The organism is Halorhodospira sp. 9622 (genome assembly GCF_022228025.1).
In the GTDB taxonomy this organism is placed as follows: Bacteria; Pseudomonadota; Gammaproteobacteria; order Nitrococcales; family Halorhodospiraceae; genus Halorhodospira; species Halorhodospira halophila_A.
Genome location: NZ_JAJNRE010000005.1, coordinates 1 through 56,031 on the forward strand (window position 1 = coordinate 1; position 56,031 = coordinate 56,031).

The 56,031-nt window shown below is 68.9% G+C and carries 51 protein-coding genes and 2 riboswitches (1 of these 53 only partly in view); of the genes, 21 read left to right on the forward strand and 30 right to left on the reverse strand.

The genetic code is table 11. The features are described from left to right. Positions 1–38: 38 nt before the first annotated feature. Entirely contained in the window at positions 39–590 is a 552-nt protein-coding gene (gene sufT, locus LRG07_RS04010) for a putative Fe-S cluster assembly protein SufT (protein ID WP_201172022.1), read from the reverse strand. A gap of 141 nt (positions 591–731) precedes the next feature. Between sufT and LRG07_RS04015 the strand changes: the two genes are divergently transcribed. Continuing rightward, a complete protein-coding gene (locus LRG07_RS04015; RefSeq protein WP_201172020.1) occupies positions 732–1,487 on the forward strand; it encodes a DUF3429 family protein in 756 nt (251 codons plus the stop codon). 18 nt (positions 1,488–1,505) lie between these two features. Here the strand turns inward: LRG07_RS04015 and LRG07_RS04020 are convergent, their stop codons facing one another. Next, complete coding sequence (locus LRG07_RS04020; RefSeq protein WP_201172018.1) at positions 1,506–3,065, reverse strand: bifunctional GNAT family N-acetyltransferase/carbon-nitrogen hydrolase family protein; 1,560 nt, start codon at positions 3,063–3,065, stop codon at positions 1,506–1,508. A gap of 85 nt (positions 3,066–3,150) precedes the next feature. On the opposite strand from LRG07_RS04020, the gene LRG07_RS04025 reads away from it, so the two are divergent. Together LRG07_RS04025 and LRG07_RS04030 are read left to right on the forward strand one after the other, a co-directional pair. Then, positions 3,151–4,887: an outer membrane protein assembly factor gene (locus LRG07_RS04025; RefSeq protein ID WP_238641888.1), complete on the forward strand. Its 1,737-nt coding sequence runs from the start codon at positions 3,151–3,153 to the stop codon at positions 4,885–4,887. After that, entirely contained in the window at positions 4,884–8,408 is a 3,525-nt protein-coding gene (locus LRG07_RS04030; protein ID WP_238641844.1) for a translocation/assembly module TamB domain-containing protein, read from the forward strand. The genes LRG07_RS04025 and LRG07_RS04030 overlap by 4 nt, the downstream gene beginning before the upstream one ends. Before the next feature lie 15 nt (positions 8,409–8,423). Here the strand turns inward: LRG07_RS04030 and LRG07_RS04035 are convergent, their stop codons facing one another. The 17 genes from LRG07_RS04035 to dsrA all read right to left on the reverse strand — a co-directional run bounded on the left by LRG07_RS04035 (position 8,424) and on the right by dsrA (position 25,947). Further along, on the reverse strand, positions 8,424–10,184 hold the full coding sequence (locus LRG07_RS04035; RefSeq protein WP_201172010.1) for a SulP family inorganic anion transporter: 1,761 nt from the start codon (positions 10,182–10,184) through the stop codon (positions 8,424–8,426). After that, positions 10,174–11,439: a YeeE/YedE family protein gene (locus LRG07_RS04040; protein ID WP_238632803.1), complete on the reverse strand. Its 1,266-nt coding sequence runs from the start codon at positions 11,437–11,439 to the stop codon at positions 10,174–10,176. Before LRG07_RS04040 ends, LRG07_RS04035 begins: the two co-directional genes overlap by 11 nt. Before the next feature lie 174 nt (positions 11,440–11,613). Further along, positions 11,614–12,270: a response regulator transcription factor gene (locus tag LRG07_RS04045; RefSeq protein WP_201172005.1), complete on the reverse strand. Its 657-nt coding sequence runs from the start codon at positions 12,268–12,270 to the stop codon at positions 11,614–11,616. Beyond that, positions 12,248–13,675: a GAF domain-containing sensor histidine kinase gene (locus tag LRG07_RS04050; RefSeq protein WP_201172002.1), complete on the reverse strand. Its 1,428-nt coding sequence runs from the start codon at positions 13,673–13,675 to the stop codon at positions 12,248–12,250. Before LRG07_RS04050 ends, LRG07_RS04045 begins: the two co-directional genes overlap by 23 nt. A 181-nt stretch (positions 13,676–13,856) precedes the next feature. Further along, on the reverse strand, positions 13,857–15,257 hold the full coding sequence (locus tag LRG07_RS04055; RefSeq protein WP_238635572.1) for a cobyrinate a,c-diamide synthase: 1,401 nt from the start codon (positions 15,255–15,257) through the stop codon (positions 13,857–13,859). 8 nt (positions 15,258–15,265) lie between these two features. Continuing rightward, on the reverse strand, positions 15,266–16,519 hold the full coding sequence (gene nrfD / locus LRG07_RS04060) for an NrfD/PsrC family molybdoenzyme membrane anchor subunit (protein WP_201171984.1): 1,254 nt from the start codon (positions 16,517–16,519) through the stop codon (positions 15,266–15,268). Positions 16,520–16,532: 13 nt separating this feature from the next. Continuing rightward, complete coding sequence (gene dsrO, locus LRG07_RS04065) at positions 16,533–17,270, reverse strand: sulfate reduction electron transfer complex DsrMKJOP subunit DsrO (RefSeq protein WP_201171969.1); 738 nt, start codon at positions 17,268–17,270, stop codon at positions 16,533–16,535. Continuing rightward, on the reverse strand, positions 17,260–17,676 hold the full coding sequence (locus LRG07_RS04070) for a sulfur reduction protein DsrJ (protein WP_201171966.1): 417 nt from the start codon (positions 17,674–17,676) through the stop codon (positions 17,260–17,262). Before LRG07_RS04070 ends, dsrO begins: the two co-directional genes overlap by 11 nt. A gap of 12 nt (positions 17,677–17,688) precedes the next feature. Next, entirely contained in the window at positions 17,689–19,632 is a 1,944-nt protein-coding gene (locus LRG07_RS04075; RefSeq protein WP_238641845.1) for an NAD(P)-binding protein, read from the reverse strand. A 48-nt stretch (positions 19,633–19,680) separates the two neighbouring features. Next, positions 19,681–21,234 (reverse strand): sulfate reduction electron transfer complex DsrMKJOP subunit DsrK, encoded by a 1,554-nt coding sequence (dsrK, locus tag LRG07_RS04080; protein WP_201171960.1) that lies wholly within the window; start codon positions 21,232–21,234, stop codon positions 19,681–19,683. Positions 21,235–21,241: 7 nt separating this feature from the next. Next, on the reverse strand, positions 21,242–21,988 hold the full coding sequence (locus tag LRG07_RS04085) for a respiratory nitrate reductase subunit gamma (RefSeq protein ID WP_238641846.1): 747 nt from the start codon (positions 21,986–21,988) through the stop codon (positions 21,242–21,244). A 49-nt stretch (positions 21,989–22,037) separates the two neighbouring features. Next, positions 22,038–22,370 (reverse strand): TusE/DsrC/DsvC family sulfur relay protein, encoded by a 333-nt coding sequence (locus tag LRG07_RS04090; RefSeq protein ID WP_011814742.1) that lies wholly within the window; start codon positions 22,368–22,370, stop codon positions 22,038–22,040. A gap of 66 nt (positions 22,371–22,436) precedes the next feature. Beyond that, a complete protein-coding gene (gene tusB / locus LRG07_RS04095; protein ID WP_201171954.1) occupies positions 22,437–22,736 on the reverse strand; it encodes a sulfurtransferase complex subunit TusB in 300 nt (99 codons plus the stop codon). A gap of 11 nt (positions 22,737–22,747) precedes the next feature. Then, positions 22,748–23,128 carry a sulfurtransferase complex subunit TusC gene (tusC, locus tag LRG07_RS04100; RefSeq protein ID WP_201242286.1) on the reverse strand — a complete coding sequence of 127 codons (381 nt, stop codon included), beginning with the start codon at positions 23,126–23,128 and terminating at the stop codon, positions 22,748–22,750. 49 nt (positions 23,129–23,177) lie between these two features. Further along, entirely contained in the window at positions 23,178–23,537 is a 360-nt protein-coding gene (tusD, locus tag LRG07_RS04105; RefSeq protein WP_201171952.1) for a sulfurtransferase complex subunit TusD, read from the reverse strand. A gap of 13 nt (positions 23,538–23,550) precedes the next feature. Beyond that, complete coding sequence (gene dsrB / locus LRG07_RS04110; RefSeq protein WP_201171949.1) at positions 23,551–24,639, reverse strand: dissimilatory-type sulfite reductase subunit beta; 1,089 nt, start codon at positions 24,637–24,639, stop codon at positions 23,551–23,553. Positions 24,640–24,687: 48 nt separating this feature from the next. Further along, positions 24,688–25,947: a dissimilatory-type sulfite reductase subunit alpha gene (gene dsrA / locus LRG07_RS04115; protein ID WP_238641847.1), complete on the reverse strand. Its 1,260-nt coding sequence runs from the start codon at positions 25,945–25,947 to the stop codon at positions 24,688–24,690. Positions 25,948–26,159: 212 nt separating this feature from the next. Here dsrA and LRG07_RS04120 point away from each other — a divergent pair, with 212 nt between their 5' ends. Both LRG07_RS04120 and LRG07_RS04125 read left to right on the forward strand, forming a co-directional pair. Further along, positions 26,160–26,816: a type I-MYXAN CRISPR-associated protein Cas6/Cmx6 gene (locus LRG07_RS04120; RefSeq protein WP_201242254.1), complete on the forward strand. Its 657-nt coding sequence runs from the start codon at positions 26,160–26,162 to the stop codon at positions 26,814–26,816. 2 nt (positions 26,817–26,818) lie between these two features. Then, positions 26,819–27,391 (forward strand): hypothetical protein, encoded by a 573-nt coding sequence (locus tag LRG07_RS04125; protein ID WP_238641848.1) that lies wholly within the window; start codon positions 26,819–26,821, stop codon positions 27,389–27,391. 109 nt (positions 27,392–27,500) lie between these two features. Here the strand turns inward: LRG07_RS04125 and soxA are convergent, their stop codons facing one another. Beyond that, positions 27,501–28,946: a sulfur oxidation c-type cytochrome SoxA gene (gene soxA / locus LRG07_RS04130; protein WP_238641849.1), complete on the reverse strand. Its 1,446-nt coding sequence runs from the start codon at positions 28,944–28,946 to the stop codon at positions 27,501–27,503. A gap of 312 nt (positions 28,947–29,258) precedes the next feature. On the opposite strand from soxA, the gene LRG07_RS04135 reads away from it, so the two are divergent. The 5 genes from LRG07_RS04135 to LRG07_RS04155 are packed head-to-tail and all read left to right on the forward strand — an operon-like array spanning position 29,259 to position 33,212. Next, the gene (locus LRG07_RS04135; RefSeq protein ID WP_238641850.1) at positions 29,259–30,398 is read left to right on the forward strand and encodes a porin; all 1,140 of its coding nucleotides are present in this window, start codon (positions 29,259–29,261) and stop codon (positions 30,396–30,398) included. Between the two features lie 50 nt (positions 30,399–30,448). Continuing rightward, positions 30,449–30,775, forward strand: coding sequence for a c-type cytochrome (locus LRG07_RS04140; protein WP_238641851.1), 327 nt, complete (start codon positions 30,449–30,451; stop codon positions 30,773–30,775). A gap of 13 nt (positions 30,776–30,788) precedes the next feature. After that, positions 30,789–32,096 (forward strand): NAD(P)/FAD-dependent oxidoreductase, encoded by a 1,308-nt coding sequence (locus LRG07_RS04145; protein WP_201171918.1) that lies wholly within the window; start codon positions 30,789–30,791, stop codon positions 32,094–32,096. 14 nt (positions 32,097–32,110) lie between these two features. Next, complete coding sequence (locus tag LRG07_RS04150; RefSeq protein WP_201171916.1) at positions 32,111–32,674, forward strand: DsbC family protein; 564 nt, start codon at positions 32,111–32,113, stop codon at positions 32,672–32,674. 31 nt (positions 32,675–32,705) lie between these two features. Continuing rightward, complete coding sequence (locus tag LRG07_RS04155; RefSeq protein WP_201171913.1) at positions 32,706–33,212, forward strand: DsrE family protein; 507 nt, start codon at positions 32,706–32,708, stop codon at positions 33,210–33,212. Positions 33,213–33,277: 65 nt separating this feature from the next. Here the strand turns inward: LRG07_RS04155 and soxZ are convergent, their stop codons facing one another. From soxZ to soxB, 4 genes are read right to left on the reverse strand one after another with little or no spacing between them, the layout of a single operon-like run. Beyond that, positions 33,278–33,571 carry a thiosulfate oxidation carrier complex protein SoxZ gene (gene soxZ / locus LRG07_RS04160; RefSeq protein ID WP_238641852.1) on the reverse strand — a complete coding sequence of 98 codons (294 nt, stop codon included), beginning with the start codon at positions 33,569–33,571 and terminating at the stop codon, positions 33,278–33,280. A 56-nt stretch (positions 33,572–33,627) separates the two neighbouring features. Further along, the gene (gene soxY / locus LRG07_RS04165) at positions 33,628–34,113 is read right to left on the reverse strand and encodes a thiosulfate oxidation carrier protein SoxY (RefSeq protein ID WP_201242247.1); all 486 of its coding nucleotides are present in this window, start codon (positions 34,111–34,113) and stop codon (positions 33,628–33,630) included. Positions 34,114–34,170: 57 nt separating this feature from the next. Next, the gene (locus LRG07_RS04170) at positions 34,171–35,127 is read right to left on the reverse strand and encodes an MBL fold metallo-hydrolase (RefSeq protein WP_238641853.1); all 957 of its coding nucleotides are present in this window, start codon (positions 35,125–35,127) and stop codon (positions 34,171–34,173) included. Beyond that, positions 35,102–36,847 (reverse strand): thiosulfohydrolase SoxB, encoded by a 1,746-nt coding sequence (gene soxB / locus LRG07_RS04175; RefSeq protein WP_238641854.1) that lies wholly within the window; start codon positions 36,845–36,847, stop codon positions 35,102–35,104. Before soxB ends, LRG07_RS04170 begins: the two co-directional genes overlap by 26 nt. A 290-nt stretch (positions 36,848–37,137) precedes the next feature. On the opposite strand from soxB, the gene LRG07_RS04180 reads away from it, so the two are divergent. From LRG07_RS04180 to LRG07_RS04200, 5 genes are all read left to right on the forward strand, one after another. Beyond that, the gene (locus tag LRG07_RS04180) at positions 37,138–37,329 is read left to right on the forward strand and encodes a hypothetical protein (protein WP_201171903.1); all 192 of its coding nucleotides are present in this window, start codon (positions 37,138–37,140) and stop codon (positions 37,327–37,329) included. 12 nt (positions 37,330–37,341) lie between these two features. After that, on the forward strand, positions 37,342–37,572 hold the full coding sequence (locus tag LRG07_RS04185; RefSeq protein WP_201171901.1) for a sulfurtransferase TusA family protein: 231 nt from the start codon (positions 37,342–37,344) through the stop codon (positions 37,570–37,572). A gap of 74 nt (positions 37,573–37,646) precedes the next feature. Continuing rightward, entirely contained in the window at positions 37,647–40,568 is a 2,922-nt protein-coding gene (locus tag LRG07_RS04190) for a molybdopterin oxidoreductase family protein (RefSeq protein ID WP_255772238.1), read from the forward strand. Next, complete coding sequence (locus tag LRG07_RS04195; RefSeq protein WP_201171899.1) at positions 40,568–41,281, forward strand: 4Fe-4S dicluster domain-containing protein; 714 nt, start codon at positions 40,568–40,570, stop codon at positions 41,279–41,281. Before LRG07_RS04190 ends, LRG07_RS04195 begins: the two co-directional genes overlap by 1 nt. Positions 41,282–41,295: 14 nt before the next feature. Then, positions 41,296–42,231: a DmsC/YnfH family molybdoenzyme membrane anchor subunit gene (locus tag LRG07_RS04200; RefSeq protein WP_238632774.1), complete on the forward strand. Its 936-nt coding sequence runs from the start codon at positions 41,296–41,298 to the stop codon at positions 42,229–42,231. A 106-nt stretch (positions 42,232–42,337) separates the two neighbouring features. Here LRG07_RS04200 and cysG read toward each other — a convergent pair whose 3' ends face one another. The 3 genes from cysG to LRG07_RS04215 form a co-directional block, all read right to left on the reverse strand. Beyond that, positions 42,338–43,825, reverse strand: coding sequence for a siroheme synthase CysG (gene cysG / locus LRG07_RS04205; protein ID WP_201171891.1), 1,488 nt, complete (start codon positions 43,823–43,825; stop codon positions 42,338–42,340). A gap of 100 nt (positions 43,826–43,925) precedes the next feature. Then, complete coding sequence (locus tag LRG07_RS04210; RefSeq protein WP_238641855.1) at positions 43,926–45,137, reverse strand: MBL fold metallo-hydrolase; 1,212 nt, start codon at positions 45,135–45,137, stop codon at positions 43,926–43,928. 210 nt (positions 45,138–45,347) lie between these two features. Further along, positions 45,348–46,046: a ZapG family protein gene (locus LRG07_RS04215; protein WP_238635563.1), complete on the reverse strand. Its 699-nt coding sequence runs from the start codon at positions 46,044–46,046 to the stop codon at positions 45,348–45,350. Between the two features lie 188 nt (positions 46,047–46,234). Between LRG07_RS04215 and LRG07_RS04220 the strand changes: the two genes are divergently transcribed. Then, entirely contained in the window at positions 46,235–46,930 is a 696-nt protein-coding gene (locus LRG07_RS04220; protein ID WP_238641856.1) for a hypothetical protein, read from the forward strand. Between the two features lie 3 nt (positions 46,931–46,933). Here the strand turns inward: LRG07_RS04220 and LRG07_RS04225 are convergent, their stop codons facing one another. From LRG07_RS04225 to LRG07_RS04235, 3 genes are all read right to left on the reverse strand, one after another. Next, the gene (locus LRG07_RS04225) at positions 46,934–48,055 is read right to left on the reverse strand and encodes a cobalt-precorrin-5B (C(1))-methyltransferase (RefSeq protein ID WP_201242240.1); all 1,122 of its coding nucleotides are present in this window, start codon (positions 48,053–48,055) and stop codon (positions 46,934–46,936) included. A gap of 2 nt (positions 48,056–48,057) precedes the next feature. Further along, on the reverse strand, positions 48,058–50,100 hold the full coding sequence (locus tag LRG07_RS04230) for a TonB-dependent siderophore receptor (RefSeq protein ID WP_238641857.1): 2,043 nt from the start codon (positions 50,098–50,100) through the stop codon (positions 48,058–48,060). 154 nt (positions 50,101–50,254) lie between these two features. Continuing rightward, positions 50,255–50,497: riboswitch (cobalamin riboswitch) on the reverse strand. Between the two features lie 57 nt (positions 50,498–50,554). Continuing rightward, a complete protein-coding gene (locus tag LRG07_RS04235) occupies positions 50,555–51,310 on the reverse strand; it encodes a cobalt-precorrin-6A reductase (RefSeq protein ID WP_238641858.1) in 756 nt (251 codons plus the stop codon). A 99-nt stretch (positions 51,311–51,409) separates the two neighbouring features. Beyond that, positions 51,410–51,647, forward strand: a riboswitch (cobalamin riboswitch). Positions 51,648–51,780: 133 nt separating this feature from the next. Between LRG07_RS04235 and LRG07_RS04240 the strand changes: the two genes are divergently transcribed. From LRG07_RS04240 to LRG07_RS04260, 5 genes are all read left to right on the forward strand, one after another. Continuing rightward, positions 51,781–53,586, forward strand: a complete 1,806-nt coding sequence (locus LRG07_RS04240) for a TonB-dependent receptor domain-containing protein (protein ID WP_238641859.1) — start codon at positions 51,781–51,783, stop codon at positions 53,584–53,586. A 139-nt stretch (positions 53,587–53,725) separates the two neighbouring features. Then, on the forward strand, positions 53,726–54,295 hold the full coding sequence (locus tag LRG07_RS04245; protein ID WP_201171870.1) for a cob(I)yrinic acid a,c-diamide adenosyltransferase: 570 nt from the start codon (positions 53,726–53,728) through the stop codon (positions 54,293–54,295). A gap of 158 nt (positions 54,296–54,453) precedes the next feature. Beyond that, positions 54,454–55,029, forward strand: a complete 576-nt coding sequence (locus tag LRG07_RS04250) for a Uma2 family endonuclease (RefSeq protein WP_238641889.1) — start codon at positions 54,454–54,456, stop codon at positions 55,027–55,029. A gap of 23 nt (positions 55,030–55,052) precedes the next feature. After that, positions 55,053–55,907: a cobalamin-binding protein gene (locus LRG07_RS04255; protein WP_238641860.1), complete on the forward strand. Its 855-nt coding sequence runs from the start codon at positions 55,053–55,055 to the stop codon at positions 55,905–55,907. Next, positions 55,907–56,031: the 5' end (the start) of an iron ABC transporter permease gene (locus LRG07_RS04260; protein WP_238636647.1), read on the forward strand. Its footprint extends 937 nt past the window's final position; the window shows 125 of its 1,062 coding nt (coding positions 1–125); it begins with the start codon at positions 55,907–55,909; the stop codon falls past the right edge of the window. The genes LRG07_RS04255 and LRG07_RS04260 overlap by 1 nt, the downstream gene beginning before the upstream one ends.

Consider the following 56,031-nt stretch of genomic DNA (forward strand, 5'->3'; position numbering starts at 1 on the left):
GGGGGGCCCCCCCCCGGGGGCGGCGCCAGTGTCTGCGACTACATCAGGCCGACCTGCAGCTTGGCGGCCTCGGACATCATCTCCTTGCTCCACGGCGGCGTGAAGACGAGGTTCACCTGGGCCTCGGCGACGGTGGGCACCATCTGCACCTTGACCCGGACGTCGTGGGCGAGGATGTCGCCCATGCCGCAGCCTGGCGCGGTGAGGGTCATGTCGATGTCCACATGGCGCTGCCCGTGCTCGTCCTTGTGGATGTCGCAGCGGTAGATCAGCCCGAGGTCGACCACGTTGACCGGGATCTCCGGGTCGTAGCAGGTGGCCATCTGTTCCCAGATCAGCCGCTCCACGTCCTCGTCGCCGGCGCCTTCCGGGAGTTCCGGGGGCTGGGGTGGTTCCTTGCCGATGGCGTCGGCGTTGGCGCCGTCGATGCGGAACAGGTAGCCCTGCAGGTAGATGGTGTAGCTCCCGCCGAGGGCCTGTGTCAGCACCCCTTCTGCGCCGGCGGGGATGATGCCGGTGTCCCCGGCGGGGATGACCACGGCTTCGCAGTCGCGCTGGAAGGTGATGGGTTCGCCCTTGGGTGCGTACATGGCTCGGATCCCCGGGTTTGCTGAACGGTGTGGCGGACGGGTTCATGCTAGCAAAAGTGGACTTTCAGAGTCCGCATGTCCGGCGACGGTGCCGCGCCGGATCCCCTACACTGGGGGCGCGATGCAACCGGAGGAGCTGGCATGACAGATGACGGCACGATACGGCAGGGCGGCGGCGATCCCGCATTGGCCCGTGAGCTGAGTTCGGCGACGGTGGTCATCTTCCGCTCGGGGTTGACCGATACCCGTTCGGTGGTGCGGGCGCTGCACCGCAGCGGGGTGGATTACCGGGAGGTCGAGATGCCCATGGGATCGGCGCAGATGCGCGACCGATTCCACCAGCTCCAGGAGATGACCGGCTGGCGGAGCCTGCCCCAGATCTTCGTCCACGGCGCCTTCGTCGGCGGTCCCGATGAGCTCCTCGAGCATCCGGTGGTCGGCGGTGACACCGCAGCGTCGGCACGGGCCGAGCGCCCGGGCCGTGCGCTGGGTTATGCCGGGCTGATCCCGTTCGTGGTCGGCCTGCTGGTGGCCGCCGCCGCTCCCGCGGGGGTCCACGAGCAGGCGGTGGCCGCCACCCTGGCCTACGGCGCCGCCATCCTGGCGTTCCTCGGCGGGGTCCACTGGGGGGTGGCGCTGCTGCGGGACCAGCGCCCCTGGCCGGTCATGACAGTCGGTGTCCTGCCGGCGCTGGTCGGCTGGCTGGGTGCCGGGCTCGGGGTTGTTGCCGCCCCTGCCGCCGGGGCACTGCTGCTGGCCGCCGGGTTCGCCGCCTGGTACGGCTACGAGCGCCTCGCCGATCCGGGGACCGGCTTCCCGCCTTGGTACCGCCAGCTCCGCGGGCGGCTCACCGCCGTGGTCTGCGCTGTACTCGTGCTGCTGGCGCTGATCGCCTGATTTCCGGGGCCGGGCCGATCAGTCCCGGCCCAGCCACTGGATGCGGTAGAGGTCCAGGCGGCGGTCCTTGTAGTTGCGGACGGATCCCTCGTTGCGGATCTCGGTGAGCTTGTCCAGGTCCAGGTCGACGATCAGGGTCATCTCCGTGTTCGGCGTCGTCTCCGCCACGATGGCGTCGTGGGGGAAGGCGAAGTCCGCCGGCGAGAACACGGCCGACTGTGAATACTGGATGTCGATGTTCTCGACCTTGGGCAGGTTGCCGACGGATCCGGTGATCGCCACGTAGCACTCGTTCTCGATGGCCCGGGCCTGGGCGCAGCGGCGCACGCGCAGGTAGCCGGTCTGCGTGTCCACCCAGTACGGCACGAAGAGGATGCGCGCCCCTTTCTGGTTGAGGATTCGCGGCAGTTCCGGGAACTCGGAGTCGTAGCAGACCAGGATGCCGATCTTGCCGATGTCGGTCTCGAAGACCTTCAACTCATCGCCGCCGCGCACCCCCCAGTAGGAGCGCTCATCCGGGGTGATGTGCAGCTTGTGCTGCTCGTCGGTGGTGCCGTCGCGCCGGCACAGGTAGGAGACGTTGTAGAGCGACTGCTCCTGGTAGACCGGCATCGAGCCGGCGATGATGTTGATGTTGTAGGAGACGGCCAGGCGCGACATCTCATCGACGATCTCGTCGGTGTACTGCGCCAGTCCGCGGATGGCCTCGGCCGGGTTCTCCTGGTTGAACAGTGACAGCAACGGGCCGTTGAAGAACTCCGGGAACAGGGCGAAATCGGCGTTGTAGCCGGCCAGGGCGTCCACGAAGAACTCGACTTGGTCGATCAGTTCATCGACCGAGCTCATCGGGCGCATCTGCCACTGCACGGTGCCAACCCGGACCACGGCCTTGCGCCGCGTGATCAGCGGCTGCTCCTTGGGCTCGTAGAAGATGTTGTTCCACTGCACCAGGGTGGCGTAGGCGTGCGAGTCGCGGTCCGACGGCAGGTAGTCGGTGATGATCCGCCGCACGTGGAAGTCGTTGGCGAGCTGGAAGGAGAGGATCGGATCGTGGATCTCGCGGCGCTTGACCAGCTCGATGTACTCCTCGGGCGACATCTCGTCGGCGTGCCGGGTGTAGCCGGGAATGCGCCCGCCGGCGACGATGCCGCGCAGGTTCAGGCGCCGGCACAGCTCCTTGCGCGCGTCGTAGAGCCGACGGCCGAGGCGCATGGCGCGGTACTCCGGATCGACGAAGATGTCCACGCCGTAGAGGACGTCGCCGTTGGGGTCGTGGGTGGTCAGGTAGCCCCCGCCGGTGATCTCCTCGTAGGTGTGCTTGTCGCCAAAACGGCCGTAGTCCACGATGAGCGTGATGGCGCCGGCAACCACACGACCATTGTCCTCGATGCAGATCTGCCCCTCCGGGAAGCGGTTGATCTGCGCGGCGAACTGCTCCCGGGACCACGCCCCGTCCATATCGGGATACACTTGGTCCATGATGCGCGCGACATCGTCATAGTCCTCGAGGACCATGTTGCGCAGGCGCAGGTGGTGCTCATCCTGTTCCGTCCGTTCCGTTTCCGGCTCTTCTTGCATGGACCTCGTGATCCCCTCTTCTGATCGGCCAAGGCGCTCCCGGGGGGGCGCAGCCCCCGAGTATACAAGCCTGTGCCGGCCCTTGGTGACCCCCCCGGTCTGGCTGCCGGTCGTGCTCTTGCTGATCCTGCTGGCACTGCCCGGGCGTCCGGCCCAAGCCGGGGTGGAGGTGGTCATCGAGGGGGTCAGCGGCGAGTTGGCCGATCAGGTGCGCGGCCATATCGGCGAACCGGCATCCGCCGACCCCGCGGTTGTTGCCGCCTTCCGCCGGCGGGCCCCGGAGCGGGCCGAGCGCGGACTGCAGGCCGTGGGCTATTACGACTCGCAGGTCCAGGTGCGTCGCGAGCGGATCGACGAAGAGCAGGTGCGGCTGACCGTGCTGGTGGATCCGGGTGAGCCGGTCCGCCTGAGCCGTGTGCACGTGCTAATCACCGGGCCGGCGGGGACGGATCCGGCCTTCGCCGGGATCGAGCAGCGGCTCGGCCTCGCCGAGGGGGATGTCCTCCACCACGGGCGCTACGAGGCGGCGCGCCGGGCGATCCAGAACCTCGCGCTGGATCGGGGGTACTTCGATGGCCGCTACGTCACCCGCCGGGTCGAGGTGGACCCGGAGGCCCGCGAGGCCGAGGTGATCCTGCATTACCACAGCGGCATACGGTACCGCTTCGGAGTGGTGCAGTTCGCCGAAGCCCCCCTGGCCGAAGAGTTCCTGCAGCGCCTGGTCCCCTTCGAGCGCGGCGAGCCGTACACCGCCGAGCAGGTGGCGGCCTTCAACCGCCAGCTGCTCGACAGCGGCTATTTCTCCGACGTGCGCGTTCGCCCGCAGCGCGATGGCACGGACGAGGGCGAGGTGCCGGTGGATGTGGACCTCTCGACCCGGGCCCGGCATGAGATCACCACCGGGGTGGGCTACACCACGGACCTCGGCGCCCGGATTCGTCTGGGTTGGCGCCGGCCCTGGGTTAACCAGTGGGGTCACTCCCTGGCGGTGGAAAGCGAGATCGCCCAGCGCCGGCAGAACCTGAGCGGCACCTATACGGTGCCGCTGCGCGACCCCCTGCGCACCCAGCTGGAATACCAGCTTGGGGTCCAGGCCCAGGACGTGGCGGACATCGATACCGAGCAGATCACCGCCTCCGTTCAGCACCGGCATCGGCTGGAGAGTGGCTGGCAGCAGGTCCTGTCCCTGCGCGCCCAGCGCGAGCGATACCGCATCGATGACGACCGGCGCACGACGCAGCTCTACATCCCGGGCGTCAGCTGGAGCCGGGTGCGCAGCCGCGGCGGGCTCGATCCGCGCTGGGGCGACCGGCAGCTGCTGGCCCTGGAGGTGGCGGACCCCGATCTGGCCTCGGACATTGAGCTGCGCCGTGTGCGTGCCGCCACCCGCTGGGTGCGCACGCTGGGCGAGCGGCACCGTTTCCTCGTCCGTGGTGAAGTCGGTGCGCTGGCCACGGATTCATTCGCGGATGTACCGCCGTCGCTGCGCTTTTACGCCGGTGGTGATCAGAGCGTGCGCGGCTACAAGTACCAGACGTTGGGGCCGGAGGAGGACGGCACGGTGATCGGCGGGCGTTACCTGGCCGTGGGCAGTGTCGAATACGGTTACCAGCTTACGCCCAACTGGCGCCCGGCGGTCTTTCTCGACAGCGGCAATGCCTACGCCGACTGGGACGACCTCGGCAGCGAAGCGAAAACCGGGGCCGGTTTCGGCATCCGTTGGTCGTCGCCGGTGGGGCCGGTCCGTCTCGATCTCGCCTCGACGGTGGGGGAGACGGATGACTCCTGGCGTCTCCACTTTTCCATGGGGTCGGACCTGTGATCACTCTGCGTCGCCTGTTCAAGCTTTCCGGCACGATCCTTCTGGCGCTGCTCGGCCTGCTTTTGCTGGCGCTTGCCTGGCTGCTGATGACCACCTCGGGGGCGCGCCTGGCCGCCGCCGTGGCCGAGTCGGTGGAGCCGCGGCTGGAGCTGCGGGTCACCGGCGGCAACCTCGCGCGGGGCGTTGAAGTGGCGGACGTGGGCTGGCGCGATGAACGGGTCGACGTCGCCGTGACGAGCGCGGCCCTGGTCTGGCAGCCGCAGCGCCTGCTTGCCGGTGAGGCGCGGGTCGATTCCCTGCGGGTCAGTGGGGTCGAGGTGACCGTGGCCGAGGGAGAGGAGCCGCCGGTCCAAGCCGACCCGGAGGCCCAGGACGAGCCGCTGACCCTGCCCCGCATCGAGCTGCCCCTCGCCGTCGACGTCGAGAACCTGCTGGTCGAGCAGGTGACCCTGACCTTCGGTGACGCCCCGGCGCAGCGGATCAAGCGTCTGGAGACCGCGTGGACGGCTGTCGGCACCGAGTGGCGCATCCATCGGTTGCTGGTCGAGCGGGACGACGCCCGGGTGGAGCTGGAGGGCTCGCTGCATACCGCCGAGAGCTATCCGCTGTCTCTGTTTGTGCGCGGCACGGCGGCAGCCCCCGGGCTGCCGGAACGTCTCCGTTTCGCCTCGCGGTTCGGCGGCAGCGTGGCGGCGTTGCGGGTGACCAGCACCCTGGCTGGGCCGGTCAGCGGCGCGATCGATCTGGATATCCAGCCGCTCGATCCGCAGCTGCCTCTGCGGATCGAGACCGAGGATCTGGATGGCGGCTGGCCCCTGGATACCCGGGGGGTCGTGGCCGCCGAAGGGCTGAACCTGACTGCCGAGGGGGATCTCGACGGCCTGCGCGGCACCCTGGACACCGATCTGACCGGTGAGCACGTGCCCCGCGGGTACTGGCGCAGCCGGTTCGAGGTTGATGCCGAGGGGGCGCGTCTTACCGATTTGCGGGGTGAGCTGCTCGGCGGCGAGCTCGAAGGGCAGGCGCGGCTCGGCTGGGACGCCGACGGGGTGCGTTGGGACGTGACCGCCGAGGCTGTCGCCTTGGATCCGTCGCTGGAATGGCCGCAGGCCCCGCAAGGGGTGAGCGGACCGCTCAGCGTCCGCGGTCAGGCCGGCGGGGAGGGGTGGGCGTTGACCATCGATACCCCCGGCCTGAGTGGCGAGCTGCACGGGCGCGCGGTGGCCGTCCGCGGCCGTGGCGAGCACACCCTGGACGAGGTCTGGCGCCTGAGCGGCATCGAGGCGCGGGTCGATGGTGGGGAGGTCTTGCTGGACGGTGCCCTGGCGGAGACCTGGGATGTAGAGCTACGCGCCCGGCTGTCTGATCTCGGCGCGCTGGACGAGCGTCTGGGCGGCGCCCTGGAGGCCCATGCACGGGTTCGCGGCGCCCCCGACGCCCTGGATATCGAAAGTGCCGGCCGTGGGCGCGGGCTGCGCTACGACGCCTACCACATCGATGCCCTGGACTGGCAGGCCGATGTCCCGGCGCTGGCGCAGCAGCCGGGCGATGCCGTCGTGCAGGCCCGAGGTATCGAGCTGCCCCAGGGGGGAGTCGACGAACTCGAGATGCGCGCCACCGGCAGCCGCGCCGCCCACCACTTAGGGGTGCGCCTGCACGCCCCCGAGGGGCAGGGCCACCTGGGGGTGGCCGGGGGCTGGCAACCGGAATTCGGCTGGAGTGGTCTGCTCGTGGACGCCGGCGGCGAGTTCCGCGACCACCGGGTTCGCCTGGATGCCCCCTTCCCGATGCGCTATGCCGACGAGGAGCTTGAACTTGGGGCGCAGTGCTGGCGTTACCGGGACGCGCGCCTGCAGCTGCCCGACGGTGTGCGCGCTGGCCCCGAGGGGGCCGACCTGCGATTCCTCCTCGAGGGCTTCGACCTGGCCTGGGTAGAGCCTTGGCTCCCCGCCGGGGTTGACTGGGAGGGCGGCCTGTCCGGGGACGGCGCGGTCCGCTGGACCCCGGAGGAGGGTGTGGACGCCCGGGTCCGGGCGGAAAGCCTCGATGGGCGCCTGGCCCTGACGCTACACGACGAATTCGACGATGGGGATCCGGTGATTCGCGACGTCGATTATCAGCGCCTGGCTGTCCAGGGGCGCTATAGCCCTGACGAGGCGGAGGCCCAGCTCGACTTTGAGGCCGCCGATGCGGGCAATGCGGCGCTCCGGGTCCGCGGCGATCCGCGTGCGGACGGTGAGGCCGTTGCCGGCGAACTGAGGGTCGACGGCCTGCGCGTGGGCTTCTTCCGGCCCCTTGTGCCCGATCTCAGCGAACTGGCCGGTGAGGTCAATGCTCGGGCGCAGCTCACCGGTACACGCAGCGATCCGCGGTTGGCCGGGCGGGTCGAGCTGCGGGATGGCATCGTAGCGGCGCCGCAGTCCGCCAGCCGTGTGGAGGACTTGGGGCTGTGGGTCGCTTTCGACGGCGATCAGGCCGATATCGGCGGCGGCTTCCGGGTCGGCGACGGCCAGGCGCGGATCCAGGGGGACGCCGCCTGGAACGGGGATGACTGGCGCGTGGACCTGGGCCTGGACGGGGACGAGCTATGGGCGGACGTGCCCCCGTTCGCCGAGTTGGCGGTCAGTCCGCGGCTGAACCTGGCAGTGCGCCCGGGCCAGGTGCGCGTTGGTGGACAGGTGCAGGTGCCGCGGGGCGCCATCGCCATACGCGAGCTTCCGGACCGGGCGGTAGGGCATTCGCGCGATGTGGTGGTGGTTCGCCGCGACGAAGAGGCGCCGGCGCTGACCGACGCCATGCCCGAAGGCTGGCAGGTAGAGGGGGCTGTGGAGCTGGCCCTCGGCGATGCGGTCACCCTTGCCGCCTTCGGGGTGCGCGGGCGCCTCGGCGGGGCCTTGCGTGTGCTCCAGCAGCCGGATGGATCCACCGAGGCTTACGGCGAGCTGCGCGTCGAGGATGGCGAGTACCGTGCCTACGGGCAGCGCTTGGCCATCCGGCGGGGGCTGGTGCTGTTTGCTGGTCCGCTGGATCGGCCGCAGCTCGATATCGAGGCTGTGCGGCGGATCGAGCGTGACCGGGTAACGGCCGGCATCCGCGTCGGCGGCTTTGCTGACGAGCCCCAGGTCACGCTGTTCAGCGAGCCGACCATGTCCCAGGAGAACGCCCTGTCCTACCTGATCCGGGGGCGGCCGATGGGGGCCGAGGGCCCCGGGACCGACGAAATGCTCGCCTCGGCGGCCCTGGCCCTCGGGCTTTACGGTGGCGCCGGCGTGGTCACCGCGGCGGCCGAGCAGGTGGGTATACGCGATTTCGACATCGACACTGCCGGCGAGGGCGAGGACGCCCAAGTGGTGCTCTCCGGGTACATCACTCCGCGGCTCTACGTCGCGTACGGGGTGGCCGTGTTCAGCCCGGTGAATACCGTGACCCTGCGCTACTACCTGACCTGGCAGCTTTACCTCGAGGCGGTCAGCGGTGAGGATAGCGCCCTCGACCTGATGTACCGTTTCGATATCGACTGAGGTGACGGGGCGCCATCAGACTGCGGCGCCCCGTTGCGGTGCCAGGGGGCACCGGGCTGGATCGAAGGTCGGGTCATCGATCCGCTGGTGGATGGCCTCGATGGCGTCGTCCTCGTGGCGGAAGATGTTCTCCGCGCCGATCTCGGTCTCCAGCCCGGCGCGCTGCATCACCTCCCGGACCTGAAGCTTGACCCCGGCCAGCACCAGGGTCACGCCATTGTCGTCAAGCCGCTCCCGCAGCCCGTGCAGGCTCTCCACCCCGGAGGAGTCGATGGAGGTGATGCCGTCGGCGACGAGCAGCAGGAAGCGCGCCTGCGGGTGCTCGTTGTTGATCTGCAGCACCGTGTCTTCTAGGTGGCCGACATTGGCGAAATAGAGTGGCCCGTCGAAGCGCAGCGCCGCGATGTGCTCGCTCTCGGGCAGGTCGAAAAAGCGTGCGTCGCGCAGCGCTCCGTCCTCCGGGTGGCGCGAGAGGATAACCACCCGTGGGCGCATGGTGCGCAGCAGGTAGAGCACGATCGCCAGCCCGGCGCCGAGGAGGATGCCGTAGTCGAGGTGGGGGGCAAAGATCAGGGTCCCGCCGAAGGTCACCAGCGCGGCGATACCGTCATGGCGGTGGGTGTGCCAGGTCTGTACCAGGGCCCGGATGTTCACCAGTCCGATCACCGCCATGATGATGATCGCCGCCAGGATTGCCTCGGGCAGGTGGTGGAGCAGCGGGGTGAGGAAAAGCAGGGTCAGGCCCACCAGCGCCGCCGTGAAGACCGAGGCCAGGCCGCTGCGGGCTCCGCTGTCGTGGTTCACCGCGCTGCGCGAGAACGAGCCGCTGACCGGGAAGGCCTGGAAAACGCTGGCGGTGAGGTTGGACAGCCCCTGGCCGACCAGCTCCTGATTGGGATCGATGCGGTCGCGGGTACGCGTCGCCAGGGCCTTGGCGATGGAGATCGCCTCCATGAAGGCGACCAGGGCGATCACCGCCGCCGTGCCGAGCAGGGTGACCACCAGGTCCCAGCTCAGCTCGGGCAGCGCGGGCGCGGGCAGGCCCTCGGGCACCGTACCCACCACGGCCCCGCCGAGGTCTTCAAACCCCACCAGGTAGCTCACCGGCACGCCGACGGCCACTGCCAGCAGGACGCCGGGGATCCGCGGCAGCCAGCGCCGGGCGGCGAGCATCAGAGCCAGCGCGCCGAGCCCCATAGCCAGCGTGGGCAGATGAGCATTCTCCAGCCGACCGAGGACGTCGGCGAAGGCCACCAGCATTCCGGCGTCGCGGTCCAAGGGAACGCCGAGCAGGTCGTTGACCTGGGACAGGGCGATGACGATGGCAGCGGCGTTGGTGAAGCCCAGGATGACCGGGTGGGCGAGAAAGTTCACCAGAGTGCCCAGGGAGAAGAGTCCGAGCACCAGTTGGATCACGCCGACCAGGAAGGCGAGGGCGATAGCCAGGGTGATGAACTCGCCGCTGCCCGGCTCGGCCAGCGGGGTCAGTGCCGAGGCCGTTAGCAGGGCCACTACAGCGACCGGGCCGGTAGCCAGCTGCGGCGAGGAGCCCCATACGGCTGCGACGATCACCGGCAGGAAGGCAGCGTACAGGCCGTAGTAGGGCGGCATACCGGCCAGCGCCGCATACGCCATGGACTGGGGGATGAGCACCAGCGCCACGGCGATGCCGGCGATCAGGTCGGCCCGGATGCTCGCCGGGGTTGGACGGGGCCACTCGCGACAGGGGATCAGGCGGCGGGCGGGGGCCCACCGCCCGCTGCCGTCAAAGCGCATCGAGTTGCCTCAGCGATGCCGGTAACAGGCGCAGGTCCACCAAGCCGGTGACCAAGGCCTTGCCGAAGGTCGCCTCGTCTTCGTAGAGGAGCTTGTAGTACTGGACCTTCATGGTTAGGGCACTGCCCAGGATCAGTCCGCCCAGGGCCAGCGGTGCGCTCAGGGCCAGAGTGGACATGCCGGTGATGCCCTGGCCGAAGGTGCACCCCATTGCCAGGGGGCCGCCGATGCCCATGAGGACGCCACCGCTGAGGTGGCGGTTGAAGTCCTGGCGGTCGGCGAACCACTCAAAGCGGAAGCTGCGGCTGATCAGGGCCCAAAGGAAAGAGCCGAGGATTACGCCGCCGATGACCATCACGCCCACGGTGACCAGTGCCGGATCGAAGCCGCTGGCGGTGTATTCGGTGCTCTGCACCAGCGGACCAACGAAGTTGACCCCCTGCGGTGCCAGCCAGCGGGTGCTCTCCGGGCGGCCGGTGTCGGTGTCGGGGTGGTGGAAGTCCCAGTCTGTGGCGTAGGTCTGCAGGGTATCCCGCTGACCCATCTCGTCGGCCACGTAGACGTTGCTGGTCACCGTCCAGACCGCGACGATGCAGGCGCCGATGATCAGGGCCCCGGAGACGGCGTTGCGGTCCCGGCGGAAGCCGGTCACCCGCAGCACGGCGTAGAGCAGGGCGCCGCCGATGAACAGGGCCAGGAGCGGCCGCACCCAGTGCCCCGCCTCGCCGGCGATGAGGCTGCCCAGGTCCTGGCCGTGGCTGTGGGACAGGGCCGTCGCCTGGACCCATCCGAAGAGCAGATCGCGCAGCGAGGCGTCGACCAGCGGCAGGGGATTGACCATGAAAAAGGCCACCGTGCCCAGGATCGCGGCCACGAATAGCGACTTGAGGTTGCCGGCGCCGATGCGCACCACGGTCTTGTTGCCGCAGCCGCTGCCCAGGGTCATGCCGATGCCGAAGAGCAGGCCGCCGACGAGGTAGCCGGCCCAGGCGAAGTCGGCGCTGCGATATGGTGGCATGCTCTCGTCGGCGTTGATCAGCCCCAGTGGCTCGAGCAGCCCCACGCCGAGGATCGCCACGGCGATGATCAGGATCCACATGCGCATCCGCTGCCAGTCCTGCATGTTCACGATGTCGGAGACGGCGCCCATCGTGCAGAAGTTGCTCTTGTTGACGACGGCACCGAGGACCACCGCGATGGCGAAGACGGTGCCGAGCATCGTCCAGTGCGCTGCGATAAAGGAATCGAAGACCATAACTGTGCGACCCTTCAGCGTCGGTTCAGGAGGGCAGCCCGGCGGCGCCGGGCGGTCTGCGTCTCTGCCCGGCACATTCTTCAGCGTGCAAGCGTTGCCCGGAATATCCCAAACGGGGGACTGCAGTCGCTGAACGGCCCCCCGCGCGGGGGAGAGGGTAGCCGAGGTGGCGTCTCAGGTGGTGGGGCGACGGGTCAGCCCGAAGTCCACGGCCTTGATAGCCGCCTCAACCCGGGAGTGGACGCCGAGCTTGCGCAGCACCGATTTGACATGGAGCTTGACGGTCCCGTCGGAGATTCCCAGGTGCCGGGCGATGACCTTGTTGCTCTCGCCGGCGGCCAGGCGTTCGAGGATGTCCCGTTCCCTCGGGGTGAGGCCGGCGAAGGGGTCCGGCGGGGTGTCGTCGGCTCGCTGATCAGGCGGCTGCCCCAGGGCCCGCGCCAGGGTGTCGGTCAGTTGGGGCGCCACGGCGATCTTACCGTCGGTGGCCTGGTGCAAGGCGGAGATCAGGTAATCGGGGTCGTTGTGTTTGAGCAGGTACCCCTGCGCCCCGGCGCGCAGGCAGTCGAACAAGTCGCGCTCCTCCTCGCTGCCGGTGAGCATCACCACCGGCAGCCCGGGGTGCTGATCGTGGATCCGCCGCAGGACCGTCAGCCCGTCCTGTCCGGGCATGCGCAGATCGAGCAGCACCAGATCGGGTCCGAACGAAGCCACCAGGGCGAGCACGTCGTCCTGGCCGGAGCCGCTCGCGGTGGTCAGCCCCTGGGCGTTGAGCAGCTCCTGCAGCGCGGCGCGGAAGAGCTGATGATCATCGACAAGCAGGATACGCATGGTCGTTGAACCCCGCTTGGTGAAGGCTCTTGGTGGTCCACGTCAGGCGCTGCGGCTGCGGCAGGCGCAGATGGATGGCAGTGCCCTGGCCCGGCTCGCTCTCCACGCTCAGGATCGCCCCCAGGTGCCGGGCGCGCTCGCGCATCCCCCGCAGGCCGTGTCCGCGGGGCTGGGTCGGGTCCGAATCGGGTACCTCGTCCACCACGAAGCCGCCGCCGTCGTCCTCGATCAGCAGGCAGAGGTCACCGCCGGGGGTCTCCAGCTGCAGGCGGACATTGCGGGCGCCGCCGTGGTGCCAGGCGTTGGACAGGGCTTCCTCGACAATGCGGTGGATGTGCAGCTGCTCGCGCTCGCCGAGGGCCAGCTCCGGCCAGCGGTGGATCAGTCGGACCTCGATGCCGCTGTCCCGGCTGAACCGGTTGACCAGTCGGCTCAGGGCCGTCTCCAGCGGCGTGCCCAACGCCTGCGTGCGGAACTGCTGCATCACCGTCCGGACCTGGTCGTTGGTGTGGTCGAGCCGGGTGCGCAGATCCTCCAGCGGGGCGAGCAGGGCCTCGGTGTCGGCTCCGCTGCTGACCCGTTCCTCCAGCTGCCGGACCCGCAGGCGCAGCGTGGCCACCTCCTGGGCGACCGTGTCGTGTAGTTCGTGGGCGAGGAGGTTGCGCTCCTCCTGCAGCGCGCTGTGATGGGTGCGGTACTCTTCGCGGATCCGGGCGATGGCCGCGCCGAGCTGACGGCCGATCCACTCCAGCATGCGCGGCGGGTGCATCCAGCGCTGTGCTTCGTGCGGTTCGAAGTACAGGTTGTAGATGCCAACGCCGTTGCCGCCCGGATCGAGAATCGGTACCGCCAGCATGGCCAGCTGTGGTCGGTTCGGCAGCGGGTTGCAGCCGCTGCGCCGGATGCACTGACGCAGGTCGCCGCGGAACTGCACAGCGGTGCGTTCTCCGGCGATGGCGCAGGGGCAGCCCTCCGCCGGCTGACGACGCTCGGCGTCGATGAAGCCGGCGTTGAGTCCGTTGGCCTCGACCAGGCGCAGATAACCCTGCTCGTCGAAGAGGCGCACGGCGGCCGCGGCGGCCCCCGTCTGCTCGATGAGTCGTGCCAGGCCGTGCTCGAGCAGTTCATCGAGGTCGCGGGCCTGCGCCGCCACTACGCCCAGGGCGCTGAGCAGGTGCAGGGCTTCCTGCTCGGTGGCTGAGGATGCGGAGGCATGCGGCGTATCGGGGTAGTGTGTGGGGGTCGGGAGGGTCCGCAACCGGCGCAGCGGCCGCCAGCGGCTGGAGCCGCCGGGTCCCTCGTGGAATCCATGCCCGTGGGGCTCCCGTGCGTTGGGGGGCTCGATAGTGCGCGCCGCCCGTTGCCGGCGCAGGCCGGTTGGGTCCGCATCTCTCCCGGCGTACATGTCTCCTCCTGACGTTCAACCGGGGGCCCTTTGGAACGTAAGTCCTTGTTTTTATTAGGGCCGTTGCTGTTTTTTTCGCCGCAGAAAGTCCGCGGCTATCTGCCTCATATATTCAGACTATATTCATCAGCACGTCCGGAATAAAGGGGGGGAAGGCGAAAAAATTGATCTGACGCAAACGTCACCCTGGGGCGGCGCATGCTGCACCGGACCGCTGCGCGCGGACGAAGTCCACGAAGCGCTCGGCCCATGGCGTGGCCCACGTATGGCGCAGGTGGGCGTACGAGGCCAGGGTGTTGCCGGTGACCAGGCCGTCCCGGCCCCCGCCCAGGCCCTGGCCGCGATCAACGAGGTAGGCGCACGGCAGTTCCTGTGGCAGAGGCGCGCGGAGTCGGGAGTAATGGAATTCGTGGGCCGGGATCCCGGCCGTCCCGGCCCCCGGGTTCCACGGGGCCTGCGGCGAGGCGTGCAGCGTCATGTATCCGTGCCCCTGGGGCCGGTCGGTCATCTCGGCGTCCACCGGGAAAACACCAGCCATGGCGTGATAGCCATCGTGGGTGTGGAGCTGCCGGCACAGGTAGAGCAGTCCGCCACACTCGGCGTAGACGGGCAGTCCCGCCGCCGCAAGCCGGGCAACCGCTCGCCTCATGGCCTGGTTGGCGGCGAGTTCGGCGGCGTGACGCTCAGGGAATCCGCCACCGAGGATGAGCCCGTCGAGCGCTGGAAGGCGCATGTCGGAGATCAGGTCGATCCAGTGAAGCCGGGCACCGGCCCGTTCGAGGGCCTCCAGGTCCCCGGGGTAGTAGAAGTTGAACGCCCGGTCGTGGGCGATCCCGATGTCCACATCCGCCGCCCGCCCCAGGGTCGCGGGTCGGGCTGGGGCTGGTAGTGGCGGGGCCGTCGCCGCCAGAGCCTGTAGGCCGTCAAGATCGAGGTGCGTCTCGGCCCGGTCGGCCCAGCGATCGATCACCCGCTGGGCCTGCGCCTGCTCCGCCGCCGGGATCAGCCCCAGATACGGGGCGTCGATGTGCAGCGTGCGGTCGTCGGGAACGGCCCCGAACACGGGCAGATCGGTGTAGGTCTCCAGGGCCTGGCGTAGCTTGCGTTCGTGGCGGGAGCCGCCGACGCGGTTGAGGATCACCCCGGCGACCGGGGCCTGCGGGTCGAAGCCGGCGTGGCCGAGGACCGTGGGGGCGATCCCGCGGGTCATGCCCCGGGTGTCGACGATGAGCACGATCGGTGCCTGCAGCTCTGCGGCCAGTGCGGCGTTGCTGTCCCGGCCGCCGGGGTCGACGCCATCGTGCAGGCCCTTGTTGCCCTCGATCAGCGCCAGGCTGTCGCCGGCCCCGGCCACCTCGGCGCGGATCTCGTCGCGCGCCATGGTGTGGTGGTCGAGGTTGCGGCACGGGTGGCCGCTGGCCAGCGTCAGCCAGCCGGGGTCGATATAGTCCGGCCCGCGCTTGTAGGGTCGCACCCCGACCCCCTGGCGGATCAGGGCTGCGGCCAGGCCGACGCTCAGGGAGGTCTTGCCGGAGCCCTTGTGCAGGGCCGAGAGGTAGAGCCTGGCTGGGTGTCCGGTCATGCCGCGGGTCACTGGCCCGGCTCGGGGGTTGCCCGGGTTTCGGAGTCGGCTGCTGGCGGGTCTTCCGCCGCCGTTCGCTCCTCCGGGGGGTGCACCGCTGCCAGGGGCAGCGCGCGCAGCGCCAGCAGGAGGATGAGCAGGGCCAGCCCGGGGCCGGCCAAGCTCAGCAGGGCCTCCCAGGCGCTGGGGAGGTAGGAGGCAGCCTCCCCGTCGAAGACGGCGCCCTGGACCTCGCGCCCCGGAAAGATCTGCAGCGGAAAGGCCTGGGCACCGACGATCATCACGAAAAGATGGGCGAACCCGCCGATCAGGGCAACCCCCGAGGCCCAGGCGAGGGCCTGACCACGAGCGCGGGCCGCCTTCCGCAGCAGGAGGAGAGTGGGCGTGATGATGCCGACGGCGACTGCCCCGAGCCAGAACACGATCGGGTAGACGCCGCCGTCGACGAGGAGGAAACGGGCAATGTCCCTATGGCCCGGCTGGTAGGCAAGGGTCACGAAGTGCAGCGCCAGCAGGGTGGCCAGGGCCAGCAGTGCGACGAGCAGGATGCTGCCGAGCCGCTCCGTGGCCCGGGGCGGCGGCGCCTGGCCCTGGGCGCGCAGCACCGCCAGCCAGATCAGGGAGAGGGCCGCCGTGCCCAGGGTGAGTGCGGCGGCGAGGAAAAGCGGCATCATGATGGCGCCGCCGTAGACCGGACGGGCGGCGAGCATGGCGAAGATCGAGCCGACGTTCAGCGCCAGCAGGACCGCTACCACCGCGGCCAGGGCGCCGGCGGTCACCGTGTAGCGACGCATGCGCGGCTCGATCAGGGTGGCCAGGTAGAGCAGGGCGACGGCCAGAAACGCCGTGTACAGGAAGAGGTTGCGGCTGAAGCTCGACATCAGGTTGAGTTCCAGCGGCGGAAGGATGCGCTGCGGGCTGCCCAGATCCAGGCTGAGGACCGCCAGCCCGCCGACCAGCAGTGCCGCCGCGGACGCCGTGCCCAGGCGGGCCCACGGCTCGCCGGATTGCCCCAGGGCGCCGGGGGCCAGTGCCGCCAGGGCGAAGGCCCCGGCGCCAGCGAGGATCAGGCCGATGGCGACGACGTGTGGCCACCCCCAGACCACCTGCTGGCCCATGCCGGTCAGGTGGTGGCCGGCCACGATGAGATAGAGGCCTGTTGCCGCCCCGATCAGCGCCAGCACGCCGGCGCCAGCCATGGCGGCAGCCCAGCGCAGCGGGTGGCGCGTGCCCAGGTGTTGATAGCGAATCCGTGTCGCCATGACTGATGCTCCCTCAGGACAGTCCGTGGTAGCGCACGCCGGCATCCAGCGCCAGGTCCGGGCGCAGAGATTCGGCGCTGCGCTCGCGCAGGGCGTGGCGTATCTCGCTGTCGGGGTCGTTGAGATCGCCGAAGACGAGGGCCGCGTGCCCCGCCTCGGCGCAGCGTGCCACGCAGGCCGGGGCCTCGCCCCGGTCGATGCGGTGGACGCAGAGGGTGCATGACTCCACGGTACCCTTGCCCCGTGGGTGGTTGGGCGAGCGTTCGTCGACCGGCGCATGGACGAAGGCGCGGGCGTGGAAGGGGCAGGCCACCATGCAGTAGCGACAGCCGATGCAGCGATGCTTGTCGACCAACACGATGCCGTCGGCGCGCCGGAACGAGGCCCGTGTGGGGCAGACACTGACGCAGGGCGGTTCGGCGCAGTGCTGGCACATCACCGGCGCAGAGTGGCCGGGACCGTCTGCCTCGGCCGGCTGCAGGTCCACCTTGCGGATCCAGTGGATGTCGCCGCCCGCGTTGTCGGCGGCGGGCCAGCCGTTCTCCTCGCGGCAGGCGTCCACGCAGGCCCGGCAATCCCGGCGGCAGCGGTTGGTATCCACCAGCAGTCCCCAGCGGGCCCCGGCATCGGCCCCGCCATCCGGGTGTGCCTGGACTAGGAAAAGCCCGGGGGCGAGCGCGGCGCCGGCAAGCGCCGCGGCGCTGCCGAGCAGCCGCCGGCGGCTGATGCCGCCCGGATCCCTATCGCTCATCGTGCCCCTCCGTGTCGTCGCTGCTGTGGCATTGGAAGCACGCCATCTCCACGGCGGTGTACTCGTGGCAGCTGGTGCAGAAGGCCATCTCCGGGACACCCTGCGCCTGCTGCTCGGCAGGGGTGGCGTGGCAGTTCACGCACCCCTGCAGGCTCTTGTCGGCGTCTCGCCGGCCCTCGCGCACTGACTCATCCTTGTGCGCCCGGAGCAGGTCCATGTGCTCGCGGCGCATGGTGCCGGCATCGTCGTGGATGCAAGCGTCGCCCCGGGGCTCGGGACGGTCGGCGAGGGCTGACGGCTCGCCACCGTTGCCGGGCAGGCCGCCGATGGCCAGGGCAAGGCCGGTGGCCACCAGCACCAGTGCGGCCCCGGAGCCGATCCACGCCAGTCGATGTCTCCGCCGCATGGCCGGTTCCCCCTACTCGCCCAAGCCCATCTCGATGTACCCCGTGGGGCAGACGTCTCGGCAGATGTGGCAGCCCACGCAGCGGCTGTAGTCGGTCTGCACGTAGCGGCCGATGGCCCGCTCAGTTTTGGGCACGCGCTGCACGGCGGTCTGTGGGCAGTAGACGAGGCAGTTGTCGCACTCGAAGCAGAGCCCACAGCTCATGCACCGGCGAGCCTCGCCAACGGCCGTCTCGGCGGGCAGCGGCTGGATGCGTTCGCTGAAGTCGCCGATCACGCCTTCCGGGTCGATGGCTCGGCGTTCGCGCTCGGGGCGTTCCCCGGGGGTGAAGTGGCCGAGGTAGAGCCGGTCGTGGCGAATCACCTCGTGGGTGGCGCGGTCCTCGAAGTTGTGGATGGCGAAGCCGCTCGTATCGGTGCCGCGCACCGCTGCCGGCTCATAGGGTTCCGGTTCGCGGCCTGCCCGCCGCAGCGCGTCGAGCAGTCGGAAATGGTGGGCATTGACCTTGGGCGGCCGGGACGGCTCGCGGCCCTGGAGGTAGGCGTCGATGCCCTGCACTGCCGTGGCCGCCTGGCCGATGGCTGTGGTCAGCAGGTGCGGCTGGATGATGTCGCCGGCGACGAAGTGGCCCGGACGGCCGCTGAGCTGGTAGGACTGGTCCGCATCCATGAATCCGTGGCCGTTATCCAGCGCCTCGAGCCCCTCGAGGTTGCCCCGCTGGCCGATGGCGGCGATGACCAGGTCGGTTTCGACCCGGAACTCCGTGCCTTCGATCGGGTGCGGGGTGTTGCCCTCCATGCGGCACTCGGCGAAGCGCACCGCGCAGGCGCGGCCGTCGGCGTCGCGCTCGACGGCCAGGGGCATCACCCCGTCGCGGATGGTCACCCCCTCGCGCAGCGCGTCCTCGATCTCCTGCTCCGAGGCGGCCATCTCCTCACGGGGAAACAGGGAGGTGAGAACCACCTCCGCTCCCTCGCGGATCGCCAGGTTGGCGGCGTCGTGGGCGGTGTAACCGAGCACGGCGTGCTCCGGCCGGTCCTCGTCGGGCAGCTCGGCACTGTAGCCCAGGCGTCGGGCCACGGAGGCCACATCGATGGAGGTGTCGCCGCCGCCGATGACCAGGATCCGGTCGCTGACCGCACCTAGACGGCCCTCGTTGAAGGCGCGCAGGAACTCGACGCCGGTCAGGCAGTTGGACGCCTCGTCCCAGCCGTCTACCGGCAGGGGACGCCCCTCGTGGGTGCCCACGGCCCAGAGTACGGCGTCGTAGTTGCTTTCGAGCTGTTCAAGGGTGACCTGCTCGCCGACCCGGTAGCCGGTGCGGACGTTGACGCCGAGGTCGAGGATGCGCTGGATCTCGGTGTCGACGACCTCGCGCGGAACGCGGTAGCCGGGGATCCCGTAGCGCATCATGCCGCCGAGCTCTGGCTGCGCCTCGAACAGGGTGCAGCGGTGGCCGCGCTTGCGCAGCTGGTAGGCGGCGGACAGCCCTGCCGGGCCACCGCCAATGACGGCCACGTGGTGCCCGGTGTCCGCTCCGGGCTCGCCGAGGTCCAGGCCGTGATCGCGGGCGTAGTCGCCGATCGTGTGCTCGATGGCGTTGATGGCGATGTGGTCGTCGACGACCCGCCGGTTGCAACCCTGCTGGCAGGGCGCGGGGCAGACGCGCCCTATCACCGCGGGGAAGGGGTTGGCGGCGGCCAGGCGGCGGAAGGCGAGCGCCTGCCAGGCCTCGCCTTCGGCGGGTTTCTCCAGGCCGCGGGCGGCGTGCAGCCAGCCGCGGATCTCTTCGCCGGCCGGGCAGTTGGCCTGGCACGGCGGTGTGCGGTGGACGTACGTCGGGCATTTATGGGACGTGTCCGCCTTGAAGATCTGCTCGCGCCAGGCGCGCTGCCGGTCGTCGCCGTCGCGGTAGCGACGGAACGTAAAGGGGATCTCTTCCGCGTGGGTCGCCATGACTCTCTCCCTCGTTATTCGGCCGGGGCCCGCGGGCCCAGCGCCGGCTTAAGCCTCGCTGCGGTCCAGCCGCACCGCGTTGCCCACCACCTCGTGGAGGCTGATGACGGTCTCGCGCGGGATGTCGTAATACGGCAGGACCTTGCTGAACTGGGCCTTGCAGATGGCGCAGATGGCCACCATGCGGTCGACCCCGTGCTCGTCCATGGTCTCGCGCAGTGCGGAGACGCGGGGCTGCGCGCCCTTGACGCGCAGCTCCATGAGTTCATCGGTGAGCAGCCCGCCCCCGCCGCCGCAGCAGAAGGTCTCGTCGCCGATGGTGGCGTCGGCCATGTCCCGGAAGTTGTGCACGCTGGCGCGCAGCAGACGGCGGGGGATCTCCAGCTGCCCCCCGGGGCGCTGACCCATGCGGGAGGCCCGGGCGACGTTGCAGGAGTCGTGGAAGGTGACGCCGCCGTAGTGGCTGTTGGCCTCCGGGTCGAGGCGGATGGCGCCGCTGTCTACCAGGTCCTGGGTCAGCTCGCAGATGTGCTGCGGTACCGGGTAGCGCGGATCGAGCTGGCGCTGCAGCGCCCGCGCGTAGGTGTCGTCGGCATCCGCCCCGCGGCCGATGCCAGCCAGGGTGTTCCAGAAGCTGTACGCAACGCGCCAGGCGTGGCCGCACTCGCCGACCACGATGCGTTTGACACCCAGGTCCACGGCGGCCTTGCGGATGCGCTCGGCGATCTGCTTCATCTGCTCGTAGCTGCCGATGAACATGCCGAAGTTGGCCGCCTCCGAGGCGTAGGAACTCAGCGTCCAGGAGAGGCCGGCCTGGTGAAGGACCTTCGCGTAGCCCATCAGGCCGTCGACGTGGGGCTCGGCGAAGAAGTCCGCCGACGGTGTGACCAGGAGGATGTCCGCGCCCTCCTGATCGAGCGGGATGCGGATGTCGTGACCGGTGTCGTCCTTGAGATCCTCCTCCAGGCCCTCGAGGGTGTCCTCGAGGGCTGGGCCGGGGAGGCCGAGGTTGTTGCCGACCTTGTGGACCTTGCCGATGATCTCGTTGGTGTACTTCTGGCCGAAGCCGGCGGCGTCGAGGATCTCCCGGGCCGCCATGGAGATCTCCGCGGTGTCGATGCCGTAGGGGCAGAAGACCGAGCAGCGCCGGCACTGCGAGCACTGATGGAAGTAGGTGAACCACGCCTCCATGACCTCGCGGGTGAGCTCGCGGCCGCGGACCAGACCCGGGAAGTTGCGGCCGGCCGCCGTGAAGTGGCGGCGGTAGACATCGCGCATCAGGTCCTGGCGTGCCACTGGCATATTCCGCGGATCGGTGGTGCCCAGGTAGAAGTGGCATTTGTCGGTGCAGGCACCGCAGCGCACGCAGGCGTCCATGTAGACGCGCAGCGAGCGGTTGCGCTCGAGCAGGGTCTCCATGCGCGCCAGGGCGCGCTCCTGCCAGTCCTCCGGGATCTCGCCCGGGAAGCCGAGCGCCTCCTGGTGATCGCTGCTTGCCGGGTGCGGGCGCACGTGCCCGGTCGCCTCGTTCTCCATGCGCGGCGGGCCGTTGGCCTCGGGGTCCGCGGCAAGGGGCGGCACTTGGAAGGGATCCTGGCTCACGGCATCCTCACTCGTGCGGTTGGTGGGTGGCTTCCTGCTCCAGGGCGCGTGCCCACGGGGCGGTATGCCGGCGCTCCCGCGGGTTGTCCGGCTGATTGCGGGTGGGGCTGAAGAACACCCCGGCGGCGTGCAGCAGCTTGCTGAACGGGAAGACCATCATCAGTAGGGCGACCAGCGCCAGGTGGAGGAGCAGGAGCGGTTCGGTCGGCAGCGGCTGCCAGTCGAACTGCATCAGGCCGATGAAGAACGCCTTCACCGCCACGATATCGGTGGGCTGGAAGTGCTGCAGGCCCAGCCCGGTGAAGCCGATGGCCAGCAACAGGGCCAGGGCGGCGTGATCGGAGGGGGTGCTGATGTGGCGCACCCGCTCGATCCACAGGCGCCGCAGCCACAGGCCGATCAGGGCTGCCGCGAGTACGTAGGCGGCATACAGCCCGAGCGGCTGGATCCAGACCAGCCATTGCGGCACCGGATCGAGGAAGTAGCGCAGGTGGCGCAGGATGACCAGCAGCAGGGCCACGTGGAAGGCCCAGCTGAGCAGCCAGAGCAGCTTCTCGCCGCGGAAGAGGCTGCGGAAGGCCACCACCTCGCCGGTCACGCGCAGGGCGGCGCCGCCCCGGGAAGTCGGGGCGGGCGTGGTGGGGATGCGCAGCGGCGCTGGCGTGCGGGCGTAGAGGTAGACCCGCGCCGCCAGGCCGAGCACCAGCACCACGGTGGCGGTGTAGAACAGCACGGCAAAGATTGCTGTCAGCACGGTACTCGCTCTCCCTGTCGCTCCCCGGGGCGGCGCTGTTGCCGTGGGCCTAGACGCAGCCGGTGGGCTTGGGCAGGCCGGCGTAGCGGCAGGCCTGCTTGGCCGGGCCGTAAGGGAAGAGTTCGTAGAGGTATTTGCTGTTGCCCTTCTCCGGGCCCAGGCGCTTGCCGATCTGCTTGGTCAGCACCCGCACCGCTGGTGCGATCTGGTACTCGTCGTAGTACTCGCGCAGGAAGTTGATGACCTCCCAGTGCTGCTCGGTCAGCTCCTGGCCATCTTCCTGCGCCATGATCTCGGCCACCTCGGGGCTCCAGAGGCTCAGGTCCTCGATGTAGCCTTCCTCGTCGGTGGGGATGGTGGTGCCGTTGACCTGGATTGCCATGGTTCGCTCTCCTCTTCTGCGGTCGTCTCTCTTCTCGTGGAGCCGGTGCGGCCGTGCCTCCGGTGCTCAGAGCCAGGCCTGGTGCGGCCCGTGCTCGGCGACCAGTTGCACGAAGCCGGTGTAATCGACCACCTCGATACCCTCGGCGATCTGCTCGGGGTCGATGCCGCGGGCCTCCAGATCGGGGCCGAGGACGTAGACCCGCCCGTCGCGGGCCGGGGTGTCGAGCTTGCCGGCCGCGTCACTGCGTGCCACGGCGGCGTAGACTCCGTCCTCGATCAGCAGCAGACGCTCGTTGCCGAGATGGGCCAGGCAGGCGTCGAGGTTGGGGGTCTGCCAGGGGGATTTGTTGACGGTGTGCAGCACGACGATTCCTCCTAGAACGACAGCACGACATCCTGGTCGGCCATCAGCGCGCCCATGCGCGCCCGATCGACGACTTCGACGGGGACGATCAGGTCCGCTTCCGTGAGCCCTCGCTCGTCGAGGGACTCGCGCTCGACGTAAAGCTTCTCGATGTCGTAGTCCTCCAGGGCGCGGAAGGTGGGTGCGAAGTTCTTCATGTCGATGGCCTTCGCGTTCTGCCCCTGGCGCAGCTGGAAGACCCCGTCGTCCAGGAACGCCAGGCTGACGTCCTGGTCGAAGGCGGCGGCGATCAGCACGACCTCCAGTGCCTCCAGGGCGTAGATGCTCCCGTGCGGCGCCTTGCGGTTAATGAACATGAACCGCTTGATATCGCCTTCCTGTTCCAGATCCATTGCCTCGCTCACGGTCTCGCCTCCTGTCGAATTGCCTGCGCCGGCGTCGCTAGTCGCCGAAGGTCACCAGCCGGTCCGCCTGGATGCCCACCTCGACCAGTTGACCGAGCCCGGAGATGCGGAAGCCCGGGGCCAGGATCTCGTCCTTGATGCCGCGACGCAGGGCGGCAGCGACGCAGACCACCAGATCGGTGTGATGGCGCTCGGCGAGCTCGGACCAGCGTCGGACCATGTTGCGGTCGTCCTGCTGCGGCTCCTGGAGCCGGTTGGCGTTGTGCACCCCGTCCATGTAGAAAAAGACGCGGGGCACCTCGTGGCCCTGTTCCAAGGCTGCGACGGCGAACTGGTAGGCGCTGTCCGATGCCTGGTGCTGGTACGGCCCCTCGTTGACCAGGATTCCGAATTGCATGGGTCCTCCTTGCCTAGAAGCGCAGATGGGCCGAGGCGTTGAGCTTGTGCCGCGAGCCCTGCCAGTTCTCGATGTGGTGCTTGGTGAAGGGCAGGCCGGTGAGCTCGAAGAAGCGCTTCCAGCCAATGCGCTCGATCCACTCGCCGACGCGTTCGTAGTCCCGAGCGTTGTCGCGGTAGGTGTAGAGGATCTTCTTCACGTGCTCGGCGACCTCGGGCCAGCGCGGCGGGTTGTTGGGCAGGCCGGCCACCACCAGCTTGTGGAACGTCGGCACGCCGCGGGCGTTGGAGTGGTTGCCGCCCACCCAGATAGCCAGGCGCGAGTGCTCCGGGTCGTTGATCTGCATCGGCGGGCAGGGCGGGTAGCAGGCGCCGCAGGCGACGCACTTGCTCTCGTCCACCTCCAGCGAGGGTTTGCCGTCGACCACCGCCGGGCGGATGGCGGCCACCGGGCAGCGGGCCACCACCGAGGGGCGCTCGCAGACCTGTCCGACCAGGTCGTGCTGGATCTTCGGCGGCTTGGTGTGCTGGATGTTGATGGCGATATCGCCCTGGCCGCCGCAGTTGATCTGGCAGCACGAGGTGGTGATGTGCACGCGGTTGGGCATCTCCTCGCGGACGAACTCCTGGTGGAGCTCGTCCATGAGCGCCTTGACCACCCCGGAGGCGTCCGTGGCCGGGATGTCGCAGTGCAGCCAGCCCTGGGTGTGCGAGATCATGGTCACCGACGGGCCGGTGCCGCCCACCGGGAAACCGGCGCCGCGTAGGGCGTCGATCAGCGGCTGGACCTTCTCTTCGCGGTCGACGGTGATCTCGGCGTTGGAGCGGATGGTGAAGCGCAGGTAGCCGTCGGCGTATTCGTCGGCGATGTCGCAGAGCTTACGCACCGTGGCCAGGTCCATCTGCCGCTGGGTGCCGGCGCGCACCGTCCAGACCTCCTCGCCGGTCTCCGAGACGTGGTGGAGCACGCCCGGCTGCGGCCGGTCGTGGTGGCGCCACAGCCCGAAGTTGCGGCGCAGCGTGGCGTGCATGTGCGGGAACGGATCCGGGGTCCCGCTCTCGACGGGGGACCGCGGTTGGTTGGTGGTGCTTGCTTCAGCCATGATTCGCTCTTCCTCCGCTGCTGAGCGCCCGGGGCGTTGACGCGTGCCTCACGAGGCTTGCTCGGACTGCATGTGCTGGCGCCGGTACCACTTCTCGGCCTCTTCGTCCCAGTCGTCGGTGCGGACGTAGGAGATCGAGCGCGGCTCGTGGATCATGTTCGGGTCGACCTCCAGGCCCACCGCCTCGAGGAAGTTGACCAAGCCGATGCGCTCGATCATCTCGCCGACCCGCTCGTGCTCGAGGGCGTTCTCGGCGAAGAAGTCGACGATCTCCTGGGCGATCTCGAGGATGCGCTGGTAGTCGGCGTCGCTGCGCAGGGGCAGGAAGGGCACCACTACCGTGCCGAAGAGGTCGCCGATGCGCAGGGTGCGCTTGCCCCCGACGAGGATGGTGACGCCCCGGTCCTGTCCCGGCGCCAGGGCCCGCGTCATGACGTTGATGCAGTGCATGCAGCGCACGCAGCTGGCGTTGTCGATCTCCAGGGTGTTGTCGTCGTTCAGGCTCAGGGAGCCGGAAGGGCAGCGGCTGACCACGTTGTCGATGGTGTGCTTGCGGCCCTTGGTCTCGACAAAGGCCTGGACTTCGGCCTGATCCACCTGGATGTCGTCGCGCCAGGTGCCGATGACCGCGAAGTCCGAGCGCTCGATGCTGTTCATGCAGTCGTTGGCGCAGCCCGAGACCTTGAACTTGAACTTGTACGGCAGGCTGGGCCGGTGCATGTCGTCGAGGAAGTTGTTGACGAGTAGGCGGTGGATCTTCTGCTCGTTGCAGCACGAGTGCTCGCAGCGGGCGGCGCCGACGCAGGACATGCCGGTGCGCACCGCCGGCCCGGCGCCGCCGAGATCGAGGCCGTAGGCGTTGAGCTCATCGAAGCAGGCCTGGACGTTGTCCGCGGTGATGCCCTGGAGCATGATGTCGCCGGTCTGTCCGTGCAGGGCGATCAGCCCCGAACCGTGCTTCTCCCAGATGTCGCAGATGTCGCGCAGCAGTTCCGTGGAGTAGTGCATCCCGGCCGGCGGGATGAAGCGCATGGTGTGGAACTCCTGGGCCTCCGGGTAGATCGGGTTGCCGTCGTCGTCCTTGAGCTCGGTGAAGCGGGGAATGATGCCGCCGCCGTACCCATAGACGCCGATGGTGCCGCCCTTCCAGTACCCCTTGCGGTCGGTGTAGGAGTGCTCCAGCTGCCCGAGCACGCCGGCGATCATGGGCTTGTCCTCGGCCAGGCGCTTGAGCCCGGTGACGAAACTCGGCCACGGGCCGGTCTCCAGCTCGTCGAGTTTCGGGGTGTTGTACGTCTTGTCGGTCATGGCGCTGATCCTCACCTCGCCTGCGGCTGACGGATCTCAGGGCCGCGGGAGGCGGCCCGGTCTCGGTTGGTGACCAAGCTAGCCAGAGGGCCGGGGCGAGGGAATATCCATTCAAGGAGCTGAATAGGAATACGGCGTATCCCTTTCGGGATATAGAGCGCTGCTCGGTGCGCGGTTGTACTCGGGTCAGCCCGAACGGTGTGGAGGCCGCGGTGTACTGGGAAACCGAGCAGGAGCAGGCACAGGAGACCGCTGAGGCGGTGGACGTGGCCTTCGCGCTGAGCGGTCGCGCACTGCCCGAGGCCTACGCCGCGCCCCTGGCGGAGGCCCTGGCCCCGCGCCTGGTGCCGCAGCTCGATCCCGACGAGGTGGGGGTGCGCATCACCCACCTGCCGGCCAGTGGCCACGGTTGGTGGCGCACGCCGGATCAACCGATCCTCTTGCCGCGGCGCAGCCGCCTGGTGCTGCGCGTGCCCCGCGAGCACGCCGGGGCCGTGGCCGGGCTGACCGGGGCGACGCTGGATGTCGCCGGCGAGGTCCTTGCGCTGGGGCAGGCCCAGAGCTTTGAGATCCCCGCCGCGGCCACCGTCTACGCCCATCGGGTTCTGGGGCCACAGCGCGGCGCAGTGGAGGAGACTGCACTGCTGGCGGCGGCGCGCGAGGAGCTCGCAGGCATGGGTGTCCACCCCAAGCGCCTGCTCTGCGGTCGCCAGGAGACCTTGGTGACCGCGGATGGGCCCGTGGCCACACGCAGTCTGCTGGTCGACGGCATGGGCCCCCAGGCCGGGCGCAGGCTTCAGGCCCGGGGGCTGGGTCGCGGCCGCTGTTGGGGCTGCGGGCTGTTCATTCCCCACAAGGCAGTGATCTGATCATGCGTACCAAGACCCACTGGTTCCGCCCCCGCGACGAGCAGCAGCCCGAGGAGGTTGGCGCCGCGGCGTCGATCCGTGCCTGGCGTGCCGCCACCGCGGCGGTGCGCACCCTCTCCGAGGACGGCCCGATCACCGATCGCACCGGGGGGCATCTGGCCCTGGTGGAGGAGCTGCTGCTCTTCGCCGTGCAGTACACCGACCGGCTGGCCTGGCTGCGGGGGCTGGCCGACGAGTCGCGCCGCCGGCTGGTCGAGGCCATGGTGAAGCGCTTGGCCGACGGCATCCGCGACAACGGCAGCGACACCGATGCGGGGCGGGCGTTCCTGGCCCGCGCCGGCGAGCGCCTCAACGAGTATGCACGCATCACCTATGCCGGTGAGGATCCGGGGTTCCCGGCCTACAACCTGCTGGGTCAGCGCGGCTGCGATGCCAGCGACCGGCCGCGGGATCTGTGGTTGCACGGGCGGCTGACCGAGGTCGAAGGGCCCGAGATGGTCGCCGATTTGCGCCCGGTCATCGGTGGGCTGTTGGGCAATCTCGGGGTGGGTGCGGATGAGCCGGCCGGGGCCTAAAGGGCCCTGGTCCGGGCGGGTTCGGCCCGCGCGGGTTCGTCCATGGAGCGGCCGCGGCCCGAGACTCCGGGCCGCGGCCGTGGCGGGCTGCCGGGGCCGCGGGCGCCGGTCAGTGAGCGTAGCGCGGGACCAGCACCTCCTCGCCCTGTTGCTCGGAGATAAGGTAGGTCTCCAGGTCCGCGTACTCCGGCGCATCCCCCGGCAGGTAGTTGGTGCCCAGCGGGGTCATGCACCACTGGAAGCGGGTGCGCAGATCCCACACCCGGCTCTGCGCCGTGCGCCAGTAGGGGTGGTTGCTCATCGCCGTATCTTCGGCCTCGATATTGGCGAGGATACGGCCGCTGAGCCACTTATCCCCACCGCCGCGGTCGGTGTGGCAGTTGGCGCAGGCGTGGGCCCGTTCCCCGACCGGACGGTGGAACAGTGCCTCGCCCCGTTCAATGGCCGCCTGGACGTTGGGGTCGTCGTCATCCAGGTCGTAAGCCATGCCGTTGGACTGGCTGTGCACCAGCAGCGACATGTAGAGGTTCTCGTCCGATTGCGTGGGCAGCTCCATGTCCTGCTCCTCCTTGGCGTGCACCGCCAGAAAGTCCTCGATGGACATCATCCGGTCGTACTCGTCGAACCACTTCGGGTACTCGGCGGCCACGCCCTCCAGGTCCTCGATGACGCCGACCGGGCGCAACTCATCGGCGGGCTCCAGCTCGCCGTGGCAGCTGGCGCAGGACTCGCCGTTGGGGCCTGGCTCGTCCCAGAGCGGGACGGCGATCTGCTCGGCATGCATCAGCGCCGGATTGTCGAACGGATCCAAGTGTTCGCCCGCGGGTTGCAGCGCGGGGCGGGTGTTCGGGTCCCAGTGCCGATCCACCCCCTCCGGGGTGATCGGCTCGCCGTCCTCGTCGCCCTCGAGGGTCATCAGGTAGGCGACCACGTCGACGATCTGCTCTTCGGACCACATACCGCTCAGGCCGAACGGGGGCATGGGGCTGTCCTCGCCGTAGAACACCCGGGGGTCGTAGACCACCTGGTAGAGCCACTCCTTGTCCGGGGCCCACTCGCCGACGGTGCGCAGGTCGGTGCCCACATTGCCTGGCGAATCGATCCCCGCCTCGGGAACCAAGTGGCAAGAGGAACAGGGGCCAAGCTCGCCCTTGGCGAAGAGCTCGCGGCCGCGCTCGGGATCACCCTCGAGGTCGTCGGGGATGTCCGCCTCCTGCGGCTCCGGGTATTCGGTCTCGTCGGCGTAGGAGTGGGTCGGCCAGTCGCCGAAGTCTTCGTTCTCCTCGCCCGGGAAACCGCCGAACTCGTAGCGGATCTGTCGCGTCTCGCCGTCCTCCTCCACGATCCGGCCCTGGGAGGGCTCCGTGGCAAGGGATTCCCAGGTCTCGCTGGTGTGGTGATCCATGCCGTCGGGGGCCGGGCGCGGCTCGATGTTCCGCTCCTGCTCTCCGGCGCCGGCGCCCTGTGTCGCCAGGAGACCGATGGCCGCCGCGCCGGTACAGAGGCCGAGGGTTGCTGCGATTCGTGCCGAGCGTGTAGGGCTGCGCGCTGTCATGGGACCCCCTCCTTGAAACCCGGAATATGGATTGTCCGATTGGCCATTTCTGGTCACATCGTGGGCTGGGTAGCCTGTGTTGGCAGGCTAGCGGGCGGGGGGGAGCGTGCGAATACCCTTTTTAGGGTGAGCTGTTGTTCAAAGCCCTATCCCCATCGGGCAGGCCGGGCTGCCCAACTGGGCAGTTGTTGGCTCTCGGGCGTTGCAACAGGCTGGCCGGTGCGCGAGCGGGCTGGCGAGACGGCGAAGGTCCCCTGCGGACGCGGCGCGGTCTCCGGCCCGGAACCCCATCAGGCACCGGAGGCAGGCACCATGAAAAGAACAACAACGGCGGCGGTACTGGCAGGCGCGTTTAGCCTGGGCGGCATCCCGTGGGTGGCGCAGTCCGGGTCCGCTGAGGTCGATCTCTACGGGCAGGTCCATGCGGGGCTGAACCACTTCTCCTACGAGGACGCCTCGGATGTCACCCAATTCACCGATCAGGGGCGGACCCGCCTCGGGGTTGCCGGCCGACAGCTCCTGGACGGTGATTGGGCGGCCATCGGGCAGCTGGAGTGGGCCGTCGGGCCCCATCTGGGCGAGGACAATCTCAGCCGCCGGATCAGCTACGTGGGGGTGGACGGCCCCTACGGCGAGGTGGTGGTGGGTACGGTCCACGCCGCCTACAAGACCCTCGGTGGCGTCCGCTGGGATCCGCTGGTGACCACCGAGTTGCAGCAGCGGCGGACCGGGGGCATGTCCGGGGGATCGTTCGGCCACAATGATTTCGTGGACCGCGCCGTGCAGTACGTCAGCCCGGAGTTGGCTGGCTGGCAGCTGCACGCGCAGATCGGGACGGAGGACGACAACCAGGATCGTACAGACGACGGAGACGCGGATCCGGCAATGCGGCAGGGCGATGTCATCCTCGGGGCCGACTACACCGGCCTGCCCGACTGGCAGTTCATCGCCGCGGTGATGCACCTCGACGAGCCGTTCACCGACGTGGACGACGTCGACGACGGCGACACCAACTGGAAGGTGGGGGCGCGCTGGTCGCCAGACGACTTCTCGCTAGCCTACCAGTACGAGTCGGTGGAGATCATCCGCGGCCCGGCCGGTACCGGGCGGATCGACAATTTGGTCGATGACGCTTCGAACCGGGTGGATGGGGATGGTGACGACGCATTGTTCACCGATTCGGTCGACCACCACGCTCTTATCGGGACCTATGAACAGGGCCGCAACACCTGGGTGGTGGCTTTCGGGCACGCCGATGCCGATGGCGACGACGAGGACGTGACCTCGGTCACCGGCGCGCTGGTCCACCGGCCCCACGCGGATTTCCGTGTCTACGCCGGTGTGCAGCACCAGTCTTTCGACGACATGATCGGTGCAATAAATGATGACGGGGACGACTATCTGACCACTTACGCCATTGGCGCCCGGTACGATTTCGGCGCCACGTTCTGAGCGGGGCGGCCGTGGCCGCCCCCGACCATGAGAGAAGGAGGAGGGGATCCATGCAGCAATTAGCGCGCAGGGCACTGCTCGGCGGTGCCGTCACCCTGGGGCTGGTGCTCGGGGGGAGCACGGCAGCGGCCGGTGACGGTGCGATCTCCGAGGGCGAGATGATCGCCAACAGCTGCCTGGCCTGCCACGGCCCCGGCGGACAGGGTGCGGAGAGCATGCCGCCACTGGCCGGCTGGGACGAGGAGGCCCTGGTCGAGGTGATGAAGGAGTTCCGCGAGGGACGGGGCGACCCCACGGTCATGGACCGGCACGCCACCGGCTACACCGATGAGCAGCTGCGCGCGGCGGCTGCCTACATCGCCGAGATGGATCAATAAGGGAAGGGCAGGCATGAGCAAACGTCTTACGCGAAGGGATTTCATCCGCCTCGCGGGTCTCGGGACCGCAGGTGCCGGACTGGGTCTGGCCGGCTGCGCCCCCAGAGAACCGGAAGTCAATGGCCGGGTCGAGGGCCGTGTGGTGGTGGTCGGCGGCGGCTCGGGCGGTGCCACCGCCGCGCGCTACCTCAAGCACCACGCGCCGGAGCTGGAGGTGACCCTCATCGAACCCAACGAGAGCTACTACACCTGCTACGCCGGCAACTGGTATCTGGGTGGCTTCCGCGAGCTGCGTACCCTTCGCCACGGCTACCACACCCTGCGCGACGAGTACGGCATCCAGGTTATCCACGATCGGGCCCGGGACATTGACCTGGATGGTCACCGGGTGGAGACCGCCGAGAACGGCTCCATCGCCTACGACCGGCTGGTGGTGGCGCCGGGCATCGCCTTCGACTGGGACCGGGTCGAGGGGATGGACGGCGACGACACCATTGCTGTCCCCCACGCCTGGTGGGGCGGGGCGCAGTACTCCATCCTCCGCGGCCAGATCGAGGCCATGGACGACGGCGGTACCGTGGTCATCTGTCCGCCGGACGGGCCGTATCGCTGCCCCCCGGGGCCGTATGAGCGCATGAGTCTGATCGCCCACTACCTCAAGCAGCACAAGCCGCGGGCCAAGGTCCTCGCCCTGGATCCGAAGGACAGCTTCTCCAAACAGGGGCTGTTCGAGGAGGCGTGGGAGGAACTCTACGGCGATATGATCGAGTGGGTGCCGGCCGCGGACGGCGGCAAGCCGGACCGGATTTCGGTGCGTGATCGCAAGGTCTTCACCGATGGCGGTGGTGCCGAGCACCGCGCCGACGTGCTCAACGTGATCCCGCCGCAGAAGGCTGGCGCCATCGCCGAGCGGGCCGGGCTGACCGACGACGACGGCTGGTGCCCGGTGGACCAGCGTACCTTCCGCTCGACCCGTCACGACGACGTCTACGTGGTCGGGGACGCCGCCGTCGCCGGCGACATGCCCAAGTCGGGCCACGCCGCCAACAACCAGGCCAAGCTGGTGGCGGCGAGCATCGTCAGTGAGTTGCGCGGCCACGAGGTGCCCAGCTTCCCCACGGTGAATACCTGCTACAGCCTGGCCGCGCCGGACTGGGGTGTAACCGTCGCAGCGGTCTACGAGTACCGGGACGGTGCGATGCGCTCGGTGGAGGGGGCCGGTGGCCTGAGTCCCGAGGGCGCCTCGCGGGAGTTCCGCAAGCGCGAGGCCGACTACGCCCCTGGCTGGTACGCCTCGATCACCCGAGACATCTTCGGTTAGCGAGGGAGGACGCCATGCGCAGGGAGCCGACCAGAACCTGGGAACCGTTCCCCCGGACCGGCCGCGGCGCCGTCCGGGGGCTGGTGCTGGGGGGGTGTATGGGCGCGGCGATGGCCGCCTCCGGTGCCATGCCGGAGGAGATCGCCGAGACCCTCGAGGCCATGCCGGAGGAGGATCTGATCATCTTCGAGCCCGAAGCGGGGGAGGCGCAGCACAGCGTCACGGTCTTCACCGACGTGACCTGCCCGCACTGCCAGGACCTCCACGCTGACCTGGATGATTACCTGGAGCAGGGTATCCGCGTGCGCTACGCCGCCTTCGCCCTCTCAGATGCCTCGCGGGAGCTGATGGACCGGGTCTGGTGTAGCGAGGATCGGCACCAGGCGCTGGAGTCGGCCAAATCCGGTGAACAGCCGGAGGCCGAGGCCTGCGACGCCTCGCCGGTGGATCGCCATCAGGAAACGGCGCAGCAGATCGGTGTGCCCGGCACACCGACCATGGCCACCCCGGGGGGCGAGCTCTCCTTCCGCCTGACGCCCGAGGACCTTGCCGATCTGCTCGAGCAGGAAGCGCAGTAGGTGGGTCGGTCGGCCCGCAGGAGGGATCACCATGACCGTACAGAGCCGTTCACGGGGCCGCCAGGGGGTGTTGGCCGCCGGCCTGGTGGCACTCGGGTTCTCGCTGGGCGGGGTCTCCGCGGAGGAATTCCCCGAGCCCCGGTTGGTCTTCCACGTGGATATGGAGGAGCCGCAACGGGTCAGTTCCACCATCTTCAACGCCAACAACGCCGCCAGCCACTACGAGGGGCAGCTGCTCGACTACGATGTGCGGATTGTCCTGCACGGGTTCGGCCTGCAGTACGTCACCGAGGACCGGCTGGCGGATACCGCCTATGAGGTCGATGACGCCGAGCGGGCCGAACGCGATGAGCTGCTCGAGCGGCTGCGTTCGCTGGCCGATACCTACGACGTGCAGCTGGAGGTCTGCGCCAGCTCCATGGATGAGGCGGGCCTGGCGGCGGAGGACCTGGCGGTGGAGGCCGAGCTGATCGACTATGGCGCCACCCGGCTCGAGGAGCTCCAGCGCCGCGGTTTCTCCTACATCAAGATTCAGTAAGGCAGGTAACCGGCGCGTGGGCGGGGGGCGTCGCGACCGACGCCCTCCGCGCCCCGCGTCCGGCTTCAGGTCAGCTCCATCTCGTGGCTGTCACCCTCGCCGCGGTTGTCTGTGTAGCGGATCTTGAGGGTGTCGCCGGCCTCGGCCTCGGTCTCGAACTCGATCAGTGGGTTGGGCGAGATGCTCGGCCCCCAGTGGGCGTGGAGGACCTTCTCGTCGTTGATCTCGGCGATCACCTCCTGGATGAAGTGGCCCTCATCGCCCGTCTCCTCGTCGGGGGCGTCCATCGGGTGGCTGATCAGGGCGCGGACCTCCGCCATTCCGTCGACCAGGGTTGCGCGTGCTCGAATCGAAGACATGGTTGGCTCCCTTGTGATCTTTCGCGGGTGTGACGTGAACGCCGCCGGTCGGCAGCTCAGCCGCCGCAGCCGCCGATGGTGACCCGCACGCGGCGGCTCGTGCCGTAGAGCTTGCCGTTGCTCTTGGCGATCGCCACGACGTCCGAGGTGTCGGCCATCTGGATCCGCTGCGAGACCTTGGGCTTGGTCTTGCCGCCGAGCTCGAAGACCGCCGAGACCGGCGCGTTGTTCTCCGGCACGTAGACTGTGATGCTCTCGACGTCCGGCAGCGAGGTATCGATGGTGATCGGTACCGTCTCGCCGTTCTCAGCTACCTCCGGGGCGTCGATGCGGATCTCGTCGCTCTCCTCGTAATCCGCGGCGCCGAGTACCGCGTTGAGGCCGTCCTCGAGGCTGGTGGCCATGATCGACTCCTCCCGCCAGGAGGCCAGGGCCTGGGACGGGGCCAGCATGCCCAGGCCCACAGCGGTTCCTACGCCGCCGAGGCCCAGGGCGCCAGTGAGAAGCTTGCGGCGTTGGGTGTCGACTTGTTGCTTATCCATGGTGGATTCCTCCCGTTGCGGCCCGTTGGGCCGGTTGCTCGACTCGGTTGCTGCGTCCTACCACTCGAACTCCAGGTAGGCGCGATTGATGTTGGTGGTATGCCAGCCGTCGAAGTGCTCCAGGTGCTTGAAGGCCGGCTCTTCGCGGTGCCGGTCCACCACCTCGTCGAGAGGCTCGAGCTCTTCCGCGGCGGCGCCGACCTCGTGGACGAGGAATTCGTAGTAGGCGCCGGTGTCCTGTTCGACCCGCTCCATATCGCTAATCCGCCCGTGGCCGGGGACGACTGTTCCGGGGTCCAGTTCCGAGAGCTCCTGATAGGCCTCATAGCCGTTCTTCACACTCGACCACGGGTGTACGCCGAGCATGCGATCGACGTAGACCAGATCGCCGGTGAACACCACGTCCGCATCGGGCAGGTGGACCATGGCGTCGCCGGGGAAGTGGGCATCGGTGCGCTGCATCTCGATGGTCACCCCGCCGAGTTCCAGGGTCGCCTCCTCGCCCTCCAGGCGGCGCTCGGCGAAGGCCGGTTCGGTCCCCTCGAGCCGGTCCCCGACGGCCTCCCTGAGGCGCCCCTCGAGGTGGTCGTCGGCGAATGCCTCCTGCTGGGTCACTGTCTCTTCGAAGGCGATGACCTCGGCGTCGTGCTCGCGCTGGAAATAGTCATTGCCCAGCCAGCGGTGGTCCTGGACCCCGATGTTTAGAACCCAGCGGATCGGTGCGTCGGTCACCTTGGCCACCGCCTCCTCGATCAGCTCCGCGCTGAAGGCGGTGGGCCCCGAGTCGATGAGCAGGACGCCCTCGTCGGTCTCGACGATGCCGTAGTTGGCGTTCATGCCGTGGTTCTCGTAGGTGCGGGCATCCGTCGGGCCGATGATCGCGTGGATCCCGTCGGTCACCGGCTCGGCCTCCGGAACGAACAGCTCATCGGCGAGGGCCGGTGACAGGAGCATCGCCCCAGCCACCAGCCCGCCGGCGGGCAACGTGTTAGAGCGCGAGACCCGGGTTGTCATCGCTGACCCCCTTGAGCTTCGGCACGTAGGGCTCCTCGACCCGCAGCGCGTTGTGGTTGCGGAAGTAGTCCGCCAGCACATCCCAGGCTTGCGGTCCGTCCTGGGGCTCGTTGACGTCGGCCCAGCCGGCCACGACGTACTTGCGCTTGGGGTCCATGGGCTCGCCGTTGATCTCCAGGTCGCTGATGCGATCGCCCATCTCCCGGGTCGGATCGATGGCGTAGCGCAGCCCGGCGCTGCGGACCATGTCGCCACCGCGATGGAGCATCGGATTTTTGTTGAAGATGGAATTGGCGACGTCCTCGAGGACGTGTTTGATCGCCTCGCCGGTCATCTCGTTGCGGGTGGTCTCCGAGTAGGTGCTGCAGGTCTGGTTCATGCAGTCCTCGAAGGTGACCTTGCCGGGCAGGACGCTCGGTCCCCAGCGGAACCCCGGGGTGAAGGCGACCTCGGCGTCGCGTCCTTCGATCAGGGCCCGGGCGAGCACCTCATCAAAAGTGCCGTTGAAGTTGCCGCGCCGGTACAGCACCCCATCGACCTCGCCGACCACCTCGGAGAGCTTCTCCTCGTACGGGGCATGGATGTCGTCGACCAGCGACTGCATCTCCGGGTCCGGGTCGAGGGCGTTGGAGAAGATCGGCAGGTTGCGGTAATGGAAGTCGCGAATGCGTCCGTCGCGGACCTCGAAGTCCAGCACGGAGAGGTACTTGCCGTTGGAGCCGCTGTTCACGACGAGCGTCGGTTCGCCGTCGGGGTCTTCGACCCGCTCGGGGTAGGGGACCGGGTCGTGGGTGTGGCCGCCGAGGATGGCGTCGACCCCGCGCAGCTGCCGCGCGTAGGCCATGTCGGTGAGCATGCCGGCGTGGGAGAGCAGAACCACCACTTGCGCGCCGTCTTCGCGTGCCTTGTTCACCTGCTCCTGAAGGCGGTCGAGCCGGTGACCCATCTCCCACTGCGGGAACATATACCCGGGGTTGGCGATGGGGGTGAAGGGGAAGGCCTGGCCGACCACCGCCACGGGGACGCCGTTCTGTTCGTGCAGGGTGTAGGCGTCGAAGATCGGGTCGAGCCAGTCGCGGTCAAGCACGTTCTGCGCGAGGAAGCGCACCCCGGCGTCGTCGAGGTCGGCGACCAGCTCCTGGACGCGCTCGTCGCCGTAGATGAACTCCCAGTGCCCGGTGCAGGCGTCGACCCCGAGCTGCTTCTGGAAATCCACCATGGCGCGGCCTTCGGTCCACAGGGCCGGGCCTGATCCGTGCCAGGTGTCTCCGGAGTCGAGTAGCAGGGCGTCGGGGCGTTCGGTGCGGGCCCGCTTCACCGCCGTGGCCAGGTGGGCGGCGCCGCCGACACGACCGTAATACTCGGCCGCCGCCTGGAAGTCGAGGTGGGTGAAGGCGTGGGCCTCGGGGCTGAAGCGATCGAGTTCGTAGTGGCGGAGGAGCTCCTCGCCGACGAGCAGCGGTGGCTTGCCCTTGAAGTCGTGGAGGCCCAGATTGATGTTGGGCTCGCGGAAATAGACCGGCTTGAGTTGACCGTGGAGGTCGCAGAAGTGGAGGAAGTGGACGTTGCCCCTGCGCGGCAGGTCGTAGAAATTCTCCGGGATTGCCCGCCAGTCGCCCGCGCCGTTGCCGCCCGCCAGGCTCTTGCCGGGGCGGGCCAGCGCGCCGGCCGCGCCGGCGGCCAGCATCAGCTCCAGGAAGTCGCGCCGGGATAAGCGCATCGCCAGGCTCCTCGGTTGCGTTCGTTGGTTTAATTGCGATCGATCAAAATCAAACGTAGGACCGCGTGCGCAGTGGCGGAATACCCATTGGTGGGTGACAGCCGGGGCGCCGGCCTATTCCCTTTTGGGGAGGGGCGTGCGGCGGCGCGGCGGAGGGCTGGTCGCAATACCCCCTCGGGGATAGATGCCCCGTGTGCGGTCTCCCCTTTGGCAGGTTGTTGCATATATCAGGACATGGGCATTCTTCAGCGAAACGTAGCGTCGCACAACGACAGCGGGGAGAGGCGGTGATGAACCGGGAGTACTACAACGCCGTCCGGCGGATGGAGGAACAGGGGGTCGATGCCGACTACATGGCCGGTTGGATCGGCGGCTATCTGCAGAACCCCAAGCGTGAAGAGCAGCGCGTCAATGACCGCTATGAAGCGGGTTACGCCGACGGCCTGGAGGGTCGTACCGACAACATCGTGGCGTCCAACTGAGGAGCACCGGATATGGCGGAGTTTGATCAATCCCTCGATGCCACCGGGCTGAATTGCCCGCTGCCTATTCTCAAGGCCAAGAAGACCCTGGCCACCATGAACACCGGCGAGGTGCTCTACGTCATGGCCACCGATCCGGGATCGGTGAAGGACTTCGAGTCCTTCAGCAAGCAGACGGGGCACGAGCTACTCGAGCAGAAGGAAGAGGACGGGACCTACCACTTCCGGCTCAAGCGCGCTTGAGCCGGCTGCGGGGCCGGCCCCGGTTGGCGGCCCCGCCCCGATCCCACACCCGCAAGCCGGCCATGGAGGCAGCCATGCGCGTCACCCCGCAAGCCGAGGTGGCGGACGACCCCGCTCGTCTTGAGCCTCGGGACCGCCAGGAAGTCCGCTACACCACCTGCTACATGTGCGCTTGCCGCTGCGGTATTCAGGTCACCCTGGAGGACGGCCAGGTTCGCTTCATCCAGGGCAACCCGGATCACCCGGTCAACCGCGGCGTGCTCTGTGCCAAGGGCAACGCCGGCATCATGAAGCAGAACTCCAGGGCGAAACTCCGCCGCCCGCTGCGTCGCAAACCGGGCACGGAGCGCGGCGAAGGCGCCTTCGAGGAGATCTCCTGGGACGAGGCCCTGGATGAGCTCACCGAGCGGCTGCGCCGGATCCGCGCCGAAGACCCGAAGAAGCTCGCCTACTTCACCGGTCGTGATCAGATGCAGGCGCTGACCGGGCTCTGGGCCACGCAGTTCGGCACCATCAACTGGGCGGCCCACGGCGGCTTCTGCTCCGTGAACATGGCCGCTGCGGGGCTCTACACCCTGGGGCACGCCTTCTGGGAGTTCGGTGATCCGGACTTCGAGCGGACCCGCTACTTCCTGCTCTGGGGCACCGCCGAGGATCACGCCTCCAACCCCTTCAAGCTCGGCATCGACACCCTCAAGCGCCGCGGCGGGCGCTTCGTCGCCATCAATCCGGTGCGCACCGGCTACCAGGCCGTCGCCGACGAGTGGGTGCCCATCCGTCCGGGCACGGACGGCATGCTCGCCATGTCGCTGATCCACTGCCTGCTGCGCGACGGGCAGTTCGACCAGGACTATCTCATCCGCTACACCAACGCCCCCTACCTGGTGGTTCAGACCCCGGGGCAGGCCGGGGATGGGCTGTTCCTGCGCGATGAGCAGGGCGCGCCGCTGGTCCGGGATCTGCAGCAGGAGGCGTTCGTCGATGGCACGCAGGCCGGGATTGCGCCGGCGCTCTTCGGTGCCTGGACGGCGCCTGACGGGCGGCCGGTGAAAACGGCCATGACGCTGCTCGCCGAGCGCTACCTGGACGCACAGTACGCCCCGGAGCGGGCCGCCGAGGTCTGCGGCGTGCCGGCGGAGACCATCGAGCGCCTGGCCGCCGAGATGGCCCACGTGGCCTTCCAGGAAACCATCGAGATCGAGTGCGAGTGGACCGACTGGGCTGGACGCCGGCACGACCGGTTCATCGGCCGCCCGGTCTCCATGCACGCCATGCGGGGGGTCTCAGCCCACTCCAACGGCTTCCAGGCGGCCCGTGCGCTGCACCTGCTGCAGCTGCTGCTCGGCTCGGTGGATTGCCCCGGTGGGCATCGGGCCAAGCCCCCGTACCCGAAGCCGATCCCGCCACCGCTGCGTCCCGCCCGGGAGACCGCACCGGATACTCCGCTGGCGGCCTCGCCGCTGGGTTTCCCGGTGGCGCCCGAGGATCTGGTCATCGACGGCGAGGGCCGGCCGCTGCGCATCGACAAGGCGTTCTCCTGGGAGGCGCCGGTCTCGCCCCACGGCAAGATGCACACGGTCATCAGCAACGCCCACGACGGGGATCCGTACCCCATCGACACCCTGATGCTGTTCATGGCCAACATGGCCTGGAATTCCACCATGAACACCACCAGTATCCAGGACATGCTGCGCGCCCGGGACGAATCCGGCGCGTACCGCATCCCCTACCTGGTGGTGGTGGACGCCTTCCACTCCGAGACCGTGCAGTACGCGGATCTGGTGCTCCCGGATACCACCTACTTGGAGCGCCACGACTGCATCTCCATGCTCGACCGGCCGATCTCCACCGCCGAGGGGCCGGCGGACGCCATCCGTCAGCCGATCCTGGAGCCGGAGGGCGAGGCACGTCCTTGGCAGGAGGTGATGATCGAACTCGGCGCCCGCCTGGGGCTGCCGGCGTTCACCAACGAGGACGGCAGTCCGAAGTACAGCGGCTATGAGGACTTCATCGTCCGCTTCGAGAAGGCGCCGGGGGTCGGGTTCCTGGCCGGCTGGCGGGGCGAGGACGGCAGCAAGCCGCTGCGCGGCGAGCCCAACCCCCGGCAGTGGGAGCACTACATCGAGAACGGCGGTTTCTTCCAGTACGAGTTGCCGCTCTCGCATCAGTTCTACAAGTTCGCCAACAAGGGCTACCTGGAGTGGGCCGAGGCGGCCGGGATCAACGGCTCCGCGGAGCCGATGGTCATGAGCGTCTACGCCGAGCCCCTGCAGCGCTTTCGACTCGCCGCCGAGGGGCTCTACGACGGGCCGCAACCCCAGGATGCCGTGGATCGCGAGCGGGTGCGCACCTACTGTGATCCGCTGCCCTTCCACTACGCGCCGCTGGAACAGAGCCGCGTCGAGGGGCAGGGGTATACCTTCCACGCCATCACCCAGCGGCCGATGACCCACTACCACGCCTGGGACAGCCAGAATGCCTGGCTGCGCCAGATCATGGCCGAGAACGTCCTCTACATGAACCGCGCACGCGGCGAGGCCCTGGGCCTTAGCGATGGCGACTGGGTCTGGGTCGAGTCGCACAACGGGCGCATCTGCGTGCCGCTGCAGCTGGTCGAGGGCGTGCAGGCGGATACCGTCTGGACCTGGAATGCGGTGGGCAAGCGCTCCGGGGCCTGGGGGTTGGAGCCCGGCGGGCCGGAGGCCAGCCGGGGGTTCCTCCTCAACCACCTGATCGATGACCGCCTGCCACGCCGGGATGACGAGAAGCCGCTGAGCAACTCCGATCCGATCACCGGGCAGGCGGCCTGGTACGACCTGCAGGTGCGCATCCACAGGGCGGCACCCGGGGAGGGCGGGATCTCGCAACCGCAGTTCACCGATCTGATCCCGCCGCCGGGCGTCGACAACGGGCCGATGAGGCTCATGCGCTACGCAACCCACCAGGCGGTGCGCCTGCACCGCTCCATGCGCGACATTCTGAGCCGGGGGCGTTGATGAGACTGGGACTGGTCATCGATCTCGATACCTGCGTCGGCTGTCACGCCTGCGTGGTGGCGTGCAAGCAGTGGAACACCTCGGGGACGGTCGGTCCGCTGACCGATTACCACCCCTACGGTGGATCCCCCAGCGGGGTCATGCTCAACCGCGTGCGTCATTACGAGGAAGGGACGTACCCGAACAGCAAGACCGTCAACGTGCCGGTCTCCTGCATGCACTGCGATGAGCCGCCCTGCGTGGATGTCTGTCCCACAGGCGCGTCCTACAAGCGTGACGCCGACGGGATCGTGCTGGTCGACGAGGCCAAGTGCATGGGCTGCAACTACTGCGCCTGGGCGTGCCCTTACGGCTGCCGCGAACTCGATCACGCCAGCGGCACCATGAAGAAGTGCACGCTGTGCATCGACCGGATCTACGACGACCGCCTCCCCGAGGCCGAGCGCCAGCCCGCCTGTGTGCTCTCCTGTCCGGCCCGGGCACGGCACTTCGGCGATCTCGACGACCCCGACTCGCGGGTCAGCCAGCTGGTGCGCGAGCGGCGGGGCTTCGTGATGCTCCCGGAGATGGGGTGCCAGCCGGTCAACCACTACCTGCCGGTGCGCCCGCCCGAAGCCAGCCGTCCGCTGCCCGAAACGACCGGTACGTCCCCGGGGCAGGGCACCGATCCGGCCAGCGTCCAGCACTGGCCCAACCGCGTCGTTCACCGCTGAGGGAGGATTCACCCATGCATCCCGCCTGGTCCGTTGTCTTCTTCACGGTGCTCTCCGGTGCCGGCTACGGCTTCGTCGCCCTGTTCGCCCTGACCGATATCCTCGCCCTTGGTGGCGCGGTCGGGCAGCGAGAGCTGCTGGCCGCGGTCGCCATCGGTGCCGTGCTCATCACCATCGGCCTGATGTCGTCCGCCGGTCACCTCGCCAATCCGCGCAATGCCTGGCGTTCTTTCGCTCGCTTCCGGACCTCCTGGCTGTCCCGCGAGGCGGTGCTCGCCGTGCTCTTCTACCCGGTGGCCCTGCTCTACTTCGGGCCCTACTTCCTGCTCGGGCTGGAGCACAACGCCGTGACCCTCGTGTTCGCCGGGCTGACGGCGGTGCTGGCCCTGGCCACGGTCGTGGCGACGGGCATGATCTACGCCTGTGTCCGCGCCATCCGCGAGTGGAGCCAGGGGCTGACCCCGGTAAACTACCTGCTCATCGGTCTGGGGTTGGGCGCCGCCGTGCTCGCCGCCGTGCGCGGTTTCTTCGGCGCCGATCCGGCCCCGGCGGCGGCCATGGGGGTGGCGCTGCTGGCGGTGGCCGCAGTGACCAAGTCGGCCTGGTACCTGTGGAACCGCCGTCCCGGCAGTTCCAGCAAGACGACGGCCTTGGGGCTGAGCGCCCCGGTGCGCCTGGTCGACGCCGGTCACACCGCCGGCAACTTCCTGACCTGGGAGTTCCAGTACCCCCTGCCCGAGGGGCGCGCGCAGGTCTACCGTGGGTTGGCACTGGCCGCAACGTTCGCCTTCCCCATCGCCGCGTTGAGCGCCGTGGCCCTTGGGGCCGGGGCGGTGTGGGCCTACGCGGCGGTGGCGGTGGCGCTGCTCGGCGCGCTCATCGAACGCTGGCTGGTCTTCGCCGAGGCCCGCCACGCGGTGCGTCTCTATTACCACGAGGCGCGGCTGTAAGGCGCGCAAGCCCCGGCGGGGTCTCTGCGCCGCCCCGCCTTAAACCGCCGAGGCCCGGGCCAGCTCGGCCCGGGTCTCGGTTATTGCGCAGGAGGTGGACGGCCGCTTAGGCCTGTTCGGTATCCGCCGGGACGCGACGGCGGACGGGGCGCGGTTCGCTGTTCAGGCAGCCGTGCTCCGGGAAGGCCGGCTCGGCGTTGGGTGAGCTGTGGTACCACCCCAGTTGCGGCTGGAGCGTCACGGTTGGGCCGACGACGATCAGCGCCGGGCCCTGGAGCCGCGCATTGCGCACCTGTCCGGGCAACTCGCCGAGCGGGGCGGTGATCACACGCTGTGCCGGGGTGGTGGCCTGATCGATCACTGCGGCGGGCTGGTCCGGCGGCAGGCCGCCCGACTGAAGCTGGGCGCAGACCGTCTCCAGATGGGTGAGCCCCATGTAGACCACCAGCGTCTCGTCGCGGCGGAACGGGGCCCACTGGGAGAGTTCCAGGGCGCCGTGGCGGCGGTGCCCGGTCAGGAAGCGGCAGCTCTGGGCGTGATCCCGGTGGGTCAGGGGGATGCCGGCGTAGGCCGCAGCACCCTGGGCGGCGCTCACCGCCGGCACCACCTGGAACGGGATGCCGTGCTCGATCAGCCCCTCGATCTCCTCGCCGCCGCGGCCGAAGATGAACGGGTCCCCGCCCTTGAGGCGCAGCACCCGCTTGCCGGCAGCGGCCAACTCGATGAGCTTGTCGTTGATCGCCTCCTGGGGCAGCGTGTGCCGGCCACGGCGCTTGCCGACGGGGATCCGCTCGGCGTCCTTGCGCACCAGGCGCAGCAGCGCGGGCGCCGCCAGGTGGTCGTGGAGCACTACGTCGGCACGCTGCATCAGGCGCAGGGCGCGGAAGGTGAGCAGGTCGGGGTCGCCTGGGCCGGCACCCACCAGGTAGACCTCGCCGCGCCCGTCACTGCGGGCCTGTTCCTGGCGCAGCAGCTCGAGCATTGCCTGTTCGGCCTCCCGCTCCCGACCCGCGAGCATGGACTCCGCCGCCGGGCCTTCGAAGACCTGTTCCCAGAACCGCAGGCGCTGCCGCCCGGTGGGGAGGGCGGCAGCTACGCGCTCCCGCAGGCGGCCAGCAAGGGCGGCCAGCCGCCCGTAGGCGGTGGGCAGCAGGGTCTCCATCTGGCTGCGTACCTGACGGGCCAGCACTGGCGCGGCGCCACCGCTGGTGATCGCCACCTGCAGCGGGGAGCGGTCCACCACCGCCGGGGTGATGTAGCTGCAGTACTCCGGCCGATCGACGGTGTTGACGGGTATGCCCCATTCGCAGCATCGGCGGTAGACCAGCTGGTCGGTGGCCTCGTGGTTGGCGGCGTTGAGCACCAGCGCCGCCCCTTCTTCCATGCCGGGGCGGTAGTCCTCGGCCCGATGGTGGGCCCGGTCGGGATGGCGCTGCAGCAGTTCCTCACAGTCCCCGCCGAGTTCGCGGGCAACCAGAGTGACGGTCGCCCCGCTGTCGAGCAGATCCTCGGCCTTGCGGGCGGCGGTCTCATTGCCGCCGATCACCAGACAGTTGCGGCCGTGGAGCTTGAGGAAGATCGGGTAGTGGTCCATCGCGGGGTCCCCTGCTGGTCTTGGCTGGTGCGCCATCCATCATGACGCGCGCATGTGTCATGCAAATATCTCCAACGGGGTACCGCGGGCCGGGCCGCTATCAGGCGGCCGCGGCCTCACTCAGGGCGCAGACGTTCTTGCCCACTTCCAGGCGCCGGGCCTCTGCTTCGTCGGGCTGGACGAGGCCGATGTTGACCCGCTTGATCTCGATATACGCCTTGGGAAAGTGGGGCAGGCTGCCGAGGATATAGCTGCGGAACGGCTCCAGGCCGGCATCCACCTGTCGCAGCCCCGGATTGCTGCGGCGCAGGGGACCGAGTTCGGCGCAGAAACGGCCCCGGGTATCGGCGACGCTGGGGTCGGTGGCGTGGCCGGGCAGGACCACGGTGTCCTCGGGCAGGGCCAGCAGCCGCTGCAGGGAGTCATGGAAGAGTGGCGTCCAAGCCTCGGCGGCGCCGCCCAAGTCGGGGCGGGCGATGGACTCCAGGAAGATGCTGTCCCCCGAGACCAGGTACTGTTCGTCGACTAGGAAAGCCACCATGCCCAGGGTGTGGCCGGGGACGTGCAGGGCGCGCAGCGTGATCGCCCCGACGCGCACCGACTGATCGGCATACAGCGGTGCGAAGTCGATGCGGGCCGGCAGCATGTCCATCGGGTGGATGGCGTCGTAGGGATGCAGGTGGTAGGGGACCCGGTGGCGACGGGCCAGTTCCGGGCCGCCGCTGATGTGGTCGGCGTGGGCGTGGGTGTCGAGGACCTGGGTGATGCGGGCTCCCCGCGCATGGATCAGCTCCTCGTAGACGTCCACGTGGCGATTGGGGTCGATGACAGCGGCCTCACCGTCGCTGATGATCACGTGGCTCAGGTCGCCACGGGCCGGGCGGATCACCTGGTAGACGGTGTAGCGCTCGTGGTTGCCCACTACCCGGTGGTAGTAGAAATCGCCCCAGGCCTCCATGCCGCCCTCCAGGTTCAGGGCCGGGTAGCCGAGTTCGCGCAGGCCGTGGGCCAGGTGCTCCGAGGTGTGCCCCTCGCCGCAGACCGTCAGGATGGTGTGGTCGGTGGGTAACCGGTCGGACAGCTGCGCCCGGATGCCGCGCAGCACGGCCGCGTCCACGTCGTCGGCGTCCTCATCGAGGTCGAGCAGCTCGAAGTAGGGGACGTTGATAGTCGGGGTGTCGTGCGGGCCCTCGACGCGCCAGCGCTCGAACTCGTCGGGGTTGCGCACATCCAGGATGAACAGCCGCTCGGCGCCGAGCAGGTGCTCCCAGGCAACGGCCGGTGTCCAGGCGGTCTTCAGGGTGTCCAGCATGGTCAGCCTCCTCACTCCTTGGGTGCGACAAAATGTCTGGTCTTTCACCAAGGATGGAGGCGCAGCGTCGGGGTGCTATATCCCGAAAGAGATAAGAACTGGAACCAATCAGGATTGGTCGATGGGTCAAAAAAACCCCGGGGCCGGCAGGCCCCGGGGTCCGTATCGCCATGAACGGTCGGTGGACCGTTCACGTCCCCGGGCAGCTCTTCAGCTGAAGATGCTCGGGCGCCGACGCCGCTTCTCACCGCTGCTGCTGCTGCGCTCCTCGGTGGCCGTGCTCCGGGTACGCTCCGGGGCACTGCTGCGGGACCGGGAGGAAGAGGTGGTGGAGCGGCTGCGCGTCGGGCGACGGCCGATGGCGGACTCGGAGGAGCGGCTGGAGGAGCCGATGGCCGACTCGGAGGAACCGCTGCTCCGACTGCTGCCGGCGCTGCGGCTGCTGCCGCCACTGCTGCTGCTGGCGGAGCGGTCGCCGGAAGAGCGCTCGGAACGCTCCTGGCTGATCTGGCGGCGCGCCTGGGCCTCACGCTGCTCCTTGGCCTTCATCTCGCTCATGCGCCGGGCGGACTGCTCGACCACGTCCTGGGACAGCAGGCGCTGGTCACCCAGGGACTTGACCAGGTCCTGCGTGCGGCGGGGCGCCAGACGCTGGGAGCTGGTGGCCATGTGCTCGTAGAGGCGACGGTACGCCTTGGTGACCTCGCCCATGATCTGGGCGGTCTGCTCGAAGTGCTGGTCCACCTCGCTGCGGACGTTGCGCACTTCCTCGCGGTTGCGGCGGGCCACGCTCTCGGCGTCGCGGATCTCCTGGGTGTTGGGCGAAGAGGCGCGCCCGACGTAGGCACCCACAGCGGCACCGACCACGGCACCGACGACAAGTAGCAGGATTGGATCAAACGCTTCCATACCGGACCTCCCGATTAGTTCATCGGCTACTTTGTATCAAACGACTGATTGCGCGGAACAGGGTGCGCGCTTACACCGCGAGCCCGGCTGAGACGGCCCCGGCCGAGCGCTCCGGACACCATATACGCAATCGTACAGCGTATCATCCCGCACAGGGTACAGCGTCGCGCGTTGGCGCGGGAGGCCGCATGCACGGGGGGCTTGAAACGGCAGCTCAGATCAGCGGGGCCGGTTGGGCGGTGCTGATGGCGGCGGCGGTGCTGCTGGTCCTCGCCCTGGGGTTGGCCGTCACGGGTGGGTGGGCGCTGCTGCGCGGTCGCCTACTCCGCGGGGTGTCCGTGCTCGCCGCCGGGCTGATCCTGCTCGGCGGGCTGGGAACCGCCGGCGCCCTCGGGCTGGGTTTGCTGGCCTATGAGCGGCTGGAGCGGGAGCGCCCGGTGCTGGCGCTGCGCTTCCAGGAGGTGGCCGGACAGCGCTATGTGGCGCGGCTGATCTACCCGGACGGGCGGCATGTGACCGTGCCGCTGGCCGGCGATCAGTGGCAGGTGGATGCCCGCGTGCTGCGCTGGAGTGGCTTCGCGACGGTGCTCGGTCTGGAGACCCGCTACCGGCTGGAGCGGATCAGTGGTCGTTACGCCGACCCCGAGGCCGAGCGCACCGCGCTGCGTACCGTGCACCCCCTGGCCCCGCCGCAGCGGGGTATCGACCCCTGGTTGCTGGGTCAGCGCCACGGCGATCGTCTCCCCTGGGTGGACGCCACCTACGGCAGCGCCACCTACCTGCCCATGGCCGACGGCGCCGAGTACCGGGTGGCGGTCACCCGGGGCGGCCTGATCGCGCGGCCGACCAATGCCGAGGCCGAGGCAGCGGCCCGCCGCTGGTAGGTCTCAGTGCCGTGCCCAGCCGGCCCGGCCCACGGGCTGGCCGCGGCGATCGAAGATCAGCACCTCCACCTCGCTGGCTGCCGGATCCACCAGGGCCAGGGCGGTGCGCTGCGCCTCCCGCGCCACCGCGTCGCCCAGCGGGAGATCAGCGGCCTGCGCGAGGTCAAAGGCCTCGGCGACCGTGTTGGCGGTGGCGATGCCCTCCTGGCAGGCGGCATCCGCGCCGAGTTGTGCAGCGGTCTCGGCCAGCGCCGTCAGATCGGCCTGCCCGCGGCGCGAATGCACATCGAGAAAGCCCTGGGCGAGCTTGGTGATCTTGGCCAGGCCGCCGGCGATGGTGATCCGCGGTACCGGGTGCCGGCGCAGGTACTTGACCATCCCGCCCACGAAATCGCCCATGTCGATCAGCGCCTCGTCCGGGAGCCCGTGGTAGGCCTGCACCGCCTGCTCCGAGGTGCGTCCGGTGCTCCCGGCCACATGCCCGAGCCCGGCGGCCCGGGCCACGTCGATGCCGCGCTGGATGGCGTCGATCCAGGCGGCGCAGGAGAAGGGCACCAGCACCCCGGTGGTGCCGAGCACCGACAGTCCGCCCTCGATCCCCAATCGCGGGTTGAGGGTCTGCGCCGCCAGGCGTTCCCCGTCTTCGATGGCGACCTCCAGGGTGACGTCGGCCGGCACCGACAGCTCGGCCGCCGCCTCGCGGATGCCCTGCTCGATGTAGCCCCGCGGACCAGGGTTGATCGCCGGCTCGCCGGCGGCGACGGGCAGACCGCTGCGGCGCACCGTGCCCACGCCGGGGCCGGCGCGCAGCCGCACCCCGCCGCCCGGTGTGCCGGGGCGTGCGGTCACCGAGACCAGGGCGCCGTGGGTGACGTCCGGGTCGTCGCCGGCGTCCTTGATGACGCCGGCCCGCGCCCAGCCGTCGCCGCAGGCCTGAGCGGCCAGGGCGAAGGCCGGGGCGCGCTCCCGCGGCAGCCGGACGGTGACCGGATCGGGGAAGGCGCCGCTGACCAGCCCCGAGAAGGCCGCCCGCGCCGCGGCGGCGGCGCAGGCGCCGGTGGTCCAGCCGCGGCGCAGGGCGGTGCCGGCCTTGGGATCAGCCGGCTGGGAGGCATCCTGACTCATAGCTAGAAATCATACCGCACCCCCGCACGGGCGAAGCGCCCCGGGTCGGCTCGTAGGGAGGAGTCGTTGCCCTCATCGAGCAGATTCTCGATACCGCCCTGGAGCCTGAGCCCATCCCAGGCCGCGGGCGCATAGCCGACGTCGAGGCTCGTGAGGGTGTAGGCGCTGTCCCAGTCGTCCCGAGCGCGGACCTCATCCACGTAACGGGTCCGCAGCTGGAGCTCCAGTGGGTCCGTCGGGGTCCACAAGGCCTTCGCCACCGCCGTCCATTCAGGGGTATCGGGAAGGGTCTCCCGACTGTCGCGGTCGATGGCGTCGAGGTAGGTGGCCGCCAGGCTCAGCTCCAGTTGCGGGTCGAAGGCGACGCCGAACTGGAGTTCGGTTCCCTGGGTCCGAGCGTCCTCGACGTTTCTGAATGTTCTGTACTGATTTGTCTCGGGAACCTGGGAGATGCGGTCGTCGTACTCGGTGTAGAAGAGTCCAACGTCGTAGAACGCTGTGATATCCCCTTGTAGATCCAGGTCGCCCGCGATGCCGACCTCGAAGTTGCGGCTGCTTTCCGCGGCGAGTTCATGGGGCTCCTTGTCCACGCTGGGTTCGGTGACATGTGCGCCGAGGACGCGGTCCCCCCGGGGGTTCCGTGCGTCAATATGCAATTGCCTCAGGTCCGGCATTTTGAACCCTTCCGCGTAATGGGCTCGCAGCCTGGCCGACGGGGCGAGGCGGTACTCGGCGCCGGCCTGAAGGGAAGTGCCGCTGTCGTCTTCCGAGGTCTCGTCGTGACGCGCGCCGTAGATCAGCTGAAGGCGGTCCGTGATCTGCCAGTCATGCTGCACGAAGGGGCTTGCGATCCACTGTTCCTCGCGAGGCTCGTCGTCAGGAACGCGGTTTTTATCAACCTGCTGCTGGTGTTCGAATCCGGTTGTCACTGTGTGGCGACTCATAGGTTGCCACTGTGCCTTCAACTCATTGACACGTAGGATGTTCTTCGGCTCTCGCGGCGCGAACTCGCTGTCTTCGGCAGAGTCAAATCCGAAGGCCTCAGGATCAAGGAATGCGTTGGCCCGCTCCATCTCCCGTCGACTCTCGTAGATCTGGTAGCGCAACTGAAGGGTTTCGGTGGGTAGCCACTCCGCTTTGGCTGCCAAGTCACGCCGCTGGGTCTCTGAGGTTTGCTCGACGGCAAATTGCCTTGCGGTACCTCCATCCCCGGTTTCCGTTGGCGGCCTGTGGACGTAGCGCTCTTGGCGCTCCTCGCGCATGAACGCGGCTTCCAGGTCGATATGGAAATCCTCTGTGAACCAGTGGGTGAGGCCGGCACGGAGGTTGTAAACGTCGGCCGAAGGGCGGAGGTCCCGATCAAAGGTCTGAGGGGATACAGCATCGCCATTCACAGTTGGTCGGGAGGTGGTTTCCTCTGAGTGCGCCCTCTGCTCCACGGCATCAGCGAAGAGCCTGAAGCGCGTATCCTGCGTGCCGCCGCCCAGGTAGGCAGCCCCTTGGTGCCGCTCGCCGCCATCGGCATCTGTCGGAGCGCCGGTCTGTAGTTCTACACCTCCTTCCAGACCCGGTTCGGGACGGCGAGTAATGACATTGATCACGCCAGCCAAGGCATCAGAGCCGTAAGTGGCGCTTCCTGGTCCTTTGACGATCTCGATGCGCTCGACATGACTGACAGGGATGCGGTCCAAGACATTTCTGGTGTGTACGAGAAGTCTTCGACCATCAACGAGGTAGAGTGTCTCACTGCGGTTCCCACCTCGAATGGAGGTGCTGCTTCCGTCCGCCGCGACCGAGATGCTGGACTCCGACCGCAGCGCCTCCCCGAGTGTGGCAGCACCGCTGCGCTGGAGCTGCTCCGCCGTAAGGATCTCCGTCGCCGCTGGGGTATGTTCGACCTGGCGCTCGGTGCGCGTGGCTGCAGTGACCGTCAGGTCGGGCAGGAGGGTGGGGGCCTCTTCGGTGGCGTGGACCTGGGGGGCTGCCATCAGGGGCAGCGCTGCGGCGCTCATCAACGCCCGAGTGACGGGCTTTCCTTTAGCCATGCTGACTCCTTCACGCACCGCCCGTGCGCGATTGCTCGTGAATGCCTACCGCGGGGAGTCAGCGAATCGGGGATCGAGTTGCGTGCAGCCTGGCACGGCTAATGGCTAATCGCCGTGAGCACTGGAACCCGGTCCCGGCACGCCGCCTCCCGCGGTCTTCCGGTTGGCCATGGGCCGGTCTCCGGGCTTGTGGGTGGGGTCGATGACCCCGGGCAGATCGCCTTCCCGCAGGGCCCGCCGCAGAACGACGTTGCCTTGCAGTGGCCTAGTGATCCGCCCCCCACCTACCGTTGCGGGGGCAGCGCCGGACTCGCCGCTGGGTGCGGCTGGACCGGTCTTCCCGTTTAACCCGCGAGGCGCAGCGTCCTCGGCGGGCACCCAATAGCGCGAAGGACGTTAGCAGCCGCCCCTGGATCTGTAAACGTCCACTCATCCATGGAAAGAGTGATGGTTGTCAGGCCTGCCGCTTTTGGCGAAGCCACGCCAGCGCCTGCTCGACGTCGATGGCCACCTCCGCCTCCGGCGGGTCCGGCGGGCGCTCGACGATCACGATGCGGACTCCGCAGTCCCGGGCCGCATCGAGTTTGCTGCGGGTGGCGGCCCCGCCGGCGTTCTTGGTGACCAGGGTGTCGATGCCGTGCTCGCGGAGCAGGTGGCACTCGTCGGCGTAGTGGAACGGCCCGCGCTGGAAGAGGATCCGGGCTCCGGGCGGCACCCGCTCCGGCGGCTCCAGGCAGCGGATCCAGTAGTGGTGGTGGGGCGCGGCGCAGAAGGCCGGGACCTCCTGATTGCCGATGGTCAGCAGCACCCGGCCCGGCTGCGGACCCAGCGCTTGGGCGGCGGCGGCCATATCGGCCACCCGGTGCCACTGCTCGTCCGGCCCCGGTTGCCACGCTGGTCGACGCACTGCCAGCAGGGTTGTCCCCGTTTGCCGGGCGGCCGCCGCCGCGTTGGCCGATATGCCGGCGGCGAAGGGGTGGGTGGCATCGACCAGGCAGTGCACACCGTGCTGGCGCAGGTACCCGGCCAGTCCGGCAACGCCCCCGAATCCGCCGCGACGGACCGGCAAGCGGGGCAGGCGGGGGCGGCGAGTCACCCCGGCCACCGAATAGACCGCGGCGATCCCGGGCTCCTGCTCCAGCGCCTGGCCCAGTGCCAGCGCCTCGCCGGTACCGCCAAGGAGCAGGACACGCAGCGGCTCAGGCGCCATGGCGGGCCGGGGCAGTGGTCTGTGCCAGTCGGTGGCGGTGCATCACGTCTCCTTTGGACGTCGGGGTGCGGCGGTTTGACGGCGGGGCCCAGGCTGCCTAGAGTACCAAGCTCCTCAGGTGCCCCGCGCGAGCAGCGGCGGGGTGAAACGGGAAGACCGGTTCAGCCGCACCTAGCGGCGAGTCCGGCGCTGCCCCCGCAACGGTAGGTGGGGGGCGGATCACAAAGCCACTGCAAGGCGCCGTCGTTCGGCGGCGGGCCCTGCGGGAAGGCGATTCGCCCGGGGTCACCGACCCCACCCACGAGCCCGGAGACCGGCCTGAGGGAACCCAGGTGCCGCGGGAGGCGGCAGACCGGGGCAGGCCTCCGTTTGCCGGGCGCAAGCGCGATCCCTCCCCCCATTTCTGTCCTCCTCCCTGCGGTGGAACCGAACCGACGCGCGTGCGGGTGGCGCGCGGAAGGGAGGAAAATATGTCCAGCAACACCACCAGCCGGGTCGCCGCGGGCGTGGCGGCCGGCCTGATCGTGAGCAGCGTCCCGGCCATGGCCGATACCGACGGCGAGTCGGCGCAACTTGCCCCCCTCGTGGTCACGCCAACCCGAATGACCCAGACCGTCGACGAATCCCTGTCCTCCGTCTCCGTGATTGACCGCGACGAGATCGACCGCCAGCAGCCGCGGCAGGTCTCGGACCTGCTGCAGGGGCGGGCGGGGACGAGCCTGACGACGAACGGTCCCTTCGGGAAAAACACCAGTCTTTTCATGCGCGGCACCAACCCGGACCACACCCTGCTGCTGGTCGATGGGGTGCCGATGAATTCGGCAACACTTGGCGGGGCAGCGTGGCAGTATCTGCCCCCGGCCGAGATCGACCGCATCGAGGTGGTGCGTGGGCCGAGAACCAGTGTCTACGGCGCCGATGCCATCGGCGGCGTGGTGCAGATCTTCACCCGCGAGGGGGAGGAGGGGCCGCCGCGCTTCCGCGCCTTCGGCGGCGCCGGCTCATTCAATACCCATGAATTCGGCGTGGGCGTCTCCGGCGGGACCGCGGCGAGCCGCTACGCGCTCTCGGCCAGCCACTACGAGACGGACGGAATCAACGTTCTCGACGAAACGGGGGATGAAGACCCGGACGGCTTTGAAAATACCAGCTTCAGCGGCCGTTTCAGCCATCGGTTGAACGGTGGTGCTGAACTCTTCGCGACGGGCATGCGCTCGCAAGGCGAGACCGAATTCGATGCGAACGATGGTGAAGAGGACTGGACAGACCACGTCTTCCAGGCTCTCCGTGGCGGTGTCCGCGGGGACCTAACCGACCGATGGTTTAGCGAGCTGGCGGTCTCCCAGGCGAAGGACGAGCAGGATACCTTCGACAGTAGTGGCGGTGAGTACTGGTATTACACCGAGCGCCATGAGGTGAGTTGGCGGAACGAGCTGTATTGGGGCGCCGGGCACGTCTGGGCCTTCGGCGGGGACTGGCGAGATGAGGAAGTCGACACCGCCGAAGATTATGACGAGACCAGTCGCTACAACGCCGGCGCCTATACCCAGCTGGAGCTGGACTTGAGCCGCCATGATCTCGGCAGTAGTCTGCGCTACGACGACAACGAGGCCTACGGCGACAACGTGACCGGTCAGGTCGCCTGGGGGGTCGATGTGACGGATCGACTCCGGCTCCGTTCGAGTTATGGGACAGCCTTCAAGGCGCCGACGTTTAACGATCTCTATTTCCCGGGTTTTGGCAATCCGGATCTGGAGCCGGAGACCTCGGAGTCCTTTGAAATCGGGGCTCGCCAGGCAGGCCGATACTCTTACTGGGATCTCGCCGTTTTTCAGACTGATATCGACGATCTGATCTCGGGGTGGCCTCCTGTCAACGTCAATGAGGCCCGCATCCGCGGCGCCGAGCTGGAGGCGGGTGCCCACTGGCAGGAATGGCAGATCTCCGGCGCCTTCACCTACCTCGATCACGAAGACCGGGAGACGGGTGACGAGCTTGCCCGGCGCCCCAACGAGTCACTCCGCCTGGACTTGGATCGACAGCTTGGCGACTTCTCAGTTGGCGCGACCGGCATTGCACGTGGCCGGAGTTTTGATCGTGGGGAAAGGGTCTCCGGCTACGGCCTCCTGAACCTGCGCACCAGCTACGCCATCACCCCGGAGTGGACCCTGCGCGGGACGCTGGAAAACGCCCTGGACAAGGACTACGAGACCGCGGATGGCTACAACCAACCGGGCCGGGCGGTCTTCGTCTCTCTGCACTTCAATCAGCACTAACCGGGGCGTGTCGATAGAGGGAATGCATCGACGCAGACCCCGATTCGCGGCGCACCCGCACGGGGCGTAGGGTGCCGCAGGGCACCGGGCGCGTTACTGTGCGGGTGCCCCGCCCCGCTAGAGGAGTAGGAAGGAAACCATGGGAAACCGACTTTCCAAGATCGCCACCTGCACCGGTGATGAGGGCCGCACGGGCCTCGGTGACGGGTCGCGGGTGGACAAGGACAGCCACCGCGTCGAGGCCTTCGGCGAGGTGGATGAGCTCAACAGCTTCCTGGGGCGCCTGCTGGCCCACGAGCTGCCCGAGGACGTGGCCCCGGTGCTGGCACAGGTCCAGCACGAGCTCTTCGACCTGGGCGCCGAGCTGGCCGTGCCCGGCCACAAGGCGTTCCCCGAGGGGGCCGTGGATCGCCTGGATGCGGCGCTGTCCTACTTCAATGACTCGCTGCCGTATCTCAAGGAGTTCATCCTCCCCGGTGGCGGCCGGGCCACGGCGGATTGCCACGTCGCCCGGGCGGTTTGCCGGCGTGCGGAACGCAAGGTCGTGGCCCTGAGCCACCACGAGGCGGTGCGGCCCGAGTCCATGGCCTACCTCAACCGCCTCTCCGACCTGCTCTTCGTCGTCGCCCGGGTCCTCTCCCGCTACGAGAACGGCGGCGAGGTGCTCTGGCGCCCGGCCGGTCAGCGGGCGGCGGATGAGAGCGCGTAAAGTGTCGATGGTGGGCGCGACGGTAGGGTGGACACACGTGATGGCAGCAGGGTGCGTGGTGCGCCGGCTGGCGGTGCGGCTCTGCCGGCTGAAGAGCGTCGGGCAGGCGTGGCGGCACTGGTACACTGGCGATGACTGTGTATCCCGAGGTTCCAGCCATGGCCGATCCGCAGCCAACCGGGATGACCGCCGAGGCGTACCTTGCCTGGGAGGCGGAGCAGCCCCTCAAGCACGAGTTTGTGGCGGGAGAGATCTTCGCCGTGGGTGGGGCTTCGGACCGGCACGTGACCGTGACGCTCAATGTGGCCAGCGCGCTGCGCCAGCAGCTGCGCGGGGGGCCATGCCGTACGTTCATGGCCGACATGAGGGTCCGGGTGGAGGCGGCCGACGCCTTCTTCTATCCGGATGTGCTGGTCACCTGCGATCCGACCGATCATCAGCGCTCCGAACACAAGGAGGCGCCGTGCCTCGTGGTGGAGGTGCTGTCCCCCTCCACGGCGGCCTACGACCGGGGCGCCAAGTTTGCCGCCTACCGCAAGCTCCCCTCGCTGCGGGAGTATCTGCTCATCGACCCGGAGATCGGGAGCCTGGAACTCTACCGCTCGGACGGTCAGGGCCACTGGGTGTTGTACCCGCACGAGGCTCACGAGGAAGTGGTGCTGGCCAGCCTGGAAGCGCGACTCGTCGGGGCCGAGGTCTTCGAGGACGCCCCGCCGGGGCCCGAGCCGCGCTAGGGGGCATCGCAGCCGGGTTCCTGGTGTCGCTGGCGGCGTGGGCGCCGGTGCACGCCGGCGAGCGCTGTGTGGAGGACGACGCTGGCCACGAGGTCTGCCTGGAGGCCCCGGCGCAGCGGATTGTGGCGCTGTCGCCTGGGGCGACGGAGCTGCTCTTCGCCGCCGGCGCCGGCGATCATGTGGTGGCTGCGGTCAGCCACGCCGACTACCCGGAGGAGGCCGCCGATCTGCCTCGGGTGGGCAGCTACGACCGGCTCGATATGGAGTCGATCCTCGCCCATGAGCCGGATCTGGTCATCGGCTGGACCAGCGGCAACTCCAGCAGCCAGCTCGAACGCATCGAGTCGCTGGGCGTGCCGCTCTACCGCAGCGATCCCCGGCAGCTTGAGGAGATCGCCACCTCCCTGGAACGGCTCGGGGCCCTGGCCGGCAGCGAGGAGACCGCGGAGGCCGAGGCGGCCCGTTTCCGTGACGCGGTGACGGAACTCGAGGCCGAGTACGCCGGCCGCGACCCGGTGCGCGTCTTTTACCAGATCTGGCCGGACCCGGTGATGACCATCAACGACGAGCAGATCATCAGTGAGTCGATCCGCATCTGCGGCGGCGAGAACGTCTTCGGCGATCTCGGCAGCCTGACCCCGCGGCTGGATACCGAGTCCGTCCTCGAGGCCGACCCGGAGGCGATTGTCGCCGGCGGGATGGGCGAGGCCGACGACGCCTGGCTGGACGAGTGGCGGCGCTACGACGTCCTGGAGGCCACCGCCAGGGACAACCTCTTCTTCGTCCAGCCCTCGACGATCCAGCGCCCGACGCCGCGCATCCTCGAGGGGACGCGGGCGCTGTGTGACAAGCTCGAGCAGGCCCGGCGCAATCGCTGATGGGGATTGGGCGCACAGCCGATCAGCGGGGCCGCTCCGGCGCCGTGAGCGAGGAGGGCGGGGCGCTGGCCCAGTCGAGTGGGGTTGGATCGCCGGTGCGCTTCCTTTTGCCCCTGGGCGTGCT

Excerpts from the sequence above, each read along its gene's own strand:
- sufT (WP_201172022.1), bottom strand. The coding sequence starts at position 590 with ATGTACGCACCCAAGGGCGAACCCATCACCTTCCAGCGCGACTGCGAA.
- LRG07_RS04015 (WP_201172020.1), top strand. The coding sequence starts at position 732 with ATGACAGATGACGGCACGATACGGCAGGGCGGCGGCGATCCCGCATTG.
- LRG07_RS04020 (WP_201172018.1), bottom strand. The coding sequence starts at position 3,065 with ATGCAAGAAGAGCCGGAAACGGAACGGACGGAACAGGATGAGCACCAC.
- LRG07_RS04035 (WP_201172010.1), bottom strand. The coding sequence starts at position 10,184 with ATGCGCTTTGACGGCAGCGGGCGGTGGGCCCCCGCCCGCCGCCTGATC.
- LRG07_RS04040 (WP_238632803.1), bottom strand. The coding sequence starts at position 11,439 with ATGGTCTTCGATTCCTTTATCGCAGCGCACTGGACGATGCTCGGCACC.
- LRG07_RS04045 (WP_201172005.1), bottom strand. The coding sequence starts at position 12,270 with ATGCGTATCCTGCTTGTCGATGATCATCAGCTCTTCCGCGCCGCGCTG.
- LRG07_RS04050 (WP_201172002.1), bottom strand. The coding sequence starts at position 13,675 with ATGTACGCCGGGAGAGATGCGGACCCAACCGGCCTGCGCCGGCAACGG.
- LRG07_RS04055 (WP_238635572.1), bottom strand. The coding sequence starts at position 15,257 with ATGACCGGACACCCAGCCAGGCTCTACCTCTCGGCCCTGCACAAGGGC.
- nrfD (WP_201171984.1), bottom strand. The coding sequence starts at position 16,519 with ATGGCGACACGGATTCGCTATCAACACCTGGGCACGCGCCACCCGCTG.
- dsrO (WP_201171969.1), bottom strand. The coding sequence starts at position 17,270 with ATGAGCGATAGGGATCCGGGCGGCATCAGCCGCCGGCGGCTGCTCGGC.
- LRG07_RS04070 (WP_201171966.1), bottom strand. The coding sequence starts at position 17,676 with ATGCGGCGGAGACATCGACTGGCGTGGATCGGCTCCGGGGCCGCACTG.
- LRG07_RS04075 (WP_238641845.1), bottom strand. The coding sequence starts at position 19,632 with ATGGCGACCCACGCGGAAGAGATCCCCTTTACGTTCCGTCGCTACCGC.
- LRG07_RS04090 (WP_011814742.1), bottom strand. The coding sequence starts at position 22,370 with ATGGCAATCCAGGTCAACGGCACCACCATCCCCACCGACGAGGAAGGC.
- tusC (WP_201242286.1), bottom strand. The coding sequence starts at position 23,128 with ATGGATCTGGAACAGGAAGGCGATATCAAGCGGTTCATGTTCATTAAC.
- tusD (WP_201171952.1), bottom strand. The coding sequence starts at position 23,537 with ATGCAATTCGGAATCCTGGTCAACGAGGGGCCGTACCAGCACCAGGCA.
- dsrB (WP_201171949.1), bottom strand. The coding sequence starts at position 24,639 with ATGGCTGAAGCAAGCACCACCAACCAACCGCGGTCCCCCGTCGAGAGC.
- dsrA (WP_238641847.1), bottom strand. The coding sequence starts at position 25,947 with ATGACCGACAAGACGTACAACACCCCGAAACTCGACGAGCTGGAGACC.
- LRG07_RS04125 (WP_238641848.1), top strand. The coding sequence starts at position 26,819 with ATGCGTACCAAGACCCACTGGTTCCGCCCCCGCGACGAGCAGCAGCCC.
- soxA (WP_238641849.1), bottom strand. The coding sequence starts at position 28,946 with ATGACAGCGCGCAGCCCTACACGCTCGGCACGAATCGCAGCAACCCTC.
- LRG07_RS04135 (WP_238641850.1), top strand. The coding sequence starts at position 29,259 with ATGAAAAGAACAACAACGGCGGCGGTACTGGCAGGCGCGTTTAGCCTG.
- LRG07_RS04140 (WP_238641851.1), top strand. The coding sequence starts at position 30,449 with ATGCAGCAATTAGCGCGCAGGGCACTGCTCGGCGGTGCCGTCACCCTG.
- LRG07_RS04145 (WP_201171918.1), top strand. The coding sequence starts at position 30,789 with ATGAGCAAACGTCTTACGCGAAGGGATTTCATCCGCCTCGCGGGTCTC.
- LRG07_RS04150 (WP_201171916.1), top strand. The coding sequence starts at position 32,111 with ATGCGCAGGGAGCCGACCAGAACCTGGGAACCGTTCCCCCGGACCGGC.
- LRG07_RS04155 (WP_201171913.1), top strand. The coding sequence starts at position 32,706 with ATGACCGTACAGAGCCGTTCACGGGGCCGCCAGGGGGTGTTGGCCGCC.
- soxZ (WP_238641852.1), bottom strand. The coding sequence starts at position 33,571 with ATGTCTTCGATTCGAGCACGCGCAACCCTGGTCGACGGAATGGCGGAG.
- soxY (WP_201242247.1), bottom strand. The coding sequence starts at position 34,113 with ATGGATAAGCAACAAGTCGACACCCAACGCCGCAAGCTTCTCACTGGC.
- LRG07_RS04170 (WP_238641853.1), bottom strand. The coding sequence starts at position 35,127 with ATGACAACCCGGGTCTCGCGCTCTAACACGTTGCCCGCCGGCGGGCTG.
- soxB (WP_238641854.1), bottom strand. The coding sequence starts at position 36,847 with ATGCGCTTATCCCGGCGCGACTTCCTGGAGCTGATGCTGGCCGCCGGC.
- LRG07_RS04180 (WP_201171903.1), top strand. The coding sequence starts at position 37,138 with ATGAACCGGGAGTACTACAACGCCGTCCGGCGGATGGAGGAACAGGGG.
- LRG07_RS04185 (WP_201171901.1), top strand. The coding sequence starts at position 37,342 with ATGGCGGAGTTTGATCAATCCCTCGATGCCACCGGGCTGAATTGCCCG.
- LRG07_RS04190 (WP_255772238.1), top strand. The coding sequence starts at position 37,647 with ATGCGCGTCACCCCGCAAGCCGAGGTGGCGGACGACCCCGCTCGTCTT.
- LRG07_RS04195 (WP_201171899.1), top strand. The coding sequence starts at position 40,568 with ATGAGACTGGGACTGGTCATCGATCTCGATACCTGCGTCGGCTGTCAC.
- LRG07_RS04200 (WP_238632774.1), top strand. The coding sequence starts at position 41,296 with ATGCATCCCGCCTGGTCCGTTGTCTTCTTCACGGTGCTCTCCGGTGCC.
- cysG (WP_201171891.1), bottom strand. The coding sequence starts at position 43,825 with ATGGACCACTACCCGATCTTCCTCAAGCTCCACGGCCGCAACTGTCTG.
- LRG07_RS04210 (WP_238641855.1), bottom strand. The coding sequence starts at position 45,137 with ATGCTGGACACCCTGAAGACCGCCTGGACACCGGCCGTTGCCTGGGAG.
- LRG07_RS04215 (WP_238635563.1), bottom strand. The coding sequence starts at position 46,046 with ATGGAAGCGTTTGATCCAATCCTGCTACTTGTCGTCGGTGCCGTGGTC.
- LRG07_RS04220 (WP_238641856.1), top strand. The coding sequence starts at position 46,235 with ATGCACGGGGGGCTTGAAACGGCAGCTCAGATCAGCGGGGCCGGTTGG.
- LRG07_RS04225 (WP_201242240.1), bottom strand. The coding sequence starts at position 48,055 with ATGAGTCAGGATGCCTCCCAGCCGGCTGATCCCAAGGCCGGCACCGCC.
- LRG07_RS04230 (WP_238641857.1), bottom strand. The coding sequence starts at position 50,100 with ATGGCTAAAGGAAAGCCCGTCACTCGGGCGTTGATGAGCGCCGCAGCG.
- LRG07_RS04235 (WP_238641858.1), bottom strand. The coding sequence starts at position 51,310 with ATGGCGCCTGAGCCGCTGCGTGTCCTGCTCCTTGGCGGTACCGGCGAG.
- LRG07_RS04240 (WP_238641859.1), top strand. The coding sequence starts at position 51,781 with ATGTCCAGCAACACCACCAGCCGGGTCGCCGCGGGCGTGGCGGCCGGC.
- LRG07_RS04245 (WP_201171870.1), top strand. The coding sequence starts at position 53,726 with ATGGGAAACCGACTTTCCAAGATCGCCACCTGCACCGGTGATGAGGGC.
- LRG07_RS04250 (WP_238641889.1), top strand. The coding sequence starts at position 54,454 with ATGGCCGATCCGCAGCCAACCGGGATGACCGCCGAGGCGTACCTTGCC.